Consider the following 57,671-nt stretch of genomic DNA (forward strand, 5'->3'; position numbering starts at 1 on the left):
TCGCGAATAAAGGCCAGTACCCGGCCATTAACGTGCTGAAAAGCGTCAGCCGCGTCATGCCTCATATTATCAGCGCTGAGCACCGCGAAGCAGCGAACCGTTTCCGCCGTCTCCTTTCCACTTATATCGATTCGGAGGATTTGATTCAAATAGGGGCGTACAAGCGGGGGGCATCGCGAGAAATTGATGAGGCGATTGAACGTTATCCGCAAATGATGGCGTTTTGCCGCCAAGAAATAGAGGAAAAGGCGACGCGCGCCGAAAGCATTGATGCCCTTTTCCGTCTCATTTCGCCGCCATGACGGGGGCACAGCGTTAAGAGGGGGAAGGGTGATCCACAATGATGTCGACATTTCGGCTGCAAAAACTATGGACGATGAAGGAAAAAGAAAAGAAAGCAGCGCTGGCTGAATACGAAGAAGCGGTGCACAAGTTTGAGCAGGCGGCCGAGGCGCTGTACAAGTTGCTCAAGGAAAAAGAACGATGCGAGGCGGAAAGGGACAGGCGGCTGCAAGATGGCCTCGCTGTCGGGGCCATTCGCCATACGCTGCAGTATCTCGCCAGTTTGCAACAAACCATTGATCACTATCAGCTCATCGTCATGCGGGCGCGCGAGCAAATGCAGTGCCGGCACCAGCGCCTCATTGAGCTCAATATTGAAGTGAAAAAGTATGAGAAAATGCAGGAGCGCGTGCGGCGGTGGACAGAGCAGCGCGAAAAAGAGGCCGAAAGCCGTTTGCTCGATGAAATAGCCGTTCAGCGCTTTGTGCGGCAAGGAGAGTTATAGATGGCGGGCAGCAAACTTCAGCAGGAAGAAACGGCAAGCCGGTGGCAATGGATGTTGTTCGTCGTTGTCGTCCCGAGCCTCTTTGCGGCTTTCTTCCTCTTGCTGATTGCAAAGGCGGCCGGCATTGATGCGGTGAAGGCGAAACAATGGGTGGACAGCGTGCCGTTCGTCGCCGAATGGTTTGATTGGAAGAAGAAAGAAAAGACGCTGGCCAACACGATCGAGACGCAACAGCAGACGATCAAGCGGCAAAACCAAACGATCGCCAAGCAAAAAAAGCAAATTGAGCAGCTAAAAAGCGAATTGGCGGCAAAAGACGAGGAAATTGCCCGGCTGTCGACGCAGCAACAGCTGCCGACCCAGCAGGAAAAAGGCGGCGGACAAGCGTCTGCGGTGGATGTCATCAGCATGTACGACGCCATGTCAGACAAGCAGGCCGCGGCTATTTTAGCCAAGCTGCCGGAGGATGAAGCGCTTGAGGTGCTGAGCCGGCTCGATAGCGACAAAGCCGCGGCTATTTTAGAACAAATGCCGGCCGAGCAGGCGGCGAACTTGCTTTCGTCATTGCATAAATGGGCAGGGAGAGAGGAGGGGGCTGAATGAAAGTGATGATCGCAGCAGTTGCACCGCAGCCAACGGGCGTGGAGCTGACAGCGAGAAAAGAGACAGCGGCTTCCAGCGCATTTGCGGCATTATTGGCGCAAAAGCAAACCGGGAAGCTGCCGGTTGAGGAGGGGATTGAACGGTCATCCCAGCCGGAAGGAAAGAAGCCGCGAATAACAGACGAATGGACAGAGCCGTTATGGCTGGCCGCTTCAGCTATGCACGTTGGCGCTGCCAACGTTTTAAACGCCCCTCCGGCGGCTGCATACAATGATGGTGAAGCCTTGGCGGCTGATGGGGAAAGCGGAAGAGTTAACCAAGAAGGGGCTGGTGCAAAAGCGCTGGCAGCCGTTCCGTCTTTTTGGCTACAGACGGATGAAAATAGCGGGTTGGACAAAGCTGCTTGGCTGGAACAACAGGCCAAAGAAATGAACGGGCGTTTCGATGGCGAACACCAGCCGCCTTTCTCACAAATTTTGCCGCGAACCGAGGGAGCTAGAAAGGAAATGGCGGTGCATTCCAACGGTGAAAGCAGCTGGCTGGCGCCGCGAGTTTTATCTTCGATGTACGGGCCAGCCTCTTTACGGCAGCAGGAGGACGCTCGCCAGCTGCATAGTGTGCTCGTTTCGACAAACCTTGCCTCTTTGATTCCATTCGTCCCTGGCGGCCATGAGGCGGGGACGGTGGAAGCAGGGAAGGAAAGTTCGTTTGTCGAGCAAGTAGCCCGTGCATGGCAATTCGGCCGATGGGTGAAGCTGCCAAACGGCGTTATGCAGCTTGTTATTCGCCTTCATCCGGAACATCTTGGAACGGTGACGGTGAAAATGGCGCAAGAAGGCGGAAAATTGACCGCCCGGCTGCTTGTGGCGACCGATGCGGCGGAAGAGTTGATCCGCAACCACTTGCCGCAGCTTGCTCAGCAGCTTGATGCGAGTTCCATCACGGTCGAAAAATGGACCGTTTGGTCGGATTATGACAGCTCCGCGATGCCGCCGTATTCCGGGAATCGCCAAGGAGGGCAGCAGCAGGGCGAATCGCGGCAAAAACAAAAGCGGGAGCCATCATCTTCCTTCCCGTTAGCGCTAGACGGGATCGAAGCTGACGCATAAGGGGGAAAAAGAACGAGGATGACAACGAATGTGATTGATGGAAGCTTATGGATGGCAAACGCGGTTCAGCCGGAACGGAAAACGGGTAATCAAATTTTAGGAAAAGACGACTTTCTCAAAATTTTGCTCGCCCAGCTCGAAAACCAAGATCCGCTCAATCCGATGGAAGATAAAGACTTTATCGCGCAAATGGCGAGCTTCTCCTCGCTTGAGCAAATGATGAACATCGCCAATTTGATGCAGAAATGGATGCAAGTGTCAAGCCGTGATGCGCTTTTGCGCTACAGCGAATGGATCGGCAAAACGGTGCACTGGCAAGAAGGCGATGCAACGATGAGCGCGGTTGTCAAATCGGTGACGCAAAAAGACGGGAACATTGTTCTCGGGCTCGATAACGGAGCGACGATTGCCGCTGACGCGGTGATGACAGTCGAACAACACGAATAAGAGGGGAGAGAGAGCGAATGCTTCGTTCGATGTATTCCGGCATTGGCGCCATGCGCAATTTCCAAACAAAACTTGACGTTATCGGCAACAATATCGCCAATGTCAATACGTACGGGTTTAAAAAAGGACGAACGATCTTTAAAGATTTAATGAGCCAAATGATTTCCGGAGCGGGAGGGCCGAACGCCGGCCGCGGCGGGACGAATCCAAAGCAGGTCGGGCTCGGTTCGCAGCTGGCGGCGATCGACACCGTCCATACGCAAGGCAGCTTGCAAACGACCGGCCGCGTGCTTGATTTGGCCATTTCCGGCGACGGGTTTTTCGTCGTCGGCGACGCTTCCGGCAGCATGTATACGAGAGCCGGGAATTTTTATCTCGATTCGCAAGGCTATATTGTCAATGCCGATGGCCAATATTTGCTCGGTGTGGGAAATAGCCGCCTTCAAATTCCGACATATGCGAAAAGCTTGAGCATCGGGGCGGACGGCAAAGTGACCATTGTGGATGCTTCTGGGACTTTACGTACGATCGGCACAATTCAGCTGGCCAAATTTGCAAACAATGACGGATTAGAAAAAGCCGGCAACAACTTGTTCCGCGAAACGACCAACTCCGGCGCGCCAACGACAGGGGCGCCGGGAGCGAACGGCACCGGAACGATTGTCTCCGGGGCGCTTGAGATGTCCAACGTCGACCTTGCTGAGGAGTTTACGGAAATGATCGTCGCCCAGCGCGGTTTTCAGGCAAACACGCGCATCATTACGACATCGGATGAAATTTTGCAAGAACTTATCAACTTGAAAAAGTAGAATAGGAGGTAGGGCGTCAGCTGTTGTTGGACGCTGATGCCCGCTTGCCGATGATTCCGCTGACGAAGCTCAACGGCAAACGATTTGTGCTCAATGCGTTGTACATCGAACAAATCGAGGCATTTCCCGACACGACCGTGACGCTGACGAACGGAAAAAAATTCGTCGTGCGCGAGACGGTCGAACAAGTCGCGGCGTTGGCGAGCGAATTTTACCGGCAAATTGGCGCGTTTCGCTTGCCGGAAGCAGGAGGATTGAACCGTGAAAGGGAATAAAGTACTCAAAACGATGGTCATCGTGCTAGCGGTCATTGCCTTGGCCGGCACGGCGGCGCTTGTTGCCGTTATGAACCTGACCGGCAAAGAAAAACAGGAGGCGCCAAGCGCCGATGAACTGGCGGACAGTTCGATCGACATTCCGGAAATGACAACGAATTTGGCGGACGGCCGTTATATTAAAATCTCCTTTAAAATTCAAACCGACAGCGACAAAGGAAAAGAAGAAGCGGAGAAGCGTGATTTCCAGATTAAGGATGCAATCATCGAACAGCTCTCGGAAATGAAAGCGGCCGACTTTAAAGGAAAAGAAGGAATGGCGGCGTTGAAAGAGCAGCTGAAACAACAGATTAATGCGTTAATGCAGGAAGGGAAAGTGGAGAACGTCTACATTACCTCCTTTATCCTCCAGTAGCCTGCCATCCGAAGGGGGGAAGGTGACATGACAGCCGGCGAAGTACTATCGCAAAGTGAAATTGATGCGCTGCTTGCCGCGCTTTCGGCCGGAGAAATGAATGCGGAAGAACTGAAAAAAGAAGAGGAAGGGCGGCGCGTCAAAACGTATGATTTCCGGCGGGCGCTTCGGTTTTCCAAAGACCAGATCCGCAGCTTGACGCGCATTCATGAAAACTTCGCCCGCCTGTTGACCACGTTTTTTTCCGCCCAGCTGCGCACGTATGTGCAAATCTCGGTCGCATCGGCCGACCAGATTCCGTACGAAGAGTTCGTCCGCTCGATTCCAAAAATGACGATCATTAACGTCTTTGAAGTGCCGCCGCTCGACGGGCATGTGCTGCTGGAAATCAATCCGAATATCGCCTATGCCATGCTCGATCGGGTGATGGGCGGCCGCGGCGCCGGCATGGACAAAGTGGAGCACCTCACGGAAATTGAGACACGCATCATGTCCAACTTGTTCGACAAGGCGTTTGCCTATTGGCGCGATGCGTGGGAGTCGGTGGCGGAAATGGATCCGCTGTTTGTCGACTTTGAGGTCAACCCGCAGTTTTTGCGCATGATCGCGCCGAACGATACGGTCGTTGTCATTTCGCTCAACACGCAAATCGGCGAGGCGCGTGGCATGATGAACGTTTGCATTCCGCACGTCGTTTTGGAGCCGATTATGCCGCGGCTGTCGGTGCAGTACTGGATGCAGGCGCAAAAAAAAGAGCGTTCCCCCGAGGAAGCGGGACGAATTGAGCAAGGCATCCGCGCGGCTCAACTGCCGATTGTCGCCGAACTTGGCACAGCGGCTGTTACCGTCGGCGAATTTTTGCAGCTCGAGGTCGGAGATGTCATCCAGCTCGGGCAGTCGATCCATGATCCGCTTGTCATCAAAATCGGCCATATTCCGAAATTTATCGGCCAACCGGGGAAACGGAACAAAAAGCTGGCGGTGCAAATTTTAGCGATGATCGAGGGGGACGAAGCAGGACATGATGAATGACGGAATGTTGTCGCAAGATGAAATCGATGCTCTGTTGCGCGGAATGGACAGCCGTGACCGCGCACCGGCGCTTCACGATATTTTCACCCCGCTCGAGCAGGACGCTCTAGGGGAGATTGGCAATATTTCCTTTGGCAGCTCAGCGACGGCGCTGTCCATGTTATTGAACCAAAAAGTCGAGATTACGACACCGAACGTCTCGGTGATCGAGCGGACGCGCATCGCGGATGAGTTCCCGCGGCCGTATGTCGCCATTCAAGTCAATTACACGGAAGGGTTTCACGGGATCAACTTGCTGGTCATTGAGCAGCGGGACGCCGCCATTATCGCCGATTTGATGCTTGGCGGCGATGGAACGGCGCCCGACAGCGCGCTTGGGGAAATTCAGCTGAGCGCCGTGCAGGAAGCCATGAACCAAATGATGGGGTCAGCGGCGACGTCGATGTCGACTGTTTTTGGCAAGCGGGTCGACATTTCCCCGCCGACGATCCATCTTCTTGATTTGAGCGAAGGAAAAGGTCTGGAATATTTGCCGGATGGAGACTTTTTGATTAAAGTGTCGTTCCGGCTGAAAATCGGCACGTTAATTAATTCGAACATCATGCAGCTGCTGCCCGTTGATTTTGCCAAAGAAATGGTCACCTATTTGCTTGGTGCGGCGGCAGGGGGGGAGGAAAACCGGCCTGAGCTGCCGGCTGGGGCGCCGCTGTCCGTGGAGCCGGAGCCGCAGCCCGCCTACGCCTATGCGGAGGCCGGCGCCCCTTCTTCCCCGGCGGCGAACCGTTTCCCGGAGGCGCCGGCTGAGCGCCTGGATGAAGGCAAAAGCGCAGCTGGGCGGCATATTCAAGCAGCTGATTTTGCTGAGTTTGACGCCCCACCGCTTGCCGCGGCGGAGGCGCGCAATTTGGAGCTGCTGTTTGATGTGCCGCTGCAAGTGACGGTTGAACTGGGACGGACGAAACGCTCGGTGCAAGAGATTTTGCAATTGTCCACCGGGTCGATCATCGAACTTGATAAGCTGGCCGGCGAGCCGGTCGACGTTTTTGTCAACAATAAGCTGATCGCCAAAGGCGAGGTGGTCGTGATCGATGAAAACTTCGGCGTGCGCATCACCGACATTGTCAGCCAAAGCGATCGGTTAAAACGGCTAAAATAATGTGCATGGCAGGAGGTAGGGAGATATGGCAAGAGTGCTTGTTGTCGACGATGCTGCGTTTATGCGGATGATGATTAAAGACATTTTGACGAAGAATGGGCATGAGGTCGTCGCTGAAGCGGCGGACGGGAGACAGGCGGTCGAAAAATATAAGGAGACGCGCCCCGACATTGTGACGATGGATATTACGATGCCGGAGATGGATGGGATTACGGCGCTTAAAGAAATAAAAAAAATCGATAGCAACGCCAAAGTGATCATGTGTTCGGCGATGGGGCAGCAGGCGATGGTCATTGACGCCATTCAAGCCGGGGCGAAAGATTTCGTTGTCAAGCCGTTCCAGGCGGACCGCGTCATTGAAGCGATTAACAAAACGATCGGCTAGGCGATTAGAGGTGAGGGGATGTTGATGGCCATACGGCGATGGGCAGCGGGATTGCTGGCGGCAGCCATCTTGTTTGGGGCGCCGCCGGTGTCGGCTGTCCAAAGCCCGACGGTCGCCGATTGCCTGCAGCATCCGGATGCGTGCGGGCCGTCAACGCCGGCCGGGCAACAGACAAAACCGACAGCGAATCAATCGGCTGATGCGGTGTCTGCTTCCGATGTGCTCCGGCTCATCGGGGCGACCGTCTTTGTCCTCGTTCTTCTTTACGCTCTGTTAAAATGGCTTTCCCGCCGCCATTCGCCTGCTTTCGGGTCAAAGGGTCTCATTGAGAATCTCGGTGGAACGAGCGTCGGGGCAAACCGCTCTGTTCAGCTCATCAAAGTCGGCAACCGGCTGCTCGTCATCGGCGTTGGCGATTCGATCCAGCTGCTGCGGGAAATCAGCAATGAAGACGAAATAAACGAACTGCTGGCGCAGCATAATGAGCGGCTCGAACGGATGGCCAGCTTCCACCCGTTTGGGTCCCGCCTTCGTGAATATTGGACAGCGAAAGCGAAACGGGGAAGCGGTCCGGCTCCGTCCTTTTCCTCACTGTTTGCCGAGGAAATGAGCCGAATGGCCGACAGGCGGAATGAGTGGCTGAAGCGGTTGAAAGAGAAAGGAACGGCTGGCGATGAATGACTTTGTCCATATGTTTAACTCGATGGCGCCTGAGCATGTCTCGACATCGGTGAAACTGCTTTTGCTTCTTACCATTTTGTCGGTTGCTCCCGGCATTTTGATCATGATGACGTGTTTTACGCGCATCGTCATCGTTTTGTCGTTCGTGCGCACGTCGCTTGGCACGCAGCAAATGCCGCCCAACCAAGTGTTGATCGGGCTGGCGCTGTTTTTGACGTTTTTCATCATGGCGCCAACATGGAAAGAGATTCACGATCAGGCGCTTGAGCCGCTGTTTGCCGAAAAAATTGATTTGGATGAGGCGTACGAACGCGCCGCTGTTCCGCTCAAGCAGTTTATGAGCCAACATACGAGACAGCAAGATTTGGCCTTGTTTTTATCATACAGTGGCGCCGGGCAGCCGAAAACGGTCAACGACATTCCGCTTACCGCGCTCGTCCCGGCGTTTGCGATCAGCGAGCTGAAAACCGCGTTTCAAATGGGCTTTATGATTTTCATCCCGTTTTTGGTCATCGATATGATCGTTGCCAGCGTCTTGATGTCGATGGGAATGATGATGCTGCCGCCGGTGATGATTTCGCTGCCGTTTAAAATTTTGCTATTTGTTCTTGTCGACGGCTGGCATTTGGTCGTCAAATCGTTGCTGCAAAGCTTTCAATAAAGATGGGTGGCGTTTATGAGTGCCGATTTTATCATCCGCCTTGCCGAACAAGGCGTCTACATCGTGTTGATCGTTTGCGGTCCGTTGCTGCTGCTGTCGCTTGTTGTCGGGCTCGTTGTCAGCATTTTTCAGGCTGCGACCCAAATTCAAGAGCAGACGCTCGCGTTTGTCCCGAAAATCGTTGCTGTCCTGCTCGGGCTCGTCTTGTTCGGGCCGTGGATGCTCTCGAAAATGGTGTCGTACGCCCATGACATTTTCGCCAATTTGGCTTCATTTATAGGCTGATCTATGATGGAACAACTATGGACGTATTTTCCCGCGTTTTTGCTCATCTTCGCCCGCACCGCTTCGTTTTTTGCGGCCATGCCGCTCTTTTCGTACCGGACGGTGCCGGCTTCGTACAAGATTGGAATGGCGTTTTTTTTCAGCTGGCTTATGTTTTTGGCAGGGCCGAAGCCGTCGCTTCCATTGGATGATGTGTATGTATTGCTCGTCGTCAAAGAGGCGCTCGTCGGGCTGGCGCTCGGCTTGATCGCGGCCATCGTCATGGCGGCTGTGCAAGTCGCCGGCGGCTTGATCGATTTTCAAATCGGGTTTGCCATCGCCAACGTCATCGATCCGCAAACCGGGGTGCAAAGCCCGTTGCTCGGGCAGTATCTTCACTCGCTGGCGCTTTTGCTGCTGCTTATGCTTGACGGGCATCATTTGCTGCTTGACGGCTTGTTTTACAGCTATCACTGGCTGCCGCTTGACCGGTGGCCGCACATTGCCGACGGGCGGGCGGCTGAGTATGCGGTGCGCACGTTCGCGGCGATGTTTGCCGCCGCTGTGCAAATGGCTGCCCCGCTTGTCGGATCGCTCTTTTTGGTCGATGTGGCGCTCGGCCTCATCGCCCGCGCCGTGCCGCAAATGAATATTTTTGCTGTCGGGTTTTCGCTCAAGACAGCGGCTGCGTTTTTCATGTTGTTTGCGGCGATCGGGGGAATGTTGACCTCGGCGCGCGAACTGTTTCAACTTATGTTTGTGTCGCTGCGCGAGTTTATGCAGCTGTTGGGAGGCGCGTAACGTGGGCGAACGGCGGCTTGATTTGCAGTTTTTCGCCGGGGAAAAGACGGAAAAGGCGACGCCGCGCAAACGGCAAGAAGTGCGGGAAAAAGGCCAGGTCGCCAAAAGCAGCGATGCGGTGGCCGCCATCGTATTGCTCGCGCTGTTTCTCGTTTTGTCGCTGGCGGGAGCGTATGAGCGGGACGGGTTGCTGCGCATGCTCGCGCGTGCGCTTTCCGATTATGCCGCCGCTCCGCTGACGATTGATTCGCTTCATGCCATCTTTCTCGACTGGCTTCGCCATGCGGCGCTTCTGTTAGCTCCATTTTTTGCTGCCGCCGTATTAGCGGCTGGGCTGGCCAACTTTTGGCAAGTCGGTGTCTTGTTTACCGTAGAGCCGCTCAAAATCGACGGAAACCGCCTCAACCCGGTGCAAGGAATAAAACGGCTTTTTTCGCTGCGCGCCATTGTCGAGCTGTTAAAATCTGTGTTAAAAGCTGGAATCATCGGTGCGGTCGTGTTTATGCTCTTGCTCGGGGGATGGGATGAGCTCACGGCGCTTGCGGCCAGGCCGCCGGCCGCCATGCTTGCCATTGTCGGCGCGCTGACGGTGAAAATGGGGCTGTATGCTGCGGCCGCGCTCTTGTTTTTGGCGTTGTTTGACTATTTGTACCAGCGCTTTGAGTTTGAACGAAACATCCGCATGTCGAAGCAAGACATTAAAGATGAATTCAAAAAGACGGAAGGCGACCCGCTCATTAAATCGCGCATTAAGCAAAGACAGCGGGAGATGGCGATGAGGCGGATGATGCAGGAGGTGCCGAATGCCGATGTTGTCATCACCAATCCCACCCATTATGCGGTAGCGCTGAAGTATGAAGATGGAAAAATGGAGGCGCCGGTTGTCGTGGCGAAAGGGGCTGACTATGTGGCGTTGAAAATAAAGGAAATTGCCAAGGCGAACGGCGTCGTGACGGTTGAAAATCGTCCGTTGGCGCAGGCGCTTTACCGGCAGACGGACGTCGGCGACATGATTCCAGAGACGTTTTTTAAGGCAGTGGCGGAAATTTTGGCGTACGTCTACCGGCTCAAACGAAAAGGGTAACAGCAAGGGGAGAAAACCATGCAAGCGCAGCTCAAAGATTTATCCGTGTTAATTATGGTTGTGCTCATCGTCGCCATGCTCGTCATTCCATTGCCGACATGGCTGCTGAGCGTTTTGATCATCATCAACATTTCCCTCGCCTTGCTCGTTTTGCTGACGGCGATGAACACGAAAGAGCCGCTTCAGTTTTCCGTTTTTCCGTCATTGCTGTTAGTGCTGACGTTGTTCCGGCTCGGGTTGAATGTCTCGACAACCCGTTCGATCTTAAGCAAGGGGGAAGCGGGCGGCGTCGTTGAGACGTTTGGGACGTTCGTCGTCGGCGGCGATGTCGTCGTCGGGTTTGTCGTGTTTTTGATTTTGGTCATTATTCAATTCATTGTGATCACAAAAGGGGCGGAGCGTGTCTCGGAAGTGGCGGCCCGCTTTACGCTCGATGCGATGCCGGGCAAACAGATGAGCATTGACGCTGATTTGAACGCCGGCATGATCTCGGAGCAGGAAGCGCGCGAGCGGCGGGAAAAAATCGCCCAAGAGGCCGATTTTTACGGTGCGATGGACGGAGCGAGCAAATTTGTAAAAGGCGACGCCATCGCCGGCATTATTATCGTGATCATCAATATGCTGTTTGGCATGGTGATCGGCGTTGTTGAGCAAGGAATGGACATGGCGGAGGCGGCGAAGCACTATACGTTGTTGACGGTCGGCGACGGAATCGTCAGCCAGATTCCGGCGCTGTTGATTTCGACCGCGACCGGCATCATCGTCACGCGTGCGGCGTCTGACAGCAATTTAAGCGGCGACATTATGCGTCAGTTATTTGCGTTTCCGAAAATGTTGTACGTCACGGCGGGAACGATTTTCCTGCTCGGCTTGTTTACCCCGATCAACGATGCGTTGACAATGTCGATCGCCGGGCTGCTGGCATTTGGCGGCTACCGATTTGTCGAGCAGCAAAAACAGGGGGAAGCGGCTGCCGTCCAGCCGGATGAAGAAATAGCGGCGGCTGACGAATTAAAAAGTCCGGAGAGCGTGATTCAACTATTGCATGTCGACCCGATCGAGTTCGAGTTCGGTTACGCGCTTATTCCGCTTGCGGATGCCGCCCAAGGCGGCGACCTGCTTGACCGGATCGTTATGATCCGCCGTCAGCTCGCGCTTGAGCTCGGCATCGTCGTTCCGGTTGTGCGCATCCGCGACAACATCCAGCTTCAGCCGAACGAATACCGAGTGAAAATTAAAGGCGAAGAGGTGGCGCGCGGCGAGCTGCTGCTTGACCATTATTTGGCGATGAGCCCCGGGATTGATGACGGATCGGTCGAAGGGATTGACACGGTTGAACCGGCGTTTGGCCTGCCGGCGAAGTGGATCTCCGAGGCGGCCAAAGACCGCGCGGAAATGCTCGGCTATACGGTGGTCGATCCGCCGTCGGTCGTTTCGACGCATTTGACGGAAGTGCTCAAGGCCCACGCCCATGAACTGCTTGGGCGCCAAGAAACGAAACAGTTGATCGATCATTTGAAAGAGTCGCACCCCGTGCTGGTTGAGGATGTCACACCGAATCCGCTGCCGGTCGGGGATGTCCAAAAAGTGCTTGCCAAGCTGCTGAAAGAGAACGTGTCGATCCGCAATTTGCCGCTTATCTTTGAGGCGCTTGCCGACTTTGCCCGCCTGACCGCCGACACCGACTTGTTGACGGAATACGTCCGCCAGGCGCTGGCGCGGCAAATCACGAAGCAGTACGCCGTGCCGGGCGAACCGCTGCGTGTCATTACGCTTTCGGGCAAGGCGGAAAAAACGATTGCCGATGCGGTGCAGCAAACGGAGCACGGACGCTATTTGGCGCTTGATCCGGCGCGGGCGCAGGCGCTTGTCGAGGCGGTGGCGGCGGCGCTCGACCGCCACCCGTTCGCCGGCCAAACGCCGATCTTGCTCTGTTCTCCGGCGGTGCGCATGTATGTCCGGCAGCTGACGGAGCGCCATTTTCCGTCAATCCCGGTGCTGTCGTACAACGAGCTCGAAGCTGACGTCGAAGTTCAAAGCGTGGGGATGGTGGAAATCGAATGAAAGTGAAAAAATTTGTCGCCCCGTCGATGAACGAAGCGATGAAAATGGTCCGAGCCGAGCTCGGCCGCGATGCCGTCATTTTGCACTCGAAGGAGATTCAAACGGGCGGACTGTTCGGCTTGTTTGCCAAAAAGAAGATTGAGGTGCTGGCCGGCATCGATCCCGATCCATTGCCGCGCCGCGCGTCAGAGGCGAAGGCCCCCGCTTCTTCACGGCCGGCGGGGCGGGAGGAAGCGGACGGTTTGTTGGCCGCCGAGCTTCGGGAAGTGAAAGCGCTCGTCCGTCAAATGGCCGGCCGGACGTCGTCGCTGTTGTACCCGCCGCCGCTTATGGATGCGGAGCGGCGGCTGCTGCAGCAAGGCCTCGCCGATGGCTACATCCGCCAAGTGATGGACCGCCTGCTTGAGCGATGGTATGCGGACAAAAAAGAGAGATCCGCTGCTGCAGTTGCCGGCTGGGCGAAAGAAGCGGTGCGCGATCTTCTTTCGCCGCTCCCGTTCGCTGAAACGGCAGGAACGAAAAAATATCGCCTGCTGCTTGGCCCGACCGGAGTTGGAAAAACGACGACGCTTGCCAAAATGGCGGGGCGCGCGGTGCTTGAACATGAAAAAAAAGTCGGATTTATCACGACCGATACGTACCGGATCGCCGCGATCGACCAGTTGAAGACATATGCGCACATTTTGCAGGCTCCGCTCGAGGTGTGCTACAACGCCGATGACTTTCGGGCGGCTAAGCAGCGCCTGGCCGATTGCGACGTTGTGTTCATTGATACGGCCGGCCGCAATTTCCGCAACCCGCACTATGTTGCCGAGCTCCAGCAAACGATCGAATTTGACAGCGAGACGGAAACGTTTCTCGTGTTCGCCGCCACCGGAAAATACAATGATATGAAAGCCATTTATGATCGCTTTTCCGTCCTCCCGATTGACCGGCTGATCGTGACGAAGCTTGATGAGACCGATACGTACGGCGCGGTCGTCAATTTTCTGCTCGAGAGCCGGGTTGGCGTTGCCTATTTAACGAATGGGCAAAACGTGCCGGACGATATGGTGGAAGCGTCAGCCGACCGGTTTGTCCATCTGTTGTTTGGAGCGGATCGATGGTGAGAGACCAGGCGGAACGGCTTCGCCGCGCGTTAAGCCGTCCACGGCGTCCGGCTTCGCCGCGGACGATCGCGGTGGCGAGCGGAAAAGGCGGAGTCGGCAAATCGAACCTTTCGCTCAATCTTTCCGTATCGCTCTCTGAACTCGGGTTTCGCGTCCTGTTGCTCGATATGGACGTCGGCATGGGCAATATCGACATTTTGCTCGGTCAATCGTCGCCGCTTACATTGGCGGATTGGTTTTCCACTCGGCTGCCCCTTTCGGACATCGTCAAAAGCGGGCCGGGGCAACTATCATATATCGCCGGGGGGACGGGCGTTGCGCAATGGCGGACGTTGGATATGGCGGGCATCGACTATTTTTTGGCTGAACTGCAGGCCATTGCCTCGCGCTATGATTATCTCATTTTTGATATGGGGGCGGGGGCATCGGAAGAGCGTCTTTATTTTTTAAAGTCGGTCGACGATGTGTTCATCGTCACGACGCCGGAACCGACTGCGGTGACGGACGCCTATGCCATGATGAAATACATGCATGCCGCCGGCAGCGAAGCGCCGTTTTCGATCATTGTCAACCGCACGAGCTGCGGGCAAGAAGGGTATGGCGTCTTTCAGCGGCTGAAAGATGCGGCGGCGCGCTTTTTAAACAAACCGATTGCCCTGCTCGGCATTGTGCCGGAAGACCGGGTTGTCGCCCGCGCGGTCGTCAGCCAGATGCCGTTTGTCCTGCTTGACCCGAAGGCGAAGGCGAGCCAGGCCGTCCGCCAAATGGCTTGGCGCTATGCGATGGGCAGAGAGGGCGAGCCGGCGCCGCCGGGTCAAATCCCCCGCTTTTTTGCGATGCTGCGCCAATTTTTGCTAGAAAGGTAGAGACGGAACGTGAAGACGATCAAGGTGCTTGTCGTCGATGACTCGGCGTTTATGCGCAAATGGATCAGCGACTTTTTGTCCGAGCACCCACGCCTCGAAGTCGTCGGGACGGCTCGCAATGGCCAAGAGGCGCTCGACAAAATCGCCCTCTTGCGCCCGGATGTCGTCACGCTTGATGTCGAAATGCCGGTTATGAATGGGCTCGAAACGCTGCGGCGCATCATGCACAAGCAGCCGCTGCCGGTCGTCATGGTGTCGAGCACGACGAGGGAAGGGGCGGAAAACACGATCACCGCCATGCAATACGGGGCGGTGGATTTTGTCGCCAAGCCGTCTGGCCCGATTTCGCTTGATTTATACAAAGTAAAAGATGAGCTGATCCGCAAAGTGCTGCACGCAAGCGAGGCGAATGTAAGGGCGCTCGCCGCCCACCGCCCGGCGCTTGCCGTCCGGCGCCCGCCGGCCCAAACGGCGCGCAGCCAAAAAACGGTCGTCGCCATCGGCACGTCGACAGGCGGTCCGCGCGCCTTGGAAACGGTGTTGACGCAGCTGCCTCCTGATTTTGCCGCTCCGGTCGTCATCGTTCAGCATATGCCGAAAGGGTTTACGAAATCGCTTGCCGACCGGCTCAACGCACTGGCGGCGATCACGATCAAAGAGGCGGAAGACGGGGAACTGTTGCGAAATGGCACCGCCTATATCGCCCCGGGCGGCGTCCATCTCATCGTTCGCGAAGAAGGCGGCGCACTTAAAGCCCGTTTCGACGAATCGCCGCCGCGCGCCGGCCATCGTCCGGCTGTTGACGTGTTGTTCGAGTCGCTCGCTGCCATTCGCCGCTGTCGGAAAATCGCGGTGATCATGACCGGGATGGGAAGCGACGGAACAGCGGGGGTGAAAAAGCTGAAGGAAAGCGGGAACACAAAAGCGATCGCGGAAGCGCGCGAGACAGCCGTTATCTTTGGGATGCCAAGAGCGGCGATCGAGGCTGGCGTCGTTGATGTCATCGTTCCGCTTGACAGCATCGCCGCTGCCATCGTCCAATTGATCGGGGAGTGAGGGGGAAACGGCATGGACATGAGCCAATATTTGGATTTATTTATTGATGAAAGCAAAGAGCATTTGCAGTCGATCAACGAGCGGCTGTTGGAACTTGAAAAAACTCCGGAGGACATGTCTGTGGTGAATGATATTTTCCGTTCGGCCCATACGTTGAAAGGCATGTCCGCCACGATGGGGTTTGAAGATTTAGCCAATTTGACGCACCAAATGGAAAACGTGCTCGATGGCATCCGCAATCGGCGGCTTTCCGTTACCCCGGAATTGCTTGACGTCATTTTTGAGGCCGTCGACCATTTGGAGGCGATGATCAGTTCCATCGCTGCAGGCGGCGACGGAACGCGCGATGTAAGGAGAACAGTCGAACAGCTGAAACGAATCGAGCAAGGGGAGATGCCGAACAAGCAGGCAGCAAGAGAAGAACCGCCCCTTGAACATGCGTATGGGGAATTTGAATACCATGTGCTCGAGCAGGCGAAGGAGCAGGGATTTTCCGTCTACGAAATCCGCGTTCGGCTTCGCGATGATTGCTTGTTGAAAGCAGCGCGCGTCTATATGGTGTTTGAACAGCTGAATGAAGTCGGAGAAATTGTGAAAGCAATGCCGCCGGTCGAGATGCTGGAGGAAGAACAGTTTGACCGGGAGTTTCTCGTTACGGTCGTATCCAAAGCGCCAGCCGATGAGTTGCAAAAGCGGCTGATGGGCATTTCGGAAATTGATGACGTCAAGGTGTCTATGCTATCGAGCAATGAACCGCCGGCAGAAAGCGAGAAAGCGGCTGCGCCCCAACAACCGGCCGCTATGGAGCAGGCGGCGGCCGTTCAGGCCGAAGCGGAGGCGCCGGAAAAACAAACAGCCAAACAGGCGACGAAAACGATCCGCGTCAATATTGAACGGCTCGATATGCTGATGAACTTATTTGAAGAGCTTGTCGTCGACCGCGGGCGGCTTGAGCAAATTTCCCGCGAGCTGAACCATGCCGAATTGACGGAAACGGTCGAGCGGATGTCTCGCATCTCGAGCGATTTGCAGACGATCATTTTAAATATGCGCATGGTGCCGGTGGAAACGGTGTTTAACCGCTTTCCGCGCATGGTGCGCCAGCTCGCCCGCGAGCTCGGCAAAAAAGTGCGTCTTGATGTAATCGGGGCGGAAACGGAGCTTGACCGGACGGTCATTGATGAAATCGGCGATCCGCTTGTCCATTTGCTCCGCAATGCGCTTGATCATGGCATTGAAGCGCCGGACGTCCGGGCGGCGCGCGGAAAGCCGGAGGAAGGGACGATCCAATTGCGCGCCTACCATAGCGGCAACCATGTCTTTATTGAAATCGAGGATGATGGCGCCGGTATTTCTAGGGAAAAAGTGCTGAAAAAGGCGATCAACCGCGGCATCGTTTCGCCCGAGGCGGCTGAGCATTTAACCGATGAGCAAGTGTATGAGCTTATTTTTGCTCCCGGGTTTTCCACTGCCGATCATATTTCCGACATTTCCGGGCGCGGCGTCGGCTTGGATGTCGTCAAAAGCACCATCGAGTCGCTCGGCGGCACGGTGGCCGTCGATTCCCGGCCCGGCCAAGGGTCGCTGTTTTCCATTCAGCTGCCGCTCACGTTGTCGATCATTTCGGTGCTGCTTGTGCAAATTGCGGCGGAAACGTATGCCATCCCGCTGTCATCGATTATGGAGACGGCGCTCATTAGGAAAGAAGACGTGTTCTATGTCCATAACCAGCCGGTCATCGATTTCCGCGGCAAAGTTGTACCGCTCGTCCGGCTGAAGGACGTGTTCGCTGTGCCGGGCGTGTCGGATGACAGCGAGACGGTGCCGGCTGTCATCGTGCGAAAAGGGGAAAAGCTGGCGGCGTTGGCGGTCGACTCGTTTATCGGCCAGCAAGAAGTCGTGTTGAAGTCGCTCGGCAACTATTTATCTTCTGTTTTCGCCATTTCAGGGGCGACGATTTTGGGAGACGGCCGGGTGGCGCTCATTATTGACTGCAACGCGCTTGTCAAATAGAAAGCCGACTGTATGCCGGCGGAGCTGGAAAAAGGCCGCGGGCGGACGCGGCCTTTTCGTTGGCGGCGCCGGGCGAGGAAGCTGAACAGAAAAAGGGGGAAGCGACCGATGAGCATGAGCGTGCAGACGGATTGGAAAGTGATTGCATTTCGCCTGCAAGAGGAAGAATATGCCTTGCCGGTGCAATACGTTCGTTCCATTGAAAAAATACAGCCGATTACGCGCGTGCCGGGAACGGCTCCTTATGTCAAAGGAGTCATCAACTTGCGCGGGGTCGTCACGCCGATTATCGATTTGCGCGAGCGGTTCGGGTTTGCGCCCGAACCATACGGGGAGCAGACGCGGATGATTATCGCCGTCTTTGGGGATATCGAAGTCGGGTTGATCGTCGATGCGGCCAACGATGTTCTCGATATTCCGGCAGCGAGCATTGAGCCGCCCGAGGCGATCGGCGCCATCGGGGCCGCTTACATTTGCGGAGTGGCGAAAGTCGAGAAGCGTCTCCTCATTTTGCTCGATTTGGCAAGTGTCTTAAGTGAATAAAACGGAGAGAGGGGCGTTTGCGGTTGGACGACATTCGCAACTTAACAGGGACACACATTGATATTTTGCGCGAAATGGGCAACATCGGGGCCGGCAACGCGGCGACCGCTTTGTCCATGCTGCTCAACAAAAAAATCGAAATGGCTGTGCCGCGCGTCCAAATTGCGACATTTGCCGAGATGATGGAGCTGATCGGCGGTCCGGAGCAAGTGGTGGCATGCGTCTATTTGCGCGTCGAAGGCGAAGCGCCGGGAAACATGTTTTTCGTGCTGCCGCCGGACCAGGCCGAGAAGTTTGTCCGCCGAATGACGGGCGATGGCTCGTTTTCGTTCCAAGGCGAAGCCCATGAGCTCGGGCGGTCGGCGCTGCAGGAACTTGGCAACATTTTGGCCGGCTCATACTTGTCGGCGCTCGCCGATTTCACCCGGTTAAACTTGCATCCGTCCGTGCCGGCGCTGGCGATCGATATGATCGGAGCGGTGCTGTCGTTTGGCTTGCTTGAGCTGTCGCGCGTCGGCGATTGCGCCATTTTGATCGATACAGCTATTTACGATGACCGGCGGCCAAATGAGAGCATTAACGGCCATTTCTTCCTTCTTCCTGACCCAGAATCATTTTCCATTATTTTTCGAGCGTTAGGTGTGGAGGGGGGATGAAGACGGCAGAAGCAGTGAAGGTTGGCATTGCCGAAATGGAAGTTGTCGTGGCGCCGAACGTCATCCGCACATGCGGGCTCGGGTCGTGCGTGGGCGTCGTCATTTATGACAGCGGAAAAGCGGTTGCCGGTATGGCGCACGTGATGCTGCCGCATTCATCGATGGCGCGCGGGGGAGTTGTCAATGCCGCCAAATACGCTGATACAGCGGTGGAAGCGCTTTGTAAGCTCGTCTTGGCCGCCGGAGGACGGAAGGGCATGCTCAAAGCGAAGTTGGCCGGAGGGGCGCAAATGTTCTCGTTTTCCGCAGCTGGCGGGGACATGATGCGCATCGGCGCCCGCAACGTTGAGGAAGTGAAAAGGCAGCTTGAACGGCTTCATATCCCGATTGTGGCCGAAGATGTCGGGGGCCATAGCGGCCGCACAATCGAGTTTAACCCGCAGACGGGCGTGCTGGCCATCCGCACGGCGTGCCAGGACATAAAAGAAATATGATGGAACGATATGTGGTTTCCGCGAGGCGAGGGGGAGAATGATGGGGAGCGCGCTAAAAGGTGAAGAACGGAAATATTGGGACGACTGGGTCAACGGCCGCGACCGCCGCGCGGCTGAAGAGCTCGTGCAGCGCTATATGCCGCTTGTTTCCTACCATGTGCAGCGGCTTTCGGCGACGCTGCCGAGTTCTGTGCCAAATGATGAGTTGATCAGTCTTGGGCTCCTCGGGTTGTACGATGCGATTGAAAAGTTTGACCCATCGCGCGATTTGAAATTCGATACGTATGCATCGTTCCGCATCCGCGGCGCGATATTGGACGGTTTGCGCAAAGAAGACTGGCTGCCGCGCAGTGTGCGCGACAAGGCGAAAAAAATCGAGGAAGCGGCCGAACGGCTGGAGCAGCAGTATATGCGATCGGTGACAGCGAAGGAAATTGCGGCTGAACTTGGCATGACGGAAGCGGAAGTGCAGGCGGCGGCCAGCGACACGTTTTGGTCGCTTTGGTTGCCGCTTGGACAAGGAGCGGCTGAAGACGAAGATGAGCCGCTGGCGATTCGGGACGACCGCGCCCTGCTCCCGGAAGAGGAAGCCATTAAGCGGGAAATGATCGACCAGTTGGCGGAAGGCATTCGACGGTTGAATGAAAAAGAGCAGCTCGTCATCAGTTTGTTTTACAAAGAAGAGCTGACGTTTACGGAAATCGGAAGTCTTTTGCAGCTGTCGACATCAAGAATTTCGCAAATTCATGCCAAAGCGCTGTGGAAATTGCGCCGCTTTTTAAGCGGGGATTCATGAGGCGAAAGGAAGCGGGAAGATGGACATCCAATTGCCGATGCTGCAAAGCGTCATGCCGAAGGCGCCTGAAGCCGCGTCCAAGCACGCCTTGGCGCAGCAGCACCCTCATGTTGTGCAGGCGCAGCGGGCAGCCGCGGAGGAAAAACGAGCGGAGCAGGCGCGCCGCCAAGTGACGGGAAAACGGGCGGGAGACGCGCTCCGTTTTGGGAGTCATCCTTATAAAGGAAAAACAATCGACATCAAAGGATAGTGAACAACGATGGAGGCATTTTGGCTGACTGTCAGCTTGTTGCTGCACGCGTTTTCGTTTTGGTTGATCATCCTGCTTTACACGCGCTTGTCGCGGCTAAGCGAAGAGGAAGCAAGAGCCAAGAGGCGGGCTGAGGAGCTTGAGGAGGCGATGGCGGCCCATCTCGTGGCATGGAAAGAGGAAAATGAGCGCTTTTTGGCCGAGTTGGATGCGCTGCTTAGCGCGAAACCGGCCGCCGCGGCGGACAAGCGGACGCCGGCTCCCGTCAAGAGCCGCCTGCCTCAGCAGTCAGAGCCCAGCAATGAGAAAGAGAGCAGGCTGGTAAACGGAGCGGGCAGCGAAAACAGGCCGGGTCGGAAACAAACTGCATCGGAGCGGCCGGAGCTGGGGCGAAGCGGCCGGGTTGAACAAACGGACGCCATGGACGCGCTGTCGGACTATTTTCCCGATGTTGACGCCATCGAAGATGTAGTCGACTTTTCGCCGCCATCCGCCCATGCCGCCGCCATCGCCCGCCGTCTCGAAGCCGAAGGGATGACGGTCGAAGAAATCGCGAAGAAGCTCGGAAAAGGAAAAACAGAAGTCGAACTGCTGCTCAAATTTGGCCGAAAAAACGGCCGAATGGGCGAACAATAGCTTGATTTCCTGCCGGCGGTTATGATATATTTTTACATGGTGTGAATACACACGCCTGATGATTTCAGCAACGGTGCTGGCAACGCCAGTCTTGCTGAAAGATGAGGCAGGCGGAGGCACAAAAACCACAAGGAAACAGGAGGAGCATGCATGTCAGTCATTTCAATGAAGCAATTGCTTGAAGCTGGCGTCCATTTCGGACATCAGACGCGCCGTTGGAACCCGAAAATGAAAAAATACATTTTCACGGAGCGCAACGGCATTTATATTATCGACTTGCAAAAAACGGTGAAAAAAGTCGAGGAAGCATACAACTTCGTCCGCGAACTGGCGGCGAACGGCGGCAAAATTTTGTTCGTCGGCACGAAAAAACAAGCGCAAGAATCCGTGAAAGAAGAAGCCGAACGCTGCGGCATGTTTTATGTCAACCAACGCTGGCTTGGCGGCACGCTGACAAACTTTGCAACGATCCAAAAGCGGATCAAGCGGTTGCGCGAAATTGAAAAAATGGAAGAAGATGGCGTATTTGACGTTCTTCCGAAAAAAGAAGTCATCGGTTTGAAAAAAGAAAAAGAGCGGCTTGAGAAATTTTTAGGCGGCATTAAAGACATGAAAGAACTGCCGGATGCGCTGTTTGTCATCGACCCGCGCAAAGAACGGATTGCAGTGGCGGAAGCGCGCAAGTTGAACATCCCGATCATCGGCATTGTCGACACGAACTGCGATCCGGATGAGATCGACTACGTCATTCCGGCGAACGACGACGCCATCCGCGCCGTCAAACTGTTGACGTCGAAAATCGCCGATGCGGTGCTTGAGGCGAAACAAGGCGAAGAAGCCGCTGTGGCAGCAGAGTAAGGCAAGGTGGAGGAAAGGTGATAAGAGGGGAAAGCCTTTTATCACCTTTTTTTAGACAAAAGTCAGCAACTTTTGGCTATACTAACGAATAAGGGCAAAATGGGCATCCGTTGCCGGCATCGATACATATATGCGATCAAAAGAAGGAGGATTTATTCATGGCAATTACAGCACAAATGGTCAAAGAGCTGCGCGAAAAAACGGGCGCAGGCATGATGGACTGCAAAAAAGCGCTCACCGAAACAAACGGCGACATGGAAAAGGCGATCGACTGGCTGCGTGAAAAAGGGATCGCCAAAGCGGCGAAAAAAGCGGACCGCATCGCGGCGGAAGGAATGACGTACGTCGCTGCTGAAGGCAACACAGCCGTCATTTTGGAAGTGAACTCGGAAACGGACTTCGTCGCCAAAAACGAGTCGTTCCAAACGCTCGTCAAAGAGCTGGCCGCCCACTTGCTGAAACAAAAACCAGCTTCGCTTGACGAGGCGCTCGGGCAAACGATGGACAACGGCGCGACCGTCCAAGACTACATCAACGAAGCGATCGCCAAAATCGGCGAAAAAATTACGCTCCGCCGCTTTGCCGTCGTCAACAAAGCGGACGGTGAAACGTTTGGCGCGTACTTGCACATGGGCGGGCGCATCAGCGTATTAACGTTATTAGCCGGCAACGCCAGCGAAGAGGTCGCCAAAGACGTGGCCATGCATATCGCCGCGCTCCATCCGAAATATGTTTCGCGCGAGGATGTGCCGGAGGAAGAACTTAACCGCGAACGCGAAGTATTGAAACAGCAGGCGTTAAACGAAGGCAAGCCGGAAAATATTGTCGAGAAAATGGTTGAGGGCCGTTTGAAAAAGTTTTACGAAGACATCTGCCTGCTTGAGCAAGCGTTCGTCAAAAATCCAGATGTCACAGTGCGCCAATATGTGGAATCGAACGGGGCGACCGTTAAACAGTTCATCCGCTATGAAGTCGGTGAAGGGCTTGAAAAGCGCCAAGACAATTTCGCTGAAGAAGTCATGAGCCAAGTCAGAAAGCAGTGATGGACCGCAACAGGGAACACGCGCGTGTTCCCTGTTTTTCAAAGCGATTTGCATCATGGAGGTCGGACATGGAACAGCCAAAATATCGACGTGTCGTATTAAAATTAAGCGGGGAAGCGCTCGCCGGAAAGCAAGGGTTTGGCATTCAGCCGGCGGTGATCCAGTCGATCGCCAGACAAGTGAAAGAAGTGGCTGAGCTTGGCGTGGAAATCGCCATCGTGGTCGGCGGCGGCAACATTTGGCGCGGAAAAACGGGAAGCGAAATGGGGATGGACCGGGCGACAGCCGATTATATGGGGATGTTGGCGACGGTGATGAACTCGCTTGCCCTGCAGGACAGCCTCGAGCAGCTCGGCGTCGAGACGCGGGTGCAGACGTCGATTGAAATGCGGCAAGTCGCCGAGCCGTACATCCGCCGGCGGGCGATCCGCCATCTTGAGAAAAAGCGGGTCGTCATTTTTGCTGCCGGCACGGGCAACCCGTATTTTTCGACCGATACGACGGCGGCCTTGCGGGCGGCGGAAATTGAAGCGGACGTCATTTTAATGGCGAAAAACAACGTCGACGGCGTCTACAGCGCCGATCCGAACGTTGACGCCAACGCTGTTAAGTACGACGAGCTGTCGTACTTGGACGTCATCAAGCAAGGGCTTGGCGTCATGGATTCGACTGCTTCATCGCTTTGCATGGACAACAACATTCCGCTTATCGTCTTTTCAATCATGGAAGAAGGCAACATTAAACGCGCTGTCTTAGGCGAAAACATCGGAACGATCGTAAGGGGGAAATAACGATGGCAAAGCAAGTGATTCAACAGGCGAAAGAAAAAATGGATAAGGCCGTGCAAGCATTCACCCGCGAGCTGGCAAGCATTCGCGCCGGACGGGCGAACGCCGGGCTGCTCGAAAAAGTGACGGTTGATTATTACGGCGTCCAAACGCCGATCAACCAGCTTGCTTCGATCAGCGTGCCGGAAGCGCGCCTGCTCGTCATCCAGCCGTACGACAAATCGGTCATCAAAGAGATGGAAAAAGCGATTTTAGCATCGGATTTAGGGTTGACGCCATCAAACGACGGATCGGTCATCCGCCTTGTCATTCCGCCGTTGACGGAAGAGCGGCGCCGCGAGCTGGCCAAGCTTGTCAAAAAATATTCGGAAGATGCGAAAGTCGCGGTTCGCAACATCCGCCGCGACGCGAACGACGAGCTGAAAAAGCTCGAGAAAAACGGCGAAATTACGGAAGACGAACTTCGCAGCTACACTGATGATGTGCAAAAACTGACCGATGACCATATCGCCAAAATCGACGCCATCACAAAAGAGAAAGAGAAAGAAGTTATGGAAGTATAGGCAAAACGATGCAAACCCTCTATGTTGATGGAGGGTTTTTTTGCTATAATGGAAAGGCAAAACACGATCCCGGAGGACTCGTATGTTTAATAAAATCCGAAAAGCGAAGCGGGAAGATGCCCCGCTGACAAAAGAGGATGTGCTTGGCCATCCGATTCCGAACCATGTTGCCATCATTATGGATGGGAACGGGAGATGGGCAAAAAAACGGGCGCTGCCGAGGGTGGCCGGCCATTACGAAGGCATGCAAGTCGTGCGCAAAATCACCCGTTTTGCCAATGAGCTTGGGATCGAAATTTTATCGCTTTACGCGTTTTCGACGGAAAACTGGAAACGGCCGAAAACGGAAGTCGACTATTTAATGAAGCTGCCGGAACAGTTTTTGACGACGTTTCTTCCCGAGCTCGTCGCCGAAAATGTCAAAGTCCAAGTGATCGGTCATACGGAGGCGTTGCCCGATCATACGCGCCGGGCGGTTGAGCAAGCGATTCACGAAACGAGCGGCAACACCGGCTTAATTTTAAACTTTGCGCTCAATTACGGAAGCCGGGCGGAGATTGCCGCCGCTGTAAAGCGGATCGCTGAGGATGTCAAGCGCGGGGTGCTCGCGCCGGACGATATTACGGAGCCGCTCATTTCCTCATACTTGATGACGAACGGCCTGAAAGATCCGGACTTGCTCATTCGCACAAGCGGAGAGATCCGCCTGAGCAATTTCATGCTTTGGCAATTGGCGTATACGGAACTTTGGTTTACGGATGTCTTATGGCCGGATTTTACGGAGCAACATTTTCTAGAGGCGATCGCTGCCTACCAGCGCCGCGACCGCCGGTTTGGAGGAGTGTCAGCGCGATGAAGCAGCGAATCATCACCGGAGTCATAGCGGCGGCGCTCTTTTTGCCGATTGTTATTTTTGGCGGATTTCCGTTTATAATAGTAACATATATATTGGCCACGGTCGGACTGTTTGAGCTGCTGCGGATGAAAGGGATGTCCCCGTTGTCTTTCGCTGGGGCCGCCGGGTTTGCCGCCCTTTGGCTCCTGCTTGTTCCCGCTCTTTACGGCCAAGAATGGCTGGCGTCCGGGACGACAAAGTTCGGTGTGCTGGCCGCGCTCGCTTTTTTGCTGCTTGTCGGCACCGTCGTGACAAAAAATGCGCTGACGTTTGATGAGGCAGCATTTGTCGTGCTGGCGGTTTTGTATGTTGGCGTCGGGTTTTTCTGCTTCGCCGCGATCCGCTTGGCCGGCTTGGCGTACTTCGTCTACGCGCTGTTTGTCATTTGGGCGACCGACATCGGAGCGTATTTTCTCGGCCGCGCGTTCGGCCGGCGCAAGCTATGGCCGGAAATCAGCCCGAATAAGACAGTCGAAGGCGCCATTGGCGGCGTCGTCTGCGCTGTTGTCATCGCGGCCGTTTACGAATGGGCAGTCGGCCCGTTCGGCAGCCTTGGCGCAGCTGTGGGGATTGCGCTTTTGCTTTCGATGTTCGGCCAGCTTGGCGACTTGGTCGAGTCCGCTTTCAAACGCCATTACGGCGTGAAGGATTCGGGGGCGATTTTGCCGGGGCATGGCGGCATTTTGGACCGGTTTGACAGTCTGCTGTTTGTGCTGCCGCTCTTATACATATTCATCGAAGCAGTACGATAAGCGGATGAGGAGTGAAAATGTTGAAATATATTAGTATATTAGGGGCGAGCGGATCGATCGGCCAGCAAACGCTCGATGTCATGCGCGCTCATCCGGACAAGTTTCGTCTGGCGGCGGCATCGGTTGGGAAAAATGTGGAAGCGGCAAGAAAGCTGATTGCTGAGTTTTCCCCTGTTCTTGTCGCTGTCACCGACCGAGACGCTTACGAAGTGCTTCGCTGCGAGTACAGCGGGCGGACTGCAGTCGTGTACGGAGAGGAAGGGTTGGTGGAGGCGGCTATTTGCCCGCAGGCGGACGTCGTTGTCACCGCCGTCGTCGGCAGCGTCGGCCTCGTGCCGACATTAAAAGCGATTGAAGCCGGGAAGACGATCGCTCTCGCCAATAAAGAGACGCTTGTCGTTGCCGGGCATCTTGTCACGGCGGCAGCCAAGCGGCGCGGTGTGCCGCTGTTGCCGGTTGACAGCGAGCATTCCGCCATTTTTCAATGCTTGCAAGGGGAAAAGCGTGAACACGTGGAGAAGCTGATTCTGACCGCGTCGGGCGGGAGCTTTCGCGATCGGACGCGCGAAGAGCTCGCTCATGTGACGGTCGAAGAAGCGCTTCGCCATCCGAATTGGTCGATGGGGGCGAAAATTACGATTGATTCCGCCACAATGATGAACAAAGGGTTTGAAGTCATTGAAGCGCATTGGCTGTTTGGGTTGCCGTATAAGCGGATCGAGGTCGTGCTGCACCGAGAAAGCGTCATCCATTCGCTCGTCGAGTTTCGCGACACGAGCATCTTAGCCCAGTTGGGCACGCCGGATATGCGCATCCCGATTCAATACGCGCTCGCCTATCCGGAGCGGCTGCCGCTTGCGGCAGCCAAGCCGCTCGATTTGGCTGCGCTTGGGGCGCTCCATTTCGCCCCGGTCGATTTTGACCGTTACCGCTGCCTTCGCTTTGCTTATGAAGCTGGAAAACGCGGCGGCTCGCTGCCGACGGTGTTGAATGCCGCCAATGAGGAAGCGGTGGCGGCGTTTTTAGCCGGACGCATTCCGTTTTTGGCCATCGAGGAGTGGATCGAGCGCGCTCTTGAGCGCCATCAGCCGGTGGACGATCCGCAGCTTGAAGAGATTCGCGAAATTGACGCGGATGTGCGCGCTTATGTCCGCTCACTATTAGCATAAAGGTGGTTGAAACGTTGGAATCGATTATTTCGTTTATTGTTGTCTTCGGCGCTCTCGTCTTTTTTCACGAGCTCGGGCATTTGCTGCTGGCCAAACGGGCCGGCATTTTGTGCCGCGAGTTTGCCATCGGGTTCGGACCGAAAGTGTTTTCGTTTAAGAAAAGCGAAACGGTGTATACGATCCGGCTTTTGCCGCTTGGCGGTTTCGTCCGCATGGCCGGCGAAGACCCGGAAACGATCGAGCTGAAGCGCGGGCAAGTCGTCGGTCTTTTGCTTGACAGTGAAGGACGGGTGGAAAAAATCGTCCTCAACCATAAGGACGATTATCCGAACATTCGGGTCGTTGAGGTGGAAGACGCTGATTTGGAGCATGGCATGTATGTCACCGGCTATGCCGACGGCGAGCGGCTGGAGCGGTTTGCGGTGAAAGAACCGGCGTTTTTTGTCGTCGACCGCCAAGAAATTCAAATCGCCCCGTACCACCGCCAATTTGCGGCAAAAACGCTCGGGCAGCGGACGATGACGATTTTGGCCGGCCCGCTCGCCAACTTTCTATTGGCCGTCCTCGTCTTTATCATCATCGGCCTTTTGCAAGGCTACCCGGTCGATAAGCCGGTCATCGGCGAGCTGACGCCGGATGGAGCGGCGCGCGCGGCGGGGTTGAAGCAAGGGGATGAGGTCATCGCCATCAACGGCGAACGGATGGAAACGTGGACGGAAATCGTCAACACGATTCGCGCTCATCCAGAGGAGCCGCTGGAGTTTCAAATTGAGCGGAACGGGAAAGACATGAGCGTGACCGTCACCCCGGAAGCGAAAACGATTCAAGGGGAGACGATCGGCTTAATCGGCGTCTATCAGCCGATGGAAAAATCGGTGTTCGGCTCCGTAAAGCAAGGGCTGGTCGAGACGTATTACTGGACGAGGGAAATTGCAACAGGGCTCGTTCAATTGATCACCGGCCAGTTTCAGCTTGACATGCTGTCAGGCCCGGTCGGCATCGCTGTATCGACTGGCAAGGTGGCGGAGTCCGGGATCTACTACTTGATGAAATGGGGCGCGATTTTAAGCATCAACCTCGGGATTGTCAACTTGTTGCCATTGCCGGCGCTAGACGGCGGGCGGCTCCTCTTTTTCGCCATTGAAGCCGTGCGCGGCAAGCCGGTCGACCGGCAAAAAGAAGGAATGGTCCATTTTATCGGTTTCGCCTTGCTTATGTTGCTGATGCTTGTCGTCACATGGAACGACATTCAAAAATTTTTCCTATAAAGAGAGAGAGAATGAGGTGCTGTGAATGAGACAAAGTCAAGCGTTTATTCCGACATTGCGCGAAGTGCCGGCGGACGCGGAAGTGAAAAGCCATCAGCTGCTGCTGCGGGCCGGCTTCATCCGCCAGAGCGCGAGCGGAGTCTACACGTTTTTGCCGCTCGGGCAACGCGTGCTGCAAAAGATTGAAGCGATCATCCGTGAGGAGATGAACCGCATCGGAGGCATGGAACTGCTGATGCCGGCGCTGCAGCCGGCCGAGCTTTGGCAGCAGTCCGGCCGTTGGTATTCGTACGGACCGGAGTTGATGCGCTTAAAAGACCGGCACGAGCGCGATTTCGCCCTTGGGCCGACGCATGAGGAAATGATCACGGCGATCGTCCGCGATGAAGTGAAAACGTACAAGCGGCTGCCGCTTGTGTTGTACCAAATCCAAACGAAATTCCGCGATGAAAAGCGCCCGCGCTTCGGACTGCTGCGCGGCCGTGAATTCATGATGAAAGACGCCTATTCGTTCCATACGTCAAAAGAAAGTTTGGATGAAACGTACAACGACATGTATAACGCCTATTCGAACATTTTCCGCCGCTGCGGCTTAAACTTCCGTGCCGTCATCGCGGATTCGGGGGCGATCGGCGGCAAAGATACGCACGAGTTCATGGTGCTCTCGGACATTGGCGAAGATACGATCGCCTATTCCGATGCGTCCGACTATGCCGCCAACATTGAAATGGCGCCGGTTGTGACCACGTACGAGAAAAGCAGCGAGCCGCCGGCTGAATTGAAAAAAGTGGCGACGCCGGGGCAAAAAACGATTGATGAAGTCGCTTCCTACTTACAAGTTTCGCCGGAGCGCTGCATCAAGTCGCTTTTGTTCAATGTCGATGGCCGGTACGTGCTTGTTCTTGTCCGCGGCGACCACGAGGCGAACGAGGTGAAAGTGAAAAATGTGCTCGACGCCACCGTCGTGGAGCTGGCGACGCCGGAAGAAACAGAACGGGTGATGGGGGCGCCGGTCGGCTCGCTCGGTCCGATCGGTGTCAGCGAAGCGGTCATGGTGATCGCGGACCACGCTGTTGCTGCCATCGTCAACGGTGTTTGCGGCGCGAATGAGGAAGGCTACCATTACATCGGCGTCAACCCGGACCGCGATTTTGCCGTCAGTCAATACGCCGACTTGCGCTTTGTCCAAGAGGGCGACCCGTCTCCGGACGGCAAAGGGACGATCCGCTTCGCTCGCGGCATTGAAGTCGGGCACGTGTTCAAGCTTGGCACGAAATACAGCGAGGCAATGAACGCCGTGTACTTGGATGAAAACGGCCAAACGAAGACGATGATCATGGGCTGCTACGGCATCGGCGTCTCCAGGCTGGTGGCGGCGATTGCCGAGCAGTTTGCCGATGAAAACGGGCTCGTCTGGCCGGCTTCGGTGGCGCCGTTTCATATCCATTTGCTGACAGCGAACGCGAAAAGCGACGAGCAGCGAGCGTTGGCGGAGGAATGGTACGAAAAATTGGGACAGGCAGGATTTGAAGTGTTATATGATGACCGCCCGGAGCGGGCCGGAGTCAAGTTTGCCGACAGCGATTTGATCGGCATTCCGGTTCGCGTCACCGTCGGCAAGCGGGCGGGCGAAGGCATCGTCGAAGTGAAAGTGCGAAAAACAGGCGAGACGTTTGACGTGCCGGTGGGCGAATTGACCGATACGGTGCGCCGCCTCTTGCAAGGGTGAACGAACGGCGCCGGCGAAAAAGAACGAGTTTCTTTTCCGTCGGCGCTTTTTGGCGTTTGTATGGTATGATTAGAAAGAGAAACGATTTCGTTGAGAGGGGAAATCATGGCCACGAAAGAACAAAAAGAGCGGTTTTTCGTTTTGCTTGAGCAACTGAAGATGACGTCGGATGAATGGATGCCGTATTTCCGTGATGCGTTCATTCGCAAAGTCGTGATTGATAAAGAAGAAAAAAGCTGGCATTTCTATTTTCAGTTCGCCAACGTGCTGCCGGCCGAGGTGTACAAATCGTTTACGGACCGCTTGGCGGCTGCTTTCCGCCATATCGCTGCCATCCGGTATACGATTGATGTCGAATCGCCGCGCGTAACGGAAGACGATGTGCGGGCGTACTGGCCGCTTTGCCTCGCCGAGCTGCAAGAAGGCGTCTCGCCGCTTGTCGATTTGCTGAGCCGGCAGACGCCGGCGGTGAAAGGGAACAAGCTCGTTGTCACCGCCCGCCACGAGGCGGAGGCGCTGGCCGTCAAACGGCGGTTTGCGCAAAAAATCGCCGCGATTTACGCGTCGTTTGGTTTTCCGCCGCTTCAGCTGGAAGTCGACGTGCAACCGGCTGAGCAGGAAATGGAGCAGTTTTTGGCGCAAAAGCAGCAAGAAGATGAAGAGCGGGCGTTGGCGGTGCTGACCGATATGGCAAAAGAAGAGGAAAAGGCAGCAGCGGCTTCTCCATCCGGCCCGCTCGTCATCGGCTACCCGATCCGCGACGAGGAGCCAGTGCGTCCGCTTGAGACGATCGTTGAGGAAGAACGGCGCGTTGTGGTGCAAGGGTATGTGTTTGACGCTGAGGTGAGCGAGCTCAAAAGCGGCCGCACGCTGTTGACCATGAAAATCACCGATTACACGAACTCGATTTTAGTCAAAATGTTCTCGCGCGACAAAGAGGACGCCGAGCTCATGAGCGGCGTCAAAAAAGGCATGTGGGTGAAAGTGCGCGGCAGCGTGCAAAACGACACATTCGTCCGCGATTTGGTCATCATCGCCAACGATTTGAACGAAATCGCTGCAAACGAACGGCAAGATACAGCGCCCGAAGGGGAAAAGAGGGTCGAGCTCCATTTGCATACCCCGATGAGCCAAATGGACGCGGTTACCTCGGTGACAAAACTCATCGAACAAGCGAAAAAATGGGGTCATCCGGCGATCGCCGTCACCGACCATGCCGTTGTTCAGTCGTTTCCGGAGGCCTACAGCGCGGCGAAAAAACACGGCATGAAGGTCATTTACGGCCTTGAGGCGTACATCGTCGACGATGGCGTGCCGATCGCCTACAATGAAACGCACCGCCGTCTTTCGGAGGAGACATACGTCGTCTTTGACGTTGAAACGACCGGGCTGTCGGCTGTGTACAATACGATCATTGAGCTGGCGGCCGTCAAAATCAAAGACGGCGAGATCATCGACCGGTTTATGTCCTTTGCCAATCCGGGACATCCGCTGTCCGTGACGACGATGGAATTGACCGGAATCACGGACGAAATGGTGAAAGACGCTCCGCAGCCGGATGAGGTGCTGGCCCGTTTTGTTGACTGGATTGGCGATGCGACGCTTGTGGCCCATAACGCCAGCTTTGACATCGGGTTTTTAAACGCAGGCCTCGCCCGCATGGGACGCGGCAAGCTCACCAATCCGGTCATTGACACGCTTGAACTCGCCCGCTTTTTGTATCCGGATTTGAAAAACCACCGGCTGAACACGCTTTGCAAAAAGTTCGACATTGAACTGACCCAGCACCACCGCGCCATCTACGACGCGGAGGCAACCGGGCATTTGCTTATGCGGCTATTGAAGGAAGCGGAAGAGCGCAGCATACTGTTTCATGACGAATTAAACAGCCGCACGCACAGCGATGCGTCGTACCGCCTGGCGCGCCCGTTCCATGCGACGCTGTTGGCGCAAAACGACATCGGGCTGAAAAACTTGTTCAAGCTCGTCTCGCTGTCGCACATCGATTATTTTCACCGCGTGCCGCGCATCCCGCGCTCCGTGCTGGTCAAGCATCGTGAAGGGCTGCTCGTTGGCTCGGGCTGCGACAAAGGCGAGCTGTTTGACAACTTGATCCAAAAGGCGCCGGAGGAAGTCGAAGACATCGCCCGCTTTTACGATTTTCTTGAGGTGCATCCGCCCGAGGTGTACAAGCCGCTCATTGAAATGGATTACGTCAAAGATGAAGAGATGATCCAAAACATCATCCGCAGCATCGTCGCCCTTGGCGAAAAGCTCAACATTCCGGTCGTCGCCACCGGCAACGTCCATTATTTAAATCCGGAGGACAAAATTTACCGGAAAATTTTAATCCATTCGCAAGGCGGGGCGAACCCGCTCAACCGGCATGAGCTGCCGGATGTGTATTTCCGCACGACGAACGAAATGCTGGATTGCTTCTCGTTTTTAGGGCCGGAAAAAGCGAAAGAAATCGTCGTCGACAACACACAAAAAATCGCTTCGTTAATCGGTGAAGTGAAGCCGATCAAGGATGAGCTGTACACGCCGCGCATCGAAGGGGCGGACGAGGAAATCAAGGAAATGAGCTACCGGCGGGCGAAAGAAATTTACGGAGACCCGCTGCCGAAACTCGTTGAGGAGCGGCTTGAAAAAGAGCTGAAGAGCATTATCGGCCACGGATTTGCCGTCATTTACTTAATTTCGCATAAGCTCGTCAAAAAGTCGCTCGATGACGGCTACCTTGTCGGGTCGCGCGGCTCGGTCGGCTCATCGTTTGTCGCGACGATGACGGAAATTACCGAGGTGAACCCGCTGCCGCCGCATTACGTCTGCCCGAACTGCAAACATTCCGAGTTTTTTAATGACGGTTCGGTCGGGTCGGGCTTTGACTTGCCGGATCAAAACTGCCCGCAATGCGGGACGAAATACAAAAAAGACGGGCATGACATCCCGTTTGAGACGTTCCTCGGCTTTAAAGGCGACAAAGTGCCGGATATCGATTTGAACTTCTCCGGCGAGTACCAGCCGCGCGCCCACAACTATACGAAAGTGCTGTTTGGCGAAGACAACGTCTACCGCGCCGGAACGATCGGCACGGTCGCCGACAAAACGGCGTACGGGTTTGTGAAAGGCTATGCGAGCGACCATAACTTAGAGCTGCGCGGCGCGGAAATCGACCGGCTGGCGGCCGGCTGCACCGGAGTGAAGCGGACGACTGGGCAGCACCCTGGAGGCATTATCGTCGTTCCCGATTATATGGAAATTTACGACTTTACGCCGATCCAATATCCAGCCGATGATACGTCATCGGAATGGCGGACGACCCATTTTGACTTCCACTCGATTCATGACAATTTATTGAAGCTCGATATTCTCGGGCACGACGATCCGACGGTCATCCGCATGCTGCAAGATTTAAGCGGCATCGATCCGAAAACGATCCCGACCGACGACCCGGACGTGATGGGCATTTTCAGCAGCACCGAGCCGCTTGGCGTTACGCCGGAGCAAATTATGTGCAACGTCGGCACGATCGGCATCCCGGAATTCGGCACGCGCTTTGTCCGGCAAATGCTCGAAGAAACGAAGCCGAAAACATTTTCCGAGCTCGTGCAAATTTCCGGTTTGTCGCACGGCACCGATGTATGGCTTGGCAACGCGCAAGAACTCATTCAAAATGGCACGTGCACGCTTTCTGAGGTGATCGGCTGCCGCGACGACATTATGGTCTATCTCATTTACCGCGGGCTTGAGCCGTCGCTGGCGTTTAAAATTATGGAATCGGTGCGCAAAGGGAAAGGATTGACGCCGGAATTTGAGGCGGAGATGCGCAAGCATAACGTGCCGGAATGGTACATCGACTCGTGCAAAAAAATCAAATACATGTTCCCGAAAGCGCACGCGGCGGCCTACGTGTTGATGGCGGTGCGCATCGCCTACTTTAAGGTGCACCATCCGCTTTTGTATTACGCGTCGTACTTTACGGTGCGGGCGGAGGACTTTGACCTTGATGCCATGATCAAAGGATCAGCCGCCATTCGCAAGCGGATTGAGGAAATCAACGCCAAAGGCATTCAGGCGACGGCGAAAGAGAAAAGCTTGCTCACGGTGCTGGAAGTGGCGCTGGAAATGTGCGAGCGCGGCTTTTCCTTTAAAAATATCGACTTGTACCGCTCGCAGGCGACCGAATTTGTCATTGACGGCAACTCGCTTATTCCGCCGTTTAACGCCATCCCGGGGCTCGGGACGAACGTGGCGCAAAACATTGTGCGCGCCCGCGAAGAAGGGGAGTTTTTGTCAAAAGAAGATTTGCAGCAGCGCGGCAAAGTGTCGAAAACGCTGCTTGAGTATCTCGAAAGCCGCGGCTGCCTCGACTCGCTTCCGGATCATAACCAGCTGTCCTTGTTCTGACGGACGGTTTTTCGTTGCAATATATTTCCCAATGTGTTATAGTTTTAGTGGAATTGGCAAAGATAATGGCAAACAAAGAGTGGGGAAACCCACTCTTTCGTCTTGAATGAGCATCGGTCTTTCCGTCTTTCGTTCATTCCCGCCTTGTGCAGGGGATTTTCTCATTATGCAGCATGCAGCCTTGCCCAGTAAGGAGGAACACGATGAGCAAAAAAGTGACAGAAACGGTTGAACAGCTTGTCGCGCCGATTTTGGACGAAATGGGGCTCGAGCTGGTGGACATCGAGTATGTGAAAGAAGGAAAAAACTGGTTTTTGCGCGTCTTTATTGATTCAGACACCGGCGTGGACATTGAACAGTGCGGCGTCGTCAGTGAAAGGCTAAGCGAAAAGCTCGACGAGGTCGACCCGATTCCGCACAACTATTTTTTAGAAGTGTCATCGCCGGGAGCGGAGCGGCCGTTAAAAAATGAAAAAGATTTTGTAAGAGCAATTGGGAAAAATGTATATATCAAAACATACGAGCCGATTGCAGGAGAAAAGCAGTTTGAAGGGGAATTGACCGCTTTTGACGGGACGACCGTGACGCTGTCGGTCAAAGACCGCGGGCGGCAAAAAACGGTCGCCATTCCGTATGAAAAAGTGGCGAGCGCTAGATTAGCCGTCATTTTCTCTTAATGATAAAAGGGGGATTTTCGTTTCATGAACACGCAGTTGCTTGAGGCGTTAGCCGATCTGATGCGGGAAAAAGGCATCAGCAAAGAAGTGATTATGGAAGCCATTGAAGCGGCGCTCGTTTCCGCGTACAAGCGCAATTTCGGCCAAGCGCAAAACGTGCGCGTCGATTTAAATATGGAAACAGGGACGATCCGCGTGCTCGCCCGCAAAGACGTCGTCGAAGAGGTGACCGATCCGCGTCTTGAAATTTCGCTTGAGGAGGCGCAGCGGATCAATCCGAACTATCAAATCGGCGATGTCGTCGAATTGGAAGTGACGCCGCGCGATTTCGGGCGCATCGCTGCGCAAACAGCGAAACAAGTCGTGACCCAGCGCGTGCGTGAAGCGGAGCGGAGCATCATCTACGCCGAATTTGTCGACCGCGAAGAGGACATTATGACCGGCATCGTCCAGCGCATTGACCCGCGTTTTGTCTATGTCAGCCTCGGCAAGGCGGAGGCGCTTTTGCCGGCGAACGAACAAATGCCGAATGAAACGTACAAACCGCACGATCGGCTGAAAGTGTACATTACGAAAGTGGAAAAGACGACAAAAGGGCCGCAAATTTTCGTCTCCCGCACTCATCCGGGCTTGCTGAAGCGGCTGTTTGAGCTTGAGGTGCCGGAAATTTACGACGGGACGGTTGAAATCAAGTCGATCGCCCGCGAAGCCGGCGATCGTTCCAAAATTTCCGTCCATTCCGACAATCCGGAAGTCGATCCGGTTGGCGCCTGCGTCGGGCCAAAAGGGCAGCGCGTCCAGGCGATCGTCGACGAGCTGAACGGGGAAAAAATTGATATCGTCCGCTGGTCGGCCGACCCGGTGGAGTTTGTCGTCAATGCGTTAAGCCCAGCGAAAGTGCTGCGCGTCATCGTCAATGAAGAGCAAAGGGCGACGACCGTCATCGTTCCGGACTACCAGCTGTCGCTCGCTATCGGCAAACGCGGGCAAAATGCCCGTCTGGCGGCAAAATTGACCGGCTGGAAAATCGATATTAAAAGCGAGTCCGAGGCGCGGGACATGGGCATTGATCCGTATGCGCCATCCACTTCGCTTGATTTCAACGGCGCGGCGGCCGATAATGAAAATAGTGATGAGAACGTCCAATCATTCGATGCATCGGCGGAAATCGAGTGAGGGGGAATAGAAATGGCAGCGCAAAAGAAAATTCCGTTGCGCAAATGCGTCGTCACTGGAGAGATGAAGCCAAAGCGGGAAATGGTGCGCATCGTCCGCTCCAAAGAAGGAGAGGTGTCGATCGACCCGACCGGCAAAAAAGCGGGGCGGGGCGCGTATATTACCCTTGACCCGGATTGCATTTTACAGGCGAAAAAGAAAAACATTTTGGCCCGCCATTTAAAAGCCGACATCGCCGACTCGCTCTATGACGAGCTGCTTGCTTTGGCGAAAAAGGAGAAACAGGTAGGACAATGAAACAGAACCGCTGGGCATCGCTGTTAGGGTTGGCGCAGCGGGCCGGAAAAGTCGTTTCCGGAGAGGGACTTGTCGTCAAGGAAGTGCAACGGGGCAGGGCGCGGCTCGTGTTGCTTTCGGAAGATGCGTCGGCCAACACGGAAAAAAAAGTGACGGATAAATGTGCGTTTTATGGCGTCCCGCTTTGCAAAGTGCCGGACCGGTATGTGCTGGGCGGCGCGATCGGCAAAGACGCCCGCGTCGTCGTCGCCGTCACCGACGAAGGGTTCGCGCGCCAATTGCAAACGATGCTCGACTGATCTTTATGGGGGTGACTGTATGTCAAAAATGCGTGTGTACGAATATGCGAAAAAACAGAACGTGCCAAGCAAGGACGTTATTCATAAATTGAAAGAAATGAACATTGAAGTAAACAATCATATGGCCATGCTCGAGGCCGATGTCGTCGAAAAGCTTGACCATCAATACCGCCCAAAGGCCGAAAAGAAAACCGAAACCAAAAATGAAAAGAAATCGGAAAAGAAAACCGACAAGCCGAAGCGGCCAACGCCGGCGAAGACGGCCGATTTCTCGGATGAGGAAATTTTTGACGATGCAAAAGAAGCAGCCAAGCCGGCCAAGAAAAAAGGGGCGGTGAAAGGGAAAGAAACAAAACGAACGGAGGCGCAGCAGCAAGAAAAGAAAGCGTTCCAAGCGGCGAAGAAGAAAGGAAAAGGGCCGGCGAAAGGGAAAAAACAAGCGGCTCCGGCCGCGAAGCAGGTGCCGCAGCCGGCGAAAAAAGAAAAAGAGCTGCCGAAGAAAATTACGTTCGAGGGTTCGCTCACCGTGGCCGAGCTGGCGAAAAAATTGGGCCGCGAGCCATCGGAAATTATTAAAAAGCTGTTTATGCTTGGCGTGATGGCGACGATCAACCAAGACTTGGACAAAGATGCGATCGAGCTCATCTGCTCCGACTACGGCGTTGAAGTGGAAGAAAAGGTGACCATTGACGAAACGAACTTTGAAGCGATTGAAATTGCCGATGCTCCGGAAGACCTGGTTGAACGGCCGCCGGTTGTCACGATCATGGGGCACGTCGACCATGGGAAAACGACGCTTCTTGATGCGATCCGCCATTCGAAAGTGACCGAGCAAGAAGCGGGCGGCATTACGCAGCACATCGGCGCTTACCAAGTCACCGTCAATGACAAAAAAATTACGTTCCTCGATACACCAGGCCATGAAGCGTTTACGACGATGCGGGCGCGCGGCGCGAAAGTGACCGATATCGTCATCCTTGTCGTTGCGGCCGATGACGGGGTCATGCCGCAGACGGTCGAGGCGATTAACCATGCCAAGGCGGCAAACGTGCCGATCATCGTCGCCATTAACAAAATGGATAAACCGGAAGCGAACCCGGACCGCGTCATGCAAGAGTTGATGGAGTACAACCTCGTTCCGGAAGAATGGGGCGGCGATACGATTTTCTGCAAGCTGTCAGCGAAAACGAAAGAGGGCCTCGATCATCTGTTGGAAATGATTTTGCTTGTCAGCGAGATGGAAGAATTAAAAGCCAATCCGAACCGGCGCGCGGTCGGAACGGTCATTGAAGCGAAGCTCGACAAAGGGCGCGGCCCGGTGGCGACGCTGCTCGTTCAAGCCGGCACGCTCAAAGTCGGCGATCCGATCGTCGTCGGCACGACGTACGGGCGTGTGCGGGCGATGGTCAATGACAGCGGGCGGCGCGTCAAGGAAGCGGGGCCGTCGATGCCGGTGGAAATTACCGGGCTGCACGACGTGCCGCAAGCCGGCGACCGTTTCATGGTGTTTGAGGATGAGAAAAAGGCGCGGCAAATCGGGGAAGCGCGGGCGCAGCGGCAGCTGCAGGAGCAGCGGAGCGTGAAAACGCGCGTCAGCCTCGACGATTTGTTCGAACAAATCAAGCAAGGCGAAATGAAAGAGCTGAACTTGATCGTCAAAGCCGATGTTCAAGGATCGGTTGAGGCGCTGGTTGCCGCCTTGCAAAAAATCGATGTCGAAGGCGTGCGGGTGAAAATCATCCATGCGGCGGTCGGCGCCATCACCGAATCGGATATTTCACTGGCGACGGCATCGAACGCTATCGTCATTGGCTTTAACGTCCGCCCGGATGCGAATGCGAAGCGCGCCGCTGAATCGGAAAAAGTCGACATCCGCCTCCATCGCATCATTTACAACGTCATTGAGGAAATTGAAGCGGCGATGAAAGGGATGCTCGACCCGGAATACGAAGAGAAAGTCATCGGCCAAGCGGAAGTGCGGCAAACGTTCAAAGTGTCCAAAGTTGGCACGATCGCCGGCTGCTATGTCACCGACGGCAAAATCACCCGCGACAGCAAAGTGCGCCTCATCCGCCAAGGCATCGTCGTGTACGAAGGCGAAATCGATTCGCTCAAACGGTATAAAGACGATGTGCGCGAAGTGGCGCAAGGATATGAGTGCGGCTTGACGATCAAAAACTTCAATGACATTAAAGAAGGGGACGTTATTGAAGCGTACGTCATGCAGGAAGTGGCTCGGGCATGATCGGCTTTGCCGCATGCGAATGTCTCATTTATAACGCCCGCTCGCTGAAGGACAAACGGGCCGTCCTGCAGCGGGTGCTGACAAGGATTCGGCAAAAGTACAACGTCTCTGTGGCTGAACTCGATTATCAAGACGCATGGCAGCGGGCGAAAATCGGCCTTGTCGCCATCGCGTCGAGCCGAATGGCGGCTGAGCGGGAACTCGAGCGGGCCTTGGCCTTGATCGATTCGTTCCCCGAGTTGGAGCGGGCGTCCACATCATTTGAGTGGTTGTAAACCGAGGTGATGGATGATGAACATACGGGCAACTCGCGTTGGCGAGCAAATGAAAAAAGAGTTGAGCGACATTATCGGCCGCAAGCTGAAAGACCCGCGCATCGGTTTCGTCACCGTCACCGATGTGCGCGTCACCGGCGATTTGCAGCAAGCGAAAGTGTACATTAGCGTCTTAGGCGATGACGAGCAGCGGGAGAACACGCTGAAAGCACTGGAAAAGGCGAAAGGATTCATCCGTTCGGAAATCGGGCAGCGCATTCGCCTGCGCAAAACGCCGGAAATTTTGTTTGAGATCGATGAAACGATGGAATACGGCAGCCGCATTGAGCGGCTGATCCGCGAAATTTCCGACGGCGACCGCCGCCGGCCGGAAGAGGCGGAGGATGGTCCAAACAATGGATAGACGAACCGTCTATCCATTTCCGTTGCGCGAGTATAGACAGGGAAAGGGTGCGCCGATGGACGGGGTATTGCTGCTCAACAAACCAAAAGGAATAACGTCGCACGACTGTGTGGCAAAGGTGCGCCGCCTTCTTGGGGTAAAAAAAGTCGGCCATACCGGCACGCTCGATCCAAACGTGTCCGGCGTCCTGCCGCTTTGCCTTGGCAAAGCGACGCGCATTGCGGAATTTCTTACCGGAGCGACGAAAACGTACGAAGGGGAAGTGACGCTCGGTGCAGCGACGACGACCGAAGACGCCGACGGTGACGTCGTTGCCGTCCGGCCGGTCGAGCGGCCGATTGCGCGGGTGGAAATCGAAGCCGTTTTCCGCCGCCTTATCGGGGAAATCGAGCAAACGCCGCCCATGTATTCGGCGGTGAAAGTCGGCGGCAAAAAGCTGTATGAATATGCGCGCGCCGGCATCGAGGTGGAGCGCCCGACGCGGCGCGTGACGATTTACGAGCTCGAGCTGCTCGATGATCGCGAGCTGTTTGCCGGGGAGACGGTGTCATTTCGCTTCCGCGTCACATGCAGCAAAGGCACGTATGTCCGCACGCTCGCAGTGACGGTCGGCGAGCAGCTCGGCTATCCGGCTCATATGTCCGATCTCATCCGCACAGCGTCCGGCCCGTTTCGGCTTGAAGATTGTGTGACGCTGGAAGAAGTCGAGCGCCGGGCGGCCGACGGAACGGCCGCCGCCTTGCTCATTCCGATCGAGCAAGCGCTTTTTCATTTGCCGAAATATGAAATCAATGATAAAGTAGCAGAGAAAGTAAAAAACGGGGCGCTGCTCCGGCTTCCCGCCTTTTTGCATGCGCTTGACGGGCCGGTCGTGCTCGTGACGCCCGAGCGGGAGGCGCTGGCCCTGTATGTAAAGCATCCGGCGCGCCCGGGCTTGATGAAACCGCTCAAAGTGTTTCGTTGACGCCGGGCGAAGCGCGGAAAAAAAGTAAGGTGGGTTATGGACATGGAAACGATATTTCTTTCGCATCCGCATCGCTTTGAGCGCCAGGCGCTTCCCCCGGCGGTGATGGCGCTCGGCTATTTTGACGGCATTCACCTTGGCCACCAAAAAGTGATCCGGACGGCGGTCGAGATTGCGAATGAACGCGGATACGAAAGCGCGGTGATGACGTTTCATCCTCATCCGTCCGTCGTGCTTGGCAAACAACCTGAGCTTCGTCTCATTACCCCGCTTAACAAAAAAGAGCAGTTGGTTGCGGCGCTTGGCGTGAATCGACTGTATATCGTCGAATTTACACCGGCGTTCGCCAACCTGCCGCCGGAGCAGTTTGCCGATCAATATTTGGATGGGCTTCATGTCAAGCACGTCGTCGCCGGTTTTGATTTCACTTATGGCCGGTTCGGAAAAGGGACGATGGAGACGATGCCGCTTCATGCGCGCGGCCGCTTTGGGCAAACCGTTGTTCCAAAGCTGGCCGTCGACGGGGAAAAGGTGAGTTCGACAAGGGTGCGGAAGCTCATTGAAGAAGGGGCGGTCGATCAGCTCCCCCGCCTCCTCGGCCGTTTTTATGACATCGAAGGGACGGTTGTCGCCGGGGAGCAGCGCGGGCGGACGATCGGGTTCCCGACGGCCAACATTGCGTTAAATGGCGACTACCTATTGCCGGCGGTCGGCGTTTACGCCGTCAAAGCGACCGTTGGCGGCCGGACGTACGAAGGGGTGGCGAACATCGGCTACAAACCGACGTTCCATGCGGCGCGCGAAGGGTTGCCGAGCGTGGAAGTGCATTTGTTTGCGTTCGCGCGCGACATTTACGGGGAAACGGTGACGGTTGAGTGGCACCGCCGCCTGCGGAGCGAGCGCAAGTTTGCCGGCGTCGCCGAGCTGGCGGCGCAAATTGCCCGCGACAAGGAAGAAGCAAAACAGTATTTCCGGCGTTTGGACGAAAAGACTTGCATTTTGCCGGAAAAAGAGGTATTCTAATCAGTGTATGCGAACCGTTGCTTGGCCAGGCGACTCACCGACGCCCGCTCGGCAACCGGGGATCGAAGACTAGGGAGGTGAACCATGATGGCATTGACGCAAGAGCGCAAACGCGAAATCATCGAACAATTCAAAGTCCATGAGAACGACACCGGTTCTCCGGAAGTGCAAATTGCGATTTTGACAGAGCAAATCAACAATTTGAATGAGCATTTGCGCGTCCATAAAAAAGACCATCATTCTCGGCGCGGCCTGCTGAAAATGGTCGGGAAACGCCGCCGGCTGTTGGCCTACTTGCGCAATAAAGATGTGGCGCGCTACCGTGAAATAGTTGAGAAACTTGGATTACGTCGATAAAAAAGCGGGAGCATTCCCGCTTTTTTGCTAGTTTATAGGCGCCGTTTGCGCGGCGATGATACAATAGCGCCAATTCGTCTATACTAATCATCAGCAGATCCCTTATTTTTGTACATAGAGAGGAGTACTCGTCTGTATGGAACAAGAGAAACGCGTGTTTTCCATCGATGTGGCTGGACGCCCGCTCGTCATTGAAACCGGCGAACTGGCAAAACAGGCGAACGGGGCGGCGCTCGTCCGCTACGGCGATACGGTGGTGCTGAGCACGGCCACCGCATCGCGGGAAGCGAAAAATGTGGACTTTTTCCCGCTGACGGTCAACTACGAGGAGCGGCTGTACGCGGTCGGGAAAATTCCGGGCGGGTTTATTAAACGGGAAGGCCGCCCAAGCGAGAAAGCGATTTTGGCGAGCCGGCTCATCGACCGGCCGATCCGCCCGTTGTTTGCCGAAGGATTCCGCAACGAAGTGCAAGTCGTATCGATGGTCATGAGCGTCGACCAAGACTGCTCCCCGGAAGTGGCGGCGTTGATCGGTGCGTCTACGGCGTTGACGATTTCCGACATTCCGTTTGAAGGACCGATCGCCGGTGTCATCGTCGGCCGCGTCGATGGCCAGTTTGTCATCAATCCGACGGTCGAGCAGATGGAAAAAAGCGATCTGCATCTTGTCGTCGCTGGGACGAAAGATGCCATCAACATGGTCGAAGCCGGCGCGGATGAAGTGCCGGAAGAAGTGATGCTCGAAGCGATCATGTTCGGCCACGAAGAAGTCAAGCGGCTCATTGCTTTCCAAGAGGAAATTGCCGCCCAGGTCGGCAAAGAAAAAATGGAAGTCGTCTTGTATGAACCCGATCCTGAGTTGGAGGCGGAAATCCGCCAACTTGCGGAAGCAGATATTAAGCGGGCGGTGCAAGTGCCGGAAAAACTGGCGCGCGATGCTGCCATCGAGGATGTAAAAGCGGGCGTCATCGCCAAGTACGAAGCGGAAGAGGCGGATGAAGAGAAGCTGAAGCAAGTGCAGGAAATTTTGCACAAGCTTGTGAAAGAAGAAGTGCGCCGTTTGATTACAGTTGAGAAAATCCGTCCGGACGGGCGCAAAGTCGATGAAATCCGCCCGCTGTCGTCGGCGGTCGGCGTCTTGCCGCGCACGCACGGGTCGGGCTTGTTTACGCGCGGCCAAACGCAAGTGTTGAGCGTTTGTACGCTCGGGGCGCTCGGCGATGTACAAATTTTGGACGGGCTTGATTTGGAAGAATCGAAACGGTTCATGCATCATTACAACTTCCCGCCGTTTTCCGTCGGCGAAACCGGGCCGATGCGCGGGCCGGGGCGGCGCGAAATCGGACACGGCGCGCTTGGGGAGCGGGCGTTGGAGCCGGTCGTGCCGTCGGAGCGCGAGTTTCCGTACACGATCCGCCTCGTTTCGGAAGTGCTCGAGTCAAACGGATCGACATCGCAGGCGAGCATTTGCGCGAGCACACTGGCGATGATGGATGCCGGGGTGCCGATTAAAGCGCCGGTCGCCGGCATTGCCATGGGGCTGGTGAAACAAGACGATCATTACACAATTTTGACCGACATTCAAGGCATTGAAGACCATCTCGGCGATATGGACTTCAAAGTCGCCGGCACGAGAAAAGGCGTCACCGCCCTGCAAATGGACATTAAAATTAAAGGGCTGACGCGCGACATTTTGGAAGAGGCGCTCATGCAGGCGCGCAAAGGGCGCTTGGAAATTTTGGACCATATGATGCAAACGCTCAGCGAGCCGCGCAAAGAGCTGTCCAAATATGCGCCGAAAATTTTGATCATGCACATCAATCCGGATAAAATCCGCGAGGTCATTGGGCCGAGCGGCAAACAAATCAATAAAATCATCGATGAAACCGGCGTGAAAATCGATATCGAGCAAGACGGCACGATTTTCATCTCCTCTGTCGATGAAGCGGCCAACCAAAAAGCAAAGCAAATCATCGAAGACATCGTCCGCGAAGTCGAAGTGGGGGAAGTGTATTTGGGCAAGGTGAAACGGATCGAAAAATTCGGCGCGTTCGTCGAGCTGTTCAACGGCAAGGACGGGCTCGTCCACATTTCCGAGCTGGCCGAGGAGCGGGTCGGCAAAGTGGAAGACGTCGTGTCGATCGGCGATGAAATTTTGGTGAAGGTGACCGAAATCGATAAACAAGGGCGCGTCAACTTGTCGCGCAAAGCGGTGTTGCGCGAGCAGCGCGGCATTGCCGAGCCGCCGCGGGAAAAACGCGGAAGACGGCCGGAGCGCCAACGCATGAAGCCTTAGGAATTTGTTTCTTAAGGCTCTTTTGCTATGTTCTAACTTGTCTCCCGTAGACATATGGTTGTAGTAGTGAAAAAGGAGGGGGACAAGGGTGAACAACGGCTATGCCCGATACATGGCGCTAGCGGTCATGTTTCTCATCGCTTGGATGGCGGTTCAGTGGCCTCCGGTCGGCGGCTACATCGAGAGCTGGCGCCCAGTGGAAATGACCGCCATGAAAGAACGCGACAAACTGTACGAGACGATTGTCAAGCAGGCGAAGCAATACGAAATTCCCGCCCAGGATGCGGTCATTGATAAAGTGTGGAAGGCGACGCCGGGGTACAACGGGCTCGCTGTCGATATTGACGCCTCTTATGAAAACATGAAGAAAACGGGAACGTTCGATGAACGAAAACTCGTGTTCCGCCAAGTGCCGCCGCGCGTTCATTTGGATGACTTGCCGCCGGCGCCGATCTATCGCGGCCACCCCGACAAACCGATGGTCTCGCTGCTCATCAACGTGGCCTGGGGGGAAGAATACATCCCCGATATGCTTGAGACGTTGAAAAAACACGGGGTGAAGGCGACGTTCTTTTTGGAAGGGCGATGGGTAAAAAACCATCCGGAGATGGCAAAAATGATAGCAGATGCCGGCCATGAAATCGGCAACCATTCCTACAGCCATCCGGATATGAAAACGCTCAGCAACGAAGCGGTCCGCCGCGAACTGGAAAAGACGAATGAAGTCATTGAAGCGGCGACGTCGGTCAAATGCAAATGGTTTGCCCCGCCGAGCGGCAGCTACCGTGATGACGTCGTCAACATCGCCGCCGAGCTCGGCATGAAGACGATCATGTGGAGCGTTGATACAATTGATTGGCAAAAACCGTCGCCATCTGCTATAGTGAAACGGGTAACATCAAAAATCCATCCCGGCGCCATGATTTTGATGCATCCGACGATGCCGACGGCGGCCGCACTCGATGAGCTGATCGCCTCGATCAAGCGGAAAGGCTATGCCATCGGCAGCCTGACAGCCTTATTCGACGAGAAAAGACTGGCCAAAAAACAGGAGGAACATGGAGTTGATTAACAAGTACACGTGCAAAAACGGCGTGCGAATCGTGCTGGAGCAAATTCCGACTGTAAGGTCGGTGGCCATCGGCGTATGGATCGGCACAGGTTCGCGCAATGAGACGGAACAAAACAACGGCATTTCCCACTTTTTAGAGCACATGTTTTTTAAAGGGACGGCAACGCGCACGGCCCGGGATATCGCCGAAGCGTTTGACAGCATCGGCGGGCAAGTGAACGCCTTTACGTCGAAAGAGTATACGTGCTATTACGCCAAAGTGTTGGACGAACATGCACCGCTCGCGTTGGAAATGCTTGCCGATATGTTTTTTCACTCGACGTTCGTTGAGGATGAGCTGCAAAAAGAGCGGAACGTGGTGCTTGAGGAAATCAAAATGTACGAAGACACGCCGGATGACATCGTCCACGATTTGCTCGGCAAGGCATGCTATGCGGGTCATCCGCTCGGCTACCCGATTTTAGGCACGGAAGAGACGTTGCGCACGTTTACGGGGGACACGTTGCGCCAATATATGGCCGACTACTATACTCCGGATCGCGTTGTCGTTTCCGTTGCCGGCAATGTCGATGAGCGGTTTATCACTGAAGTCGAACGTTATTTCGGCTCGTTCACTGCGTCCCGCAAGCCCGCTCCGTCAGGGACGCCGACGTTTGTGCCGCAAAAGCTCGCGCGCAAAAAAGACACGGAGCAGGCGCACGTATGCATCGGGTTCAACGGCCTGCCGGTCGGCCACCCGGATGCGTATCCGCTTCTGATCCTCAACAATATTTTAGGCGGCAGCATGAGCAGCCGGCTGTTTCAAGAAGTGCGCGAACAGCGCGGATTGGCGTATTCGGTGTTCTCGTACCATTCCGCCTACCAAGACAGCGGCTTGCTCGCCATTTACGCCGGCACGGGGAGCAGCCAGCTTGACGTTTTGTTTGAAACGATCCAACGGACGCTGCGCCAGTTGAAAGAAGACGGTATTACGGAAAAAGAGCTGCATAACAGCAAAGAACAGATGAAAGGAAGCTTGATGCTTGGGCTTGAAAGCACGAACAGCCGCATGAGCCGCAACGGCAAAAACGAACTTCTTCTCGGCCGCCATCGGTCGCTTGACGAGATTATCGAGGAAATTGAAAGCGTCACGGTGGAAAAAGTGAATGAGTTGGCGCGCATCGTTTTTACCGATGATTACGCGCTCGCCTTAATCAGCCCGGATGGCGTGCTGCCGCGCCCGCTTCGATCGTAGCCGCCTGTCGGGCATAAAAAAAGCTAACGACCCGTTGTGAGGTTGTTAGCTTTTTTCGTTTGGCGCGCCCGTCATTCTTGTTCCGGAGCGTCGATCATCACCATATCGGCGCCGATTTTGCGAATATACTTCCACGGCACGCGAATTTCCTGCCCGTCTTTGCGAAACCCGAACCATTTTCCAGTCGGGATGAGCAACGCTTCGATTTGCCCTGTTTGCTCGTTGATTTCCAAATCTGTTTGCCCAAGCACCCCAAGCCGCTCCGCCCGCCGCACATCGACGATTTCTTTGCCGCTTAATTCACTCAGCCTCACGCTGATTCCCCCTTCCCCCTTCCCTCTTCCCTACTTCTATTGTAAGAAACGGGCGGGCAAAAAATACCGCCCGCCAATGGCCTATTTTTCCGCCAAGGGCATTCACCTATATTTTTCTTCCAACATAAGATGGGAAAAGAAACGAAGCAGTTTGCCAGTAAAGAAGGTGACGAGGACATATGATGTTGACAGGAATGCATGTCGCCATCATCGGCGGTGATGCGCGGCAACTTGAAGTGATTCGCAAGCTTGTTGAACTGGACGCCAAATTGTCGCTTGTCGGCTTTGACCAGCTCGCCCACCATTTTACCGGGGCGACGAAGATGTCGATCGAGGAGGTCGATTTTGCCGACCTGGATGCGATCATTTTGCCGGTTCACGGCACGACATTGGATGGCAAGGTCAACAGCGTGTTTTCCCACGAGCCGATTCCGTTCACGGAAGAGATGGTGCAAAAAACAGCCAAGCGGTGCACCGTTTATTCCGGCATCAGCAACTCGTATTTAGACGAACTGATGAAAAAGACCGGGCGCAAATACATCCAGCTGTTTGAGCGCGATGATGTCGCCATTTACAACTCGATCCCAACCGCTGAAGGAACGGTGATGATGGTGATCCAGCACACCGATTTTACGATTCACGGTTCCCGCATCGCCGTTTTAGGATTGGGGCGCGTTGGCATGACCGTCGCCCGGACATTTGCCGCTTTGGGGGCAAAAGTGAAAGTCGGGGCGCGCCGGTCGGAACATTTGGCACGCATTACGGAAATGGGGCTTGAACCGTTTCATTTAAATGATTTGGAAAAAGAAGTGCGCGATATCGACGTTTGTGTTAACACCGTCCCCCATTTGATTGTAACGGCGAGCGTCATCGCGAAAATGCCGGCCCATACGCTGATCATCGATTTGGCGTCAAAGCCGGGCGGCACCGATTTCCGCTATGCTGAAAAGCGCGGAGTGAAAGCCATCTTGGCGCCTGGGCTGCCGGGGGTCGTCGCGCCGAAAACGGCCGGACAAATTATCGCCAACGTCTTGGCGCAGCTTTTGTATCAAGATTTACAGAAACGGAAGGAGAATAAACAATGAGCGAAAAAAGCCTGAAGGGGAAGCGGATCGGCTTCGGCCTGACTGGATCGCACTGCACGTATGACGCTGTGTTCCCGGAAATTGAAAAACTCGTGAATGAAGGGGCGGAGGTGCTGCCAATCGTCACGTATACGGTGAAGACGACGAACACCCGGTTTGGCGAAGGGGAAGAGTGGGTGAAAAAACTCGAGCAATTGACCGGGAACGAGGTGATTGACACGATCGTCAAGGCTGAACCGCTCGGGCCGAAAATCCCGCTCGACTGCATGGTCATCGCGCCGCTGACCGGCAACTCGATGAGCAAGCTGGCAAACGCCATGACCGATTCACCGGTGTTGATGGCCGCCAAGGCGACGATGCGCAACCACCGCCCGGTCGTGCTCGGCATTTCCACGAATGACGCCCTCGGCCTAAACGGCGTCAATTTGATGCGGCTGATGGCGGCGAAAAACATTTACTTCATCCCGTTTGGCCAAGATGCTCCGCACGCCAAACCGAACTCGATGGTGGCGCGCATGACGCTCCTGCATGACACTGTGCTTGCCGCCTTGGAAGGAAAGCAGCTGCAGCCAGTTGTGATCGAACGGTTCCGTTACAACGACTAACGGAGGGTGTGGAAAATCGACACCGGACAGAAAAATTTTCTCTCGTCCGCAGCGGAATGTGATAAAATAAAGACTATGAATTCATCTCTTTAGAGTGACGATGTGGAAGGAGAATGGCTGATGGCTGAAAAACAATACCATGTCGCTGTCGTCGGAGCCACGGGGGCAGTCGGACAACAAATGGTGCGGACGCTTGAAGACCGGAACTTCCCGGTCGGAACATTAACGTTGTTATCGTCAGAACGCTCGGCTGGCAAAAAAATGCGCTTCCGCGGCAGAGAGATTGAAGTGCAGGCCGCCGCGCCCGAGCGCTTTGATGGGGTTGATATCGCCTTATTCAGCGCTGGCGGCGCAGTGTCGAAAGCATTGGCGCCGGAGGCGGTTCGGCGCGGGGCGATTGTCATCGACAACACGAGCGCATTCCGGATGGAGGAAAACGTGCCGCTTGTCGTCCCGGAAGTGAACGAAAGCGATTTGACATGGCATAACGGCATCATCGCCAATCCGAACTGCTCGACGATTCAAATGGTCGTGGCGCTTGAGCCGATTCGGAAGGCGTTCGGCTTATCCCGCGTCATCGTTTCCACGTACCAGGCCGTCTCGGGAGCAGGGGCGCAGGCGATTGAAGAGCTGTACGAGCAGACGAAAGCGGTGCTTGACAATAAGCCGTTCGAGGCAACCATTTTGCCGGTCAAATCGGACCGGAAGCATTACCCAATCGCGTTTAACGCCATTCCGCAAATCGATAAGTTTCAAGATAACGGGTTTACGTTCGAAGAGATGAAAATGATCAACGAAACGAAAAAAATCATGCATATGCCCGAGCTGAGCGTCGCGGCGACGTGCGTACGCATTCCGGTGGCGAGCGGGCATTCGGAGTCGGTGTATATCGAGATCGAGCAAGACGGCGTCACGGCTGCCGATTTGCAAGCGGTGCTGCGCGAGGCGCCGGGCGTCGTTCTCCAAGACGATCCGAGCGAACAGCTGTATCCGATGCCGGCCAACTGCGTCGGCCAATACGACGTCTTTGTCGGCCGCATCCGCCGCGATTTGGACAACAGCCGCGCCTTTCATTTATGGATTGTTGCCGACAACTTGCTAAAAGGGGCTGCTTCAAATTCCGTGCAAATTGCCGAAAGTTTGCTGAAGCTCGGGCTCATTTAACGAGTATCGGGGTGTTATCATGAAAATCATTGTTCAAAAGTTCGGCGGCACGTCCGTCCGCGACGAACGCGGGCGAAACTTGGCGCGCCGCCATATTGAAAACGCGCTTGAAGATGGGTACAAAGTCGTCGTCGTTGTATCAGCGATGGGCCGCCAAGGCGATCCGTATGCGACCGACACGCTTCTTGGCTTGATCGGCGGAGCCCGTCACCATGTGACGAAGCGCGAGCAAGATATGCTTATGGCGTGCGGGGAAATCATTTCGAGCGTCGTGTTCAGCAACTTGCTGAACGAACACGGCATCAAGGCGACGGCGTTTACCGGCGCGCAAGCCGGATTTCGCACGACCAGTGATCATACGAACGCCAAAATTGTTGAAATGCGCTGCGAACGGTTGCTTGAAGCGCTTCGGGAATACGACGTCGTCGTCGTCGCCGGCTTTCAAGGCATGGCGGAAAACGGAGACATCACAACGCTCGGGCGCGGCGGGAGCGATACATCGGCCGCGGCGCTCGGCGCGGCGCTAAACGCCGAGTGGGTTGACATTTTTACCGATGTCGATGGCGTGATGACGGCCGACCCGCGTATTGTCGAAAATGCTCGGCCGTTGGAAGTTGTCACCTATACGGAAATTTGCAATATGGCGTACCAAGGGGCGAAAGTGATCCATCCGCGCGCGGTGGAAATCGCCATGCAGGCGAAAGTACCGCTGCGCATCCGTTCAACGTATTCCGATGGGCCAGGGACGCTCGTTACGTCATCGGTGCGCGGTCAAAGAGGAAGCGATGTGAAAGAGCGTCTCGTCACGGGCATTACGTACGTCGCCAATGTGACGCAAATGAAAGTGTTGGCAAAAGAAGGGCATTATGAACTGCAGTCGGATGTATTTCAGGCGATGGCTCACGAAGGAATCAGCGTCGACTTTATCAACATTTCACCGTACGGCGTCGTCTATACGGTGAGCGGAGATATGACGGAAAAAGCGATAGCCGCTTTGCGCCGCATTGGCTATGATCCGGTTGTGACGCCCCGCTGCGCCAAAGTGTCGGTCGTTGGCGCCGGCATTGCCGGTGTGCCGGGAGTAACGGCCAAAATCGTCACCGCTCTATCGGAGCAAGGCATCCAAATTTTGCAATCGGCAGACAGCCATACGACCATTTGGGTATTAGTCAAACAAGACGATATGGAAAAGGCCGTCAATGCCTTGCACGACGCCTTTTGCTTGTCCGAGGCCAAACAGGACGAATGATCAACCGATTTGAAAATGAGGAGTGAAAACCGTGGTTCAGTTCGGGAATGTCGTCACTGCGATGGTCACTCCCTTTGACCGAAAAGGAAACTTAGATTTAGCGAAAACGACAGAACTCGTCAACTATTTGCTTGACAACGGCACGGATGCGCTTGTTGTCGCAGGCACGACCGGCGAATCGCCGACGTTGACGACGGAAGAGAAAGTCGCACTGTTCCGCCATGTCGTTTCCGTCGTCAATGGCCGCGTGCCGGTTATTGCTGGGACGGGAACGAACAATACGCGCGCCTCGATCGAGCTGACGAAACGGGCGGAAGAAGCAGGCGTCGATGCCGTCATGCTTGTGGCGCCATATTACAACAAACCGAATCAAGAAGGGCTGTATCAGCATTTTAAAGCGATCGCTGAGAGCACGCCGCTGCCGGTCATGTTGTACAACGTGCCGGGGCGCACGTCGGTCAACCTCGCTCCTGAGACCGTCATTCGGCTGGCAGCGATTCCGAATATTGTCGCGGTCAAAGAAGCCGGCGGCAATTTAGAAGCGATGGCGGAAATCATTGAACGCACGCCGGACGATTTTCAACTGTATAGCGGCGATGACAGCTTGACGCTGCCGGTGTTGGCGATCGGCGGCGCCGGCGTGGTTTCTGTTGCATCGCACATCATCGGCAACGAAATGCAACAAATGATTCGTGCATTCCAGGCCGGCGACCATCAAGCCGCCGCCGCGTTGCACCGGAAATGGCTGCCGCTCATGAAAGGGCTGTTCGCTGCGCCGAGCCCGGTGCCGGTGAAAACCGCCCTGCAGTTGCGCGGCTTGGATGTCGGCTCGGTACGCCTTCCGCTCGTTCCGCTCACCGAGCAGGAGCGAAACGAGCTCAGCCGTCTGCTTGATGCTTGATGGCCATATCCGTGCAGCAAATGACCCCAGCGTCGGTTCGGACGTTGGGGCTTTTTTGTCGAGACGGTGAAATGCGCCGGCTCGTTCATGAACCATCTTGTGTTTTTTGGCATCAATTCGTTATAATAAAGGCAAGTGACTTTGAGCGGGTTAGCATCACAATTAGGAGGACGCAGCCTTGAAATCCAAAATAAAGCCAGTAGAGAAAATACGCATTTTTGCCCTTGGGGGAGTCGGGGAAATCGGCAAAAACATGTATGTCGTCGAATTGGACGAGGACATTTTCGTCCTCGATGCCGGGGTGATGTTCCCGGAAGATGAGATGTTTGGCATTGACAAAGTCATCCCGGACATTGCCTACTTAATTGAACGGCAGCACCGCATTCAGGCGATTTTTCTCACTCACGGGCATGAGGAGCATATGGGAGCGATCGCCTACGTGCTCAAGCAGCTGTCTGTGCCAGTCTACGGGACGAAGCTGACGCTCGGGTTGGCGGAAGCGATTTTAAAAGAGCAAGGCATTGCAAACGCCAAACTGAATGAAATTCATCCTGACGCTGAACTGCTGTTTGACAAAGCAAAAGTGACGTTTTTCCGCACGATCCACAGCATCCCCGATTCGATCGGCATCAGCCTGCATACATCGCAAGGGGCGATCGTGTACACGAGCGATTTTAAATTTGACCAGACGCCGTATGGCAATAATCGCGCCGACTTGGGGAAAATGGCGCAAATCGGCGAACAAGGGGTGCTTTGTCTTTTGTCGGACAGCACGAATGCCGAGCGTCCGGGCTACAGCGGCTCTGATACAGCCGTCGCCCATGAGATTGCAGATGTGATCGGCCACGCGAAAGGGCGCGTGTTTGTCGCCTGCTATGCTTCGAACATTACGCGCATCCAACAAGTGCTTTACGCCGCCAAGCAGTACGGGCGCAAGGTGGCGGTGATCGGCAAAACGCTGCATAAAATTATGGACATCGCCGTCCGCCTCGGTTATTTGCATCTGCCGGATAAGGTGACGATTTCTTCCTACGACTTGGACCGCTATGGGGATGATGAACTCGTCATTTTGACGACCGGGGGTCATGGCGAGCCGATGAGCGCGCTTTGGCGCATGGCGCGGCAGGCGAACAAGCAGGTGAACATTAAAGAGGGAGACACCGTCATCGTCGCTGCTTCTGTCATGCCGGGGTATGAGCTTGGGTTTTCGAAAACGATCGACGCCCTATACCGGGCTGGGGCGAACGTCATTTACCACAATCGGCAAGTGCACGTGTCCGGGCACGGCTGCCAAGAAGAGCTTAAGCTCATGCTTAATTTGATGAAGCCGAAATATTTCATCCCGGTGCATGGGGAGTACCGAATGCAAAAGGCGCACGCCCGGTTGGCGAAGGCGGTCGGCATCTCGGAAGAGCGGACGTTTTTGCTTGACAAAGGTGAAGTGGTCGAATTTCGCGGCGGAGCCGCCCGCCCTGGCGGTAAAGTGCCGTACGGCAACATTTTAATCGATGGCCTCGGCATCGGTGACGTCGGCAATATTGTGTTGCGCGACAGGCGTTTGTTGTCGCAGGACGGCATTTTGATCGCCGTGGTGACACTAAACAAAGAAGCGAAAACGATTGCTGCTGGACCGGAAATCATCTCGCGCGGATTCGTTTATATGCGCGAGGCGGAGACGCTGTTGGAAGAGGCTGAGCAAATGGTGGCGGAGATCATTAAGCGCTGTCTGGAATCATACATGCTGGAATGGTCATCGTTAAAGGCGAACATTCGCGAGGCGCTAAGCCAGTTTTTGTTTGAGAAAACGAAGCGAAAGCCGATGATTTTGCCGATTATTATGGAGGTATAACGCAATCATGCTCAAAGTCCAAGGGAAATGCTGGAAACGGTGAACCGTTGCCGGCATTTTTCTTTTTCTTTTCGGCCATACTAAACGTATGACCGATAGAAAGGAGAAGGAATCGATGGACAAGGAGCGTTACCTTCAGGAAGAGACGGAAGAAAAACCGGAAACGAAAACGGAAGAGGCCACTGCTGCCATCACCCAGCTTGGGCAGACGAACGTCCCGCAAATGGAACCGGATACGAACATTCATTGTCTGACGATTGTCGGCCAAATTGAAGGTCATATTCAGCTGCCGCCGCAAAACAAGGCGACAAAATACGAACATGTGATCCCGCAAATCGTCGCCATTGAGCAAAATCCGAAAATCGAAGGGCTGCTCGTCATTTTAAATACGGTCGGCGGTGATGTGGAGGCCGGGCTTGCGATTGCGGAAATGCTCGCTTCGCTGTCAAAACCGACCGTTTCCATCGTGCTTGGCGGCGGCCATTCGATCGGCGTGCCGATCGCCGTTTCGTGCAACTATTCGTTCATCACTGAGACGGCGACGATGACGATTCATCCGATCCGTTTGACGGGGCTTGTCATTGGCGTTCCGCAGACGTTTGAGTATTTGGATAAAATGCAGGAACGCGTCGTCCGCTTCGTAACGAAGCATTCCAACATTAGCGAGGAGAAGTTTAAAGAGCTCATGTTTTCCAAAGGCAATTTGACGCGCGACATCGGCACGAACGTCGTCGGTCCCGATGCGGTCCGGTACGGCTTGATCGATGAAGTGGGCGGCGTCTCACAGGCCATGGCGAAGCTGCGCCAGTTGATCGAAGCGAAAAAAGGCGGCGAAGGGAAGATGATCCAATGATTTTGTACACGATCATGCCGGAACATTTGGTGTTCCCGGTCGATGCGGCCGCGTATGAAAAGCAAAAGCTAGTGCATTACGAAGGCATCCCGTTGCTCGTCCAAATGACCGATACGGGCGAATATGAAATCGTGCAAAACTTAAGCACCAACCCCTATCATTTTTTAAACGCCAAGTATGCGCCAGGGGTGCGGTTTCCGGTTTCTGTCGCAACATCGTAATGAATTGTCAAGTTGTTCATGATATAATAATAGACAAACGGAAAAAAGCAGCCATTGTTGGCTGCTTTTTTCCGGCTTGCCAATTCATTCATGTTGGAGTGAGCGATCATGGCGAAACGAAAGCGACAAAAAAAAGGAAAACCGCCAAAGAAACAGTCATGGACGGAGACAATTCGCTTTGAATTGATCGGTCTCGGGCTGCTGGCTGTTGCCGTTGTGGCGATGGCTCGCCTCGGGCTTGTCGGGGAAACATTCGTGCTTGTCGGCCGCTTTTTTTTCGGCGAATGGTACATGCTGTTAATAGGGGGAGTGTTCATTTTATCGCTCATCCTCATTTGGAAACAATCGTGGCCGTCATGGGCGAGCCGTCCGTTTGTCGGCGTGTCAGTCATCACAGCGGCGCTTTTGCTGCTAAGTCACGAGAAGTTATTTGAGCTCATGTCGCGGCGCGGTGAGCTTGATCCGAGCGTCATCCGGACGACGTGGGCGCTGTTTTGGAACGAGGCGGGCGGAAAGGAGTCCCATGCCGACCTAGGCGGCGGAATGGCTGGCGCTCTGTTGTTTGCCGCCAGCTATCAGCTGTTTGATTCGCTCGGGACAAAATGGATTTGTTTTCTGCTGTTTGTAGTCGGCTTTGTCGTATTGACCGGGAAATCGCTGCGCGAAACGATCGGACAGATAGTTGTTGGGGCGGCCGCGCTTGTGCGGAAGGAATGGCTGGCGTTCGTCGCCGATGTGAAACAATGGCTCGCGGGGCGAAGACGGCGAGCGAGTGTAGAACGAGGCCGGCGTTCACGGCGGACGGCCGCCTATCCGGCCGAGGAATCGGCAGAAGCCGGGGCTGCTGAGGCGGACGACGAATTGCTCTCGCCGCCGCCGATCATATCCGATTTTGCCGCCGTCCGGGCGGTCGCCGAGCCGGAAGAAGAGAAACAGTTGCCTGTGGAAGATGACGACAGCGAAGGAGGGGCATCCCCGCCGTTGGCGTTTTCCGAGCATGAAAATGCCAATTACGATTTGCCGCCGCTTGAACTTCTCCGTCCGCCAAAGCCGGCTGGGCAGTCGACCGACCATGCGAATATTTATGCCAATGCGCGCAAGCTGGAAAAAACGTTCCAAAGCTTTGGCGTTAAAGCGAAAGTGACGCAGGTGCACCTTGGCCCGGCGGTGACAAAATATGAAGTGTACCCGGACGTCGGGGTGAAAGTAAGCAAAATCGTCAGCTTAAGCGACGACTTGGCGCTCGCCTTGGCGGCGAAAGACATCCGCATTGAAGCGCCCATCCCCGGCAAGTCCGCAATCGGCATCGAAGTGCCGAACGAGGAGATCGCCACCGTCTCGCTGCGCGAAGTGCTGGAGGCGGTCGAGCACACAAGGTCCGAATCCAAGCTGTTGATCCCGCTCGGGCGCGACATTTCCGGGGAAGTCGTTGCCGCCGAGTTGAACAAAATGCCGCATTTGTTGATCGCCGGCGCTACCGGGAGCGGGAAAAGCGTCTGTATCAACGGCATTATCGTCAGCCTGCTCATGCGCACCAAGCCCCATGAAGTGAAGTTGATGATGATTGACCCGAAAATGGTCGAGCTAAGCGTCTACAATGGCATTCCGCATCTGTTGACGCCGGTCGTTACCGATGCGAAAAAAGCGGCTCAAGCGCTGAAAAAAGTCGTCCAAGAAATGGAACGGCGCTACGAGCTGTTTTCCCATACCGGCACGCGCAACATTGAAGGGTATAACGAGCATATCCGTCAGCAGAACGAAGCCGCGCTGGAGCAGCAGCCGCTTTTGCCATATATCGTCGTCATCATTGACGAACTGGCTGACTTGATGATGGTCGCTTCGTCAGATGTGGAAGAGGCGATCACTCGGTTGGCGCAAATGGCGCGCGCGGCCGGCATTCACTTGATCATCGCCACTCAACGCCCGTCGGTTGACGTTATCACGGGCGTCATTAAGGCCAACATTCCGTCACGCATCGCGTTCAGCGTCTCATCGCAAATTGACTCACGCACCATTCTCGATGTGGGCGGGGCGGAAAAACTTCTCGGCCGCGGCGACATGCTGTTTTTGCCCATGGGCGCGTCCAAACCGGTGCGCGTGCAAGGCGCATTTGTGTCCGATCAAGAAGTGGAAGACGTCGTCCAATTTGTCATCGGCCAGCAGCAGGTCCAATATTACGAGGAGATGATCGTACCGGAAGAGGAGGCGAACGCATCGGCCTTCGAAGACGACTTGTATGAAGAGGCCGTCCGCCTTGTTGTGGAAATGCAAAGCGCTTCTGTGTCGATGCTGCAGCGCCGCTTCCGCATTGGCTACAACCGCGCCGCCCGGCTGATCGACGCCATGGAGGAGCGAGGCGTCGTCGGTCCGTACGAAGGGAGCAAACCGCGCGCGGTTCTTTGGTCGAAAGAAGATTTGAAAAAGACGTCGTAGCACTCGGCGGAAAATGGGCCTCAGAGCATTTTGTCAGAAAAGCGCTGGCGTCACGAGGTTTTTCCATTGAACATGGGCTGAAATCAACAGTCTTTTGCGCTGCATCGCAAGCCCTGATCGCTAAGCAGGCAGGTCGATGCCACCTGCCTGCCAATCGTATGCCACATTGGAATCGCTTCCATAAACATATCTTTTTTTTTCGACAAAATTTG

60 protein-coding genes (1 of these 60 only partly in view) are annotated in these 57,671 nt (G+C 55.1%); 59 read left to right on the forward strand and 1 reads right to left on the reverse strand.

Annotation, left to right across the window (positions count from 1 at the left end):
* The 50 genes from fliI to AP057_RS07565 all read left to right on the forward strand — a co-directional run.
* Positions 1-302: the 3' end of a flagellar protein export ATPase FliI gene (gene fliI / locus AP057_RS07320; RefSeq protein ID WP_080706533.1), read on the forward strand. The gene continues 1,006 nt to the left of window position 1, outside the view; 302 of the gene's 1,308 nt are visible here — the last part of the coding sequence; its start codon lies off the left edge, out of view; the stop codon is at positions 300-302.
* 38 nt (positions 303-340) lie between these two features.
* Positions 341-787 (forward strand): flagellar export protein FliJ, encoded by a 447-nt coding sequence (gene fliJ / locus AP057_RS07325; RefSeq protein WP_055358408.1) that lies wholly within the window; start codon positions 341-343, stop codon positions 785-787.
* Positions 788-1,390: a MotE family protein gene (locus AP057_RS07330; RefSeq protein WP_049624595.1), complete on the forward strand. Its 603-nt coding sequence runs from the start codon at positions 788-790 to the stop codon at positions 1,388-1,390.
* Entirely contained in the window at positions 1,387-2,499 is a 1,113-nt protein-coding gene (locus tag AP057_RS07335; protein ID WP_033015991.1) for a flagellar hook-length control protein FliK, read from the forward strand. The genes AP057_RS07330 and AP057_RS07335 overlap by 4 nt, the downstream gene beginning before the upstream one ends.
* A gap of 18 nt (positions 2,500-2,517) precedes the next feature.
* A complete protein-coding gene (flgD, locus tag AP057_RS07340; protein ID WP_049624596.1) occupies positions 2,518-2,946 on the forward strand; it encodes a flagellar hook assembly protein FlgD in 429 nt (142 codons plus the stop codon).
* 17 nt (positions 2,947-2,963) lie between these two features.
* The gene (gene flgG / locus AP057_RS07345; RefSeq protein ID WP_055358409.1) at positions 2,964-3,755 is read left to right on the forward strand and encodes a flagellar basal body rod protein FlgG; all 792 of its coding nucleotides are present in this window, start codon (positions 2,964-2,966) and stop codon (positions 3,753-3,755) included.
* A 50-nt stretch (positions 3,756-3,805) separates the two neighbouring features.
* Positions 3,806-4,030 carry a flagellar FlbD family protein gene (locus AP057_RS07350; protein ID WP_033016021.1) on the forward strand — a complete coding sequence of 75 codons (225 nt, stop codon included), beginning with the start codon at positions 3,806-3,808 and terminating at the stop codon, positions 4,028-4,030.
* Entirely contained in the window at positions 4,017-4,445 is a 429-nt protein-coding gene (gene fliL, locus AP057_RS07355; protein WP_033015988.1) for a flagellar basal body-associated protein FliL, read from the forward strand. Before AP057_RS07350 ends, fliL begins: the two co-directional genes overlap by 14 nt.
* A 27-nt stretch (positions 4,446-4,472) precedes the next feature.
* On the forward strand, positions 4,473-5,477 hold the full coding sequence (fliM, locus tag AP057_RS07360) for a flagellar motor switch protein FliM (protein WP_055358410.1): 1,005 nt from the start codon (positions 4,473-4,475) through the stop codon (positions 5,475-5,477).
* Positions 5,467-6,633 (forward strand): flagellar motor switch phosphatase FliY, encoded by a 1,167-nt coding sequence (gene fliY, locus AP057_RS07365; RefSeq protein ID WP_055358411.1) that lies wholly within the window; start codon positions 5,467-5,469, stop codon positions 6,631-6,633. Before fliM ends, fliY begins: the two co-directional genes overlap by 11 nt.
* Positions 6,634-6,658: 25 nt before the next feature.
* Positions 6,659-7,018, forward strand: coding sequence for a response regulator (locus tag AP057_RS07370; RefSeq protein WP_033008120.1), 360 nt, complete (start codon positions 6,659-6,661; stop codon positions 7,016-7,018).
* 24 nt (positions 7,019-7,042) lie between these two features.
* Complete coding sequence (gene fliZ, locus AP057_RS07375; RefSeq protein ID WP_055358412.1) at positions 7,043-7,699, forward strand: flagella biosynthesis regulatory protein FliZ; 657 nt, start codon at positions 7,043-7,045, stop codon at positions 7,697-7,699.
* A complete protein-coding gene (fliP, locus tag AP057_RS07380; protein ID WP_033008117.1) occupies positions 7,692-8,360 on the forward strand; it encodes a flagellar type III secretion system pore protein FliP in 669 nt (222 codons plus the stop codon). Before fliZ ends, fliP begins: the two co-directional genes overlap by 8 nt.
* Positions 8,361-8,375: 15 nt before the next feature.
* Entirely contained in the window at positions 8,376-8,645 is a 270-nt protein-coding gene (gene fliQ / locus AP057_RS07385) for a flagellar biosynthesis protein FliQ (RefSeq protein ID WP_033008116.1), read from the forward strand.
* Positions 8,646-8,651: 6 nt separating this feature from the next.
* Positions 8,652-9,425 (forward strand): flagellar biosynthetic protein FliR, encoded by a 774-nt coding sequence (gene fliR / locus AP057_RS07390; protein ID WP_055358413.1) that lies wholly within the window; start codon positions 8,652-8,654, stop codon positions 9,423-9,425.
* A gap of 1 nt (position 9,426) precedes the next feature.
* Complete coding sequence (gene flhB, locus AP057_RS07395) at positions 9,427-10,509, forward strand: flagellar biosynthesis protein FlhB (protein WP_055358414.1); 1,083 nt, start codon at positions 9,427-9,429, stop codon at positions 10,507-10,509.
* Positions 10,510-10,527: 18 nt separating this feature from the next.
* Positions 10,528-12,573 (forward strand): flagellar biosynthesis protein FlhA, encoded by a 2,046-nt coding sequence (flhA, locus tag AP057_RS07400; RefSeq protein WP_049624604.1) that lies wholly within the window; start codon positions 10,528-10,530, stop codon positions 12,571-12,573.
* Positions 12,570-13,682 carry a flagellar biosynthesis protein FlhF gene (gene flhF, locus AP057_RS07405; protein ID WP_033015974.1) on the forward strand — a complete coding sequence of 371 codons (1,113 nt, stop codon included), beginning with the start codon at positions 12,570-12,572 and terminating at the stop codon, positions 13,680-13,682. The genes flhA and flhF overlap by 4 nt, the downstream gene beginning before the upstream one ends.
* The gene (locus tag AP057_RS07410; RefSeq protein WP_049624605.1) at positions 13,676-14,548 is read left to right on the forward strand and encodes a MinD/ParA family protein; all 873 of its coding nucleotides are present in this window, start codon (positions 13,676-13,678) and stop codon (positions 14,546-14,548) included. The genes flhF and AP057_RS07410 overlap by 7 nt, the downstream gene beginning before the upstream one ends.
* Before the next feature lie 9 nt (positions 14,549-14,557).
* A complete protein-coding gene (locus AP057_RS07415) occupies positions 14,558-15,604 on the forward strand; it encodes a chemotaxis response regulator protein-glutamate methylesterase (RefSeq protein ID WP_055358415.1) in 1,047 nt (348 codons plus the stop codon).
* Between the two features lie 12 nt (positions 15,605-15,616).
* Positions 15,617-17,617: a chemotaxis protein CheA gene (locus AP057_RS07420; protein ID WP_055358416.1), complete on the forward strand. Its 2,001-nt coding sequence runs from the start codon at positions 15,617-15,619 to the stop codon at positions 17,615-17,617.
* A gap of 108 nt (positions 17,618-17,725) precedes the next feature.
* Positions 17,726-18,160, forward strand: coding sequence for a chemotaxis protein CheW (locus AP057_RS07425; RefSeq protein ID WP_055358417.1), 435 nt, complete (start codon positions 17,726-17,728; stop codon positions 18,158-18,160).
* Positions 18,161-18,183: 23 nt separating this feature from the next.
* Entirely contained in the window at positions 18,184-18,816 is a 633-nt protein-coding gene (locus AP057_RS07430) for a chemotaxis protein CheC (protein ID WP_055358418.1), read from the forward strand.
* Complete coding sequence (locus AP057_RS07435) at positions 18,813-19,310, forward strand: chemotaxis protein CheD (protein WP_033016882.1); 498 nt, start codon at positions 18,813-18,815, stop codon at positions 19,308-19,310. Before AP057_RS07430 ends, AP057_RS07435 begins: the two co-directional genes overlap by 4 nt.
* Before the next feature lie 40 nt (positions 19,311-19,350).
* On the forward strand, positions 19,351-20,106 hold the full coding sequence (locus AP057_RS07440; protein ID WP_055358419.1) for a FliA/WhiG family RNA polymerase sigma factor: 756 nt from the start codon (positions 19,351-19,353) through the stop codon (positions 20,104-20,106).
* A 19-nt stretch (positions 20,107-20,125) separates the two neighbouring features.
* Positions 20,126-20,356, forward strand: coding sequence for a hypothetical protein (locus AP057_RS07445; RefSeq protein ID WP_033016878.1), 231 nt, complete (start codon positions 20,126-20,128; stop codon positions 20,354-20,356).
* A gap of 9 nt (positions 20,357-20,365) precedes the next feature.
* The gene (locus AP057_RS07450) at positions 20,366-20,992 is read left to right on the forward strand and encodes a hypothetical protein (RefSeq protein WP_033016877.1); all 627 of its coding nucleotides are present in this window, start codon (positions 20,366-20,368) and stop codon (positions 20,990-20,992) included.
* Positions 20,993-21,142: 150 nt separating this feature from the next.
* Complete coding sequence (rpsB, locus tag AP057_RS07455; RefSeq protein ID WP_021322279.1) at positions 21,143-21,850, forward strand: 30S ribosomal protein S2; 708 nt, start codon at positions 21,143-21,145, stop codon at positions 21,848-21,850.
* 158 nt (positions 21,851-22,008) lie between these two features.
* Complete coding sequence (tsf, locus tag AP057_RS07460; RefSeq protein ID WP_033016875.1) at positions 22,009-22,893, forward strand: translation elongation factor Ts; 885 nt, start codon at positions 22,009-22,011, stop codon at positions 22,891-22,893.
* 68 nt (positions 22,894-22,961) lie between these two features.
* Entirely contained in the window at positions 22,962-23,684 is a 723-nt protein-coding gene (gene pyrH, locus AP057_RS07465) for a UMP kinase (protein ID WP_033008098.1), read from the forward strand.
* A 2-nt stretch (positions 23,685-23,686) separates the two neighbouring features.
* Positions 23,687-24,244 carry a ribosome recycling factor gene (gene frr, locus AP057_RS07470; RefSeq protein ID WP_033008096.1) on the forward strand — a complete coding sequence of 186 codons (558 nt, stop codon included), beginning with the start codon at positions 23,687-23,689 and terminating at the stop codon, positions 24,242-24,244.
* Positions 24,245-24,326: 82 nt separating this feature from the next.
* Positions 24,327-25,100: an isoprenyl transferase gene (locus AP057_RS07475; RefSeq protein ID WP_055358420.1), complete on the forward strand. Its 774-nt coding sequence runs from the start codon at positions 24,327-24,329 to the stop codon at positions 25,098-25,100.
* Positions 25,097-25,891 (forward strand): phosphatidate cytidylyltransferase, encoded by a 795-nt coding sequence (locus tag AP057_RS07480; RefSeq protein WP_049624612.1) that lies wholly within the window; start codon positions 25,097-25,099, stop codon positions 25,889-25,891. Before AP057_RS07475 ends, AP057_RS07480 begins: the two co-directional genes overlap by 4 nt.
* A 20-nt stretch (positions 25,892-25,911) precedes the next feature.
* Positions 25,912-27,060, forward strand: a complete 1,149-nt coding sequence (gene dxr, locus AP057_RS07485) for a 1-deoxy-D-xylulose-5-phosphate reductoisomerase (protein ID WP_055358543.1) — start codon at positions 25,912-25,914, stop codon at positions 27,058-27,060.
* Positions 27,061-27,062: 2 nt separating this feature from the next.
* Entirely contained in the window at positions 27,063-28,328 is a 1,266-nt protein-coding gene (rseP, locus tag AP057_RS07490; protein WP_171697966.1) for an RIP metalloprotease RseP, read from the forward strand.
* 25 nt (positions 28,329-28,353) lie between these two features.
* Complete coding sequence (locus tag AP057_RS07495) at positions 28,354-30,057, forward strand: proline--tRNA ligase (RefSeq protein ID WP_047818151.1); 1,704 nt, start codon at positions 28,354-28,356, stop codon at positions 30,055-30,057.
* A 105-nt stretch (positions 30,058-30,162) separates the two neighbouring features.
* Positions 30,163-34,467 carry a PolC-type DNA polymerase III gene (locus AP057_RS07500; protein WP_055358421.1) on the forward strand — a complete coding sequence of 1,435 codons (4,305 nt, stop codon included), beginning with the start codon at positions 30,163-30,165 and terminating at the stop codon, positions 34,465-34,467.
* Positions 34,468-34,670: 203 nt separating this feature from the next.
* Positions 34,671-35,144, forward strand: a complete 474-nt coding sequence (gene rimP, locus AP057_RS07505; protein WP_033008087.1) for a ribosome maturation factor RimP — start codon at positions 34,671-34,673, stop codon at positions 35,142-35,144.
* A gap of 24 nt (positions 35,145-35,168) precedes the next feature.
* Positions 35,169-36,320, forward strand: coding sequence for a transcription termination factor NusA (nusA, locus tag AP057_RS07510; RefSeq protein ID WP_055358422.1), 1,152 nt, complete (start codon positions 35,169-35,171; stop codon positions 36,318-36,320).
* 12 nt (positions 36,321-36,332) lie between these two features.
* Complete coding sequence (gene rnpM, locus AP057_RS07515) at positions 36,333-36,617, forward strand: RNase P modulator RnpM (RefSeq protein ID WP_055358423.1); 285 nt, start codon at positions 36,333-36,335, stop codon at positions 36,615-36,617.
* Positions 36,614-36,916, forward strand: coding sequence for a YlxQ family RNA-binding protein (locus AP057_RS07520; RefSeq protein ID WP_055358424.1), 303 nt, complete (start codon positions 36,614-36,616; stop codon positions 36,914-36,916). Before rnpM ends, AP057_RS07520 begins: the two co-directional genes overlap by 4 nt.
* A gap of 19 nt (positions 36,917-36,935) precedes the next feature.
* Positions 36,936-39,161, forward strand: coding sequence for a translation initiation factor IF-2 (gene infB, locus AP057_RS07525; RefSeq protein ID WP_055358425.1), 2,226 nt, complete (start codon positions 36,936-36,938; stop codon positions 39,159-39,161).
* The gene (locus tag AP057_RS07530) at positions 39,158-39,436 is read left to right on the forward strand and encodes a DUF503 domain-containing protein (protein WP_033008081.1); all 279 of its coding nucleotides are present in this window, start codon (positions 39,158-39,160) and stop codon (positions 39,434-39,436) included. The genes infB and AP057_RS07530 overlap by 4 nt, the downstream gene beginning before the upstream one ends.
* A 16-nt stretch (positions 39,437-39,452) precedes the next feature.
* A complete protein-coding gene (gene rbfA, locus AP057_RS07535; protein WP_033008079.1) occupies positions 39,453-39,839 on the forward strand; it encodes a 30S ribosome-binding factor RbfA in 387 nt (128 codons plus the stop codon).
* A gap of 55 nt (positions 39,840-39,894) precedes the next feature.
* Positions 39,895-40,803, forward strand: a complete 909-nt coding sequence (truB, locus tag AP057_RS07540; protein ID WP_033016838.1) for a tRNA pseudouridine(55) synthase TruB — start codon at positions 39,895-39,897, stop codon at positions 40,801-40,803.
* A 36-nt stretch (positions 40,804-40,839) separates the two neighbouring features.
* On the forward strand, positions 40,840-41,826 hold the full coding sequence (ribF, locus tag AP057_RS07545; RefSeq protein WP_049624696.1) for a bifunctional riboflavin kinase/FAD synthetase: 987 nt from the start codon (positions 40,840-40,842) through the stop codon (positions 41,824-41,826).
* 87 nt (positions 41,827-41,913) lie between these two features.
* The gene (gene rpsO, locus AP057_RS07550) at positions 41,914-42,183 is read left to right on the forward strand and encodes a 30S ribosomal protein S15 (RefSeq protein WP_033016867.1); all 270 of its coding nucleotides are present in this window, start codon (positions 41,914-41,916) and stop codon (positions 42,181-42,183) included.
* 136 nt (positions 42,184-42,319) lie between these two features.
* A complete protein-coding gene (pnp, locus tag AP057_RS07555; RefSeq protein ID WP_033016835.1) occupies positions 42,320-44,479 on the forward strand; it encodes a polyribonucleotide nucleotidyltransferase in 2,160 nt (719 codons plus the stop codon).
* 88 nt (positions 44,480-44,567) lie between these two features.
* Positions 44,568-45,551 carry a polysaccharide deacetylase family protein gene (locus AP057_RS07560; protein ID WP_055358426.1) on the forward strand — a complete coding sequence of 328 codons (984 nt, stop codon included), beginning with the start codon at positions 44,568-44,570 and terminating at the stop codon, positions 45,549-45,551.
* Positions 45,538-46,785 carry a pitrilysin family protein gene (locus tag AP057_RS07565; RefSeq protein ID WP_055358427.1) on the forward strand — a complete coding sequence of 416 codons (1,248 nt, stop codon included), beginning with the start codon at positions 45,538-45,540 and terminating at the stop codon, positions 46,783-46,785. The genes AP057_RS07560 and AP057_RS07565 overlap by 14 nt, the downstream gene beginning before the upstream one ends.
* Positions 46,786-46,856: 71 nt before the next feature.
* Here AP057_RS07565 and AP057_RS07570 read toward each other — a convergent pair whose 3' ends face one another.
* Positions 46,857-47,099, reverse strand: a complete 243-nt coding sequence (locus AP057_RS07570; RefSeq protein ID WP_033008066.1) for a YlmC/YmxH family sporulation protein — start codon at positions 47,097-47,099, stop codon at positions 46,857-46,859.
* 179 nt (positions 47,100-47,278) lie between these two features.
* On the opposite strand from AP057_RS07570, the gene dpaA reads away from it, so the two are divergent.
* The 9 genes from dpaA to AP057_RS07615 all read left to right on the forward strand — a co-directional run bounded on the left by dpaA (position 47,279) and on the right by AP057_RS07615 (position 57,459).
* Positions 47,279-48,184, forward strand: a complete 906-nt coding sequence (gene dpaA / locus AP057_RS07575; RefSeq protein WP_049624699.1) for a dipicolinic acid synthetase subunit A — start codon at positions 47,279-47,281, stop codon at positions 48,182-48,184.
* Positions 48,181-48,789, forward strand: coding sequence for a dipicolinate synthase subunit B (locus AP057_RS07580; RefSeq protein ID WP_033016831.1), 609 nt, complete (start codon positions 48,181-48,183; stop codon positions 48,787-48,789). Before dpaA ends, AP057_RS07580 begins: the two co-directional genes overlap by 4 nt.
* 120 nt (positions 48,790-48,909) lie before the next feature.
* On the forward strand, positions 48,910-49,953 hold the full coding sequence (gene asd, locus AP057_RS07585; protein WP_033008061.1) for an aspartate-semialdehyde dehydrogenase: 1,044 nt from the start codon (positions 48,910-48,912) through the stop codon (positions 49,951-49,953).
* A 19-nt stretch (positions 49,954-49,972) separates the two neighbouring features.
* The gene (dapG, locus tag AP057_RS07590; protein ID WP_053532331.1) at positions 49,973-51,202 is read left to right on the forward strand and encodes an aspartate kinase; all 1,230 of its coding nucleotides are present in this window, start codon (positions 49,973-49,975) and stop codon (positions 51,200-51,202) included.
* A gap of 31 nt (positions 51,203-51,233) precedes the next feature.
* Positions 51,234-52,103, forward strand: a complete 870-nt coding sequence (gene dapA / locus AP057_RS07595; RefSeq protein ID WP_033008058.1) for a 4-hydroxy-tetrahydrodipicolinate synthase — start codon at positions 51,234-51,236, stop codon at positions 52,101-52,103.
* Between the two features lie 178 nt (positions 52,104-52,281).
* The gene (locus tag AP057_RS07600) at positions 52,282-53,952 is read left to right on the forward strand and encodes a ribonuclease J (protein WP_055358428.1); all 1,671 of its coding nucleotides are present in this window, start codon (positions 52,282-52,284) and stop codon (positions 53,950-53,952) included.
* Positions 53,953-54,067: 115 nt separating this feature from the next.
* Complete coding sequence (locus AP057_RS07605; protein ID WP_033008054.1) at positions 54,068-54,805, forward strand: ClpP family protease; 738 nt, start codon at positions 54,068-54,070, stop codon at positions 54,803-54,805.
* The gene (locus tag AP057_RS07610; RefSeq protein WP_033008053.1) at positions 54,802-55,026 is read left to right on the forward strand and encodes a YlzJ-like family protein; all 225 of its coding nucleotides are present in this window, start codon (positions 54,802-54,804) and stop codon (positions 55,024-55,026) included. Before AP057_RS07605 ends, AP057_RS07610 begins: the two co-directional genes overlap by 4 nt.
* A 108-nt stretch (positions 55,027-55,134) precedes the next feature.
* Positions 55,135-57,459 carry a DNA translocase FtsK gene (locus AP057_RS07615; RefSeq protein WP_055358429.1) on the forward strand — a complete coding sequence of 775 codons (2,325 nt, stop codon included), beginning with the start codon at positions 55,135-55,137 and terminating at the stop codon, positions 57,457-57,459.
* Positions 57,460-57,671: the final 212 nt, after the last annotated feature.

The sequence above is a fragment of the Geobacillus sp. Sah69 genome (genome assembly GCF_001414205.1).
GTDB classification, from domain to species: domain Bacteria; phylum Bacillota; class Bacilli; order Bacillales; family Anoxybacillaceae; genus Geobacillus; species Geobacillus stearothermophilus.

Coding starts and splice junctions, on each gene's coding strand:
- fliJ (WP_055358408.1), top strand. CDS start 341: ATGATGTCGACATTTCGGCTGCAAAAACTATGGACGATGAAGGAAAAA.
- AP057_RS07330 (WP_049624595.1), top strand. CDS start 788: ATGGCGGGCAGCAAACTTCAGCAGGAAGAAACGGCAAGCCGGTGGCAA.
- AP057_RS07335 (WP_033015991.1), top strand. CDS start 1,387: ATGAAAGTGATGATCGCAGCAGTTGCACCGCAGCCAACGGGCGTGGAG.
- flgD (WP_049624596.1), top strand. CDS start 2,518: ATGACAACGAATGTGATTGATGGAAGCTTATGGATGGCAAACGCGGTT.
- flgG (WP_055358409.1), top strand. CDS start 2,964: ATGCTTCGTTCGATGTATTCCGGCATTGGCGCCATGCGCAATTTCCAA.
- AP057_RS07350 (WP_033016021.1), top strand. CDS start 3,806: ATGATTCCGCTGACGAAGCTCAACGGCAAACGATTTGTGCTCAATGCG.
- fliM (WP_055358410.1), top strand. CDS start 4,473: ATGACAGCCGGCGAAGTACTATCGCAAAGTGAAATTGATGCGCTGCTT.
- fliY (WP_055358411.1), top strand. CDS start 5,467: ATGATGAATGACGGAATGTTGTCGCAAGATGAAATCGATGCTCTGTTG.
- AP057_RS07370 (WP_033008120.1), top strand. CDS start 6,659: ATGGCAAGAGTGCTTGTTGTCGACGATGCTGCGTTTATGCGGATGATG.
- fliZ (WP_055358412.1), top strand. CDS start 7,043: ATGGCCATACGGCGATGGGCAGCGGGATTGCTGGCGGCAGCCATCTTG.
- fliP (WP_033008117.1), top strand. CDS start 7,692: ATGAATGACTTTGTCCATATGTTTAACTCGATGGCGCCTGAGCATGTC.
- fliQ (WP_033008116.1), top strand. CDS start 8,376: ATGAGTGCCGATTTTATCATCCGCCTTGCCGAACAAGGCGTCTACATC.
- fliR (WP_055358413.1), top strand. CDS start 8,652: ATGGAACAACTATGGACGTATTTTCCCGCGTTTTTGCTCATCTTCGCC.
- flhA (WP_049624604.1), top strand. CDS start 10,528: ATGCAAGCGCAGCTCAAAGATTTATCCGTGTTAATTATGGTTGTGCTC.
- flhF (WP_033015974.1), top strand. CDS start 12,570: ATGAAAGTGAAAAAATTTGTCGCCCCGTCGATGAACGAAGCGATGAAA.
- AP057_RS07410 (WP_049624605.1), top strand. CDS start 13,676: ATGGTGAGAGACCAGGCGGAACGGCTTCGCCGCGCGTTAAGCCGTCCA.
- AP057_RS07420 (WP_055358416.1), top strand. CDS start 15,617: ATGGACATGAGCCAATATTTGGATTTATTTATTGATGAAAGCAAAGAG.
- AP057_RS07425 (WP_055358417.1), top strand. CDS start 17,726: ATGAGCATGAGCGTGCAGACGGATTGGAAAGTGATTGCATTTCGCCTG.
- AP057_RS07435 (WP_033016882.1), top strand. CDS start 18,813: ATGAAGACGGCAGAAGCAGTGAAGGTTGGCATTGCCGAAATGGAAGTT.
- AP057_RS07440 (WP_055358419.1), top strand. CDS start 19,351: ATGGGGAGCGCGCTAAAAGGTGAAGAACGGAAATATTGGGACGACTGG.
- AP057_RS07445 (WP_033016878.1), top strand. CDS start 20,126: ATGGACATCCAATTGCCGATGCTGCAAAGCGTCATGCCGAAGGCGCCT.
- AP057_RS07450 (WP_033016877.1), top strand. CDS start 20,366: ATGGAGGCATTTTGGCTGACTGTCAGCTTGTTGCTGCACGCGTTTTCG.
- rpsB (WP_021322279.1), top strand. CDS start 21,143: ATGTCAGTCATTTCAATGAAGCAATTGCTTGAAGCTGGCGTCCATTTC.
- tsf (WP_033016875.1), top strand. CDS start 22,009: ATGGCAATTACAGCACAAATGGTCAAAGAGCTGCGCGAAAAAACGGGC.
- pyrH (WP_033008098.1), top strand. CDS start 22,962: ATGGAACAGCCAAAATATCGACGTGTCGTATTAAAATTAAGCGGGGAA.
- frr (WP_033008096.1), top strand. CDS start 23,687: ATGGCAAAGCAAGTGATTCAACAGGCGAAAGAAAAAATGGATAAGGCC.
- AP057_RS07475 (WP_055358420.1), top strand. CDS start 24,327: ATGTTTAATAAAATCCGAAAAGCGAAGCGGGAAGATGCCCCGCTGACA.
- AP057_RS07480 (WP_049624612.1), top strand. CDS start 25,097: ATGAAGCAGCGAATCATCACCGGAGTCATAGCGGCGGCGCTCTTTTTG.
- AP057_RS07495 (WP_047818151.1), top strand. CDS start 28,354: ATGAGACAAAGTCAAGCGTTTATTCCGACATTGCGCGAAGTGCCGGCG.
- AP057_RS07500 (WP_055358421.1), top strand. CDS start 30,163: ATGGCCACGAAAGAACAAAAAGAGCGGTTTTTCGTTTTGCTTGAGCAA.
- rimP (WP_033008087.1), top strand. CDS start 34,671: ATGAGCAAAAAAGTGACAGAAACGGTTGAACAGCTTGTCGCGCCGATT.
- nusA (WP_055358422.1), top strand. CDS start 35,169: ATGAACACGCAGTTGCTTGAGGCGTTAGCCGATCTGATGCGGGAAAAA.
- rnpM (WP_055358423.1), top strand. CDS start 36,333: ATGGCAGCGCAAAAGAAAATTCCGTTGCGCAAATGCGTCGTCACTGGA.
- AP057_RS07520 (WP_055358424.1), top strand. CDS start 36,614: ATGAAACAGAACCGCTGGGCATCGCTGTTAGGGTTGGCGCAGCGGGCC.
- infB (WP_055358425.1), top strand. CDS start 36,936: ATGTCAAAAATGCGTGTGTACGAATATGCGAAAAAACAGAACGTGCCA.
- AP057_RS07530 (WP_033008081.1), top strand. CDS start 39,158: ATGATCGGCTTTGCCGCATGCGAATGTCTCATTTATAACGCCCGCTCG.
- rbfA (WP_033008079.1), top strand. CDS start 39,453: ATGAACATACGGGCAACTCGCGTTGGCGAGCAAATGAAAAAAGAGTTG.
- truB (WP_033016838.1), top strand. CDS start 39,895: ATGGACGGGGTATTGCTGCTCAACAAACCAAAAGGAATAACGTCGCAC.
- ribF (WP_049624696.1), top strand. CDS start 40,840: ATGGACATGGAAACGATATTTCTTTCGCATCCGCATCGCTTTGAGCGC.
- rpsO (WP_033016867.1), top strand. CDS start 41,914: ATGGCATTGACGCAAGAGCGCAAACGCGAAATCATCGAACAATTCAAA.
- pnp (WP_033016835.1), top strand. CDS start 42,320: ATGGAACAAGAGAAACGCGTGTTTTCCATCGATGTGGCTGGACGCCCG.
- AP057_RS07565 (WP_055358427.1), top strand. CDS start 45,538: ATGGAGTTGATTAACAAGTACACGTGCAAAAACGGCGTGCGAATCGTG.
- dpaA (WP_049624699.1), top strand. CDS start 47,279: ATGATGTTGACAGGAATGCATGTCGCCATCATCGGCGGTGATGCGCGG.
- AP057_RS07580 (WP_033016831.1), top strand. CDS start 48,181: ATGAGCGAAAAAAGCCTGAAGGGGAAGCGGATCGGCTTCGGCCTGACT.
- asd (WP_033008061.1), top strand. CDS start 48,910: ATGGCTGAAAAACAATACCATGTCGCTGTCGTCGGAGCCACGGGGGCA.
- dapG (WP_053532331.1), top strand. CDS start 49,973: ATGAAAATCATTGTTCAAAAGTTCGGCGGCACGTCCGTCCGCGACGAA.
- AP057_RS07605 (WP_033008054.1), top strand. CDS start 54,068: ATGGACAAGGAGCGTTACCTTCAGGAAGAGACGGAAGAAAAACCGGAA.
- AP057_RS07610 (WP_033008053.1), top strand. CDS start 54,802: ATGATTTTGTACACGATCATGCCGGAACATTTGGTGTTCCCGGTCGAT.
- AP057_RS07615 (WP_055358429.1), top strand. CDS start 55,135: ATGGCGAAACGAAAGCGACAAAAAAAAGGAAAACCGCCAAAGAAACAG.